The sequence below is a fragment of the Bradyrhizobium acaciae genome, assembly GCF_020889785.1.
GTDB lineage: Bacteria > Pseudomonadota > Alphaproteobacteria > Rhizobiales > Xanthobacteraceae > Bradyrhizobium > Bradyrhizobium acaciae.
This window is the reverse complement of sequence record NZ_JACMYK010000017.1, coordinates 1-56,904: the sequence shown is the minus strand read 5'-3', so window position 1 is coordinate 56,904 and position 56,904 is coordinate 1. Positions and strand designations below refer to the sequence as shown.

The 56,904-nt window shown below is 64.2% G+C and carries 52 protein-coding genes, 1 tRNA gene and 1 pseudogene (1 of these 54 only partly in view); 25 read left to right on the top strand and 29 right to left on the bottom strand.

What is annotated here, in order from left to right:
- The 5 genes in view from H8A92_RS10440 to H8A92_RS10420 are tightly spaced (at most 33 nt apart) and all read left to right on the top strand, a layout consistent with a single transcriptional unit that may run on beyond the window.
- Positions 1-1,005, top strand: the 3' portion of a protein-coding gene (locus H8A92_RS10440) for an AMP-dependent synthetase/ligase (RefSeq protein ID WP_229195721.1). The gene continues 930 nt to the left of window position 1, outside the view; 1,005 of the gene's 1,935 nt are visible here — the last part of the coding sequence; its start codon lies beyond the left edge, outside the window; the stop codon is at positions 1,003-1,005.
- On the top strand, positions 1,006-1,878 hold the full coding sequence (locus tag H8A92_RS10435) for a branched-chain amino acid ABC transporter permease (RefSeq protein ID WP_229195720.1): 873 nt from the start codon (positions 1,006-1,008) through the stop codon (positions 1,876-1,878). It begins immediately after the preceding gene.
- On the top strand, positions 1,878-2,924 hold the full coding sequence (locus H8A92_RS10430) for a branched-chain amino acid ABC transporter permease (RefSeq protein ID WP_229195719.1): 1,047 nt from the start codon (positions 1,878-1,880) through the stop codon (positions 2,922-2,924). Before H8A92_RS10435 ends, H8A92_RS10430 begins: the two co-directional genes overlap by 1 nt.
- A 33-nt stretch (positions 2,925-2,957) precedes the next feature.
- Complete coding sequence (locus tag H8A92_RS10425; RefSeq protein WP_229195718.1) at positions 2,958-4,118, top strand: ABC transporter substrate-binding protein; 1,161 nt, start codon at positions 2,958-2,960, stop codon at positions 4,116-4,118.
- 4 nt (positions 4,119-4,122) lie between these two features.
- On the top strand, positions 4,123-4,869 hold the full coding sequence (locus H8A92_RS10420) for an NAD(P)H-dependent oxidoreductase (RefSeq protein ID WP_229195717.1): 747 nt from the start codon (positions 4,123-4,125) through the stop codon (positions 4,867-4,869).
- A gap of 11 nt (positions 4,870-4,880) precedes the next feature.
- On the opposite strand, the gene H8A92_RS10415 is transcribed toward H8A92_RS10420, so the two are convergent.
- From H8A92_RS10415 to H8A92_RS10375, 9 genes are all read right to left on the bottom strand, one after another.
- A complete protein-coding gene (locus tag H8A92_RS10415) occupies positions 4,881-6,074 on the bottom strand; it encodes an acyl-CoA dehydrogenase family protein (protein ID WP_229195716.1) in 1,194 nt (397 codons plus the stop codon).
- Positions 6,071-7,006, bottom strand: coding sequence for an alpha/beta hydrolase (locus H8A92_RS10410; protein ID WP_229195715.1), 936 nt, complete (start codon positions 7,004-7,006; stop codon positions 6,071-6,073). Before H8A92_RS10410 ends, H8A92_RS10415 begins: the two co-directional genes overlap by 4 nt.
- A 1-nt stretch (position 7,007) precedes the next feature.
- Positions 7,008-7,757, bottom strand: coding sequence for an SDR family NAD(P)-dependent oxidoreductase (locus H8A92_RS10405; protein ID WP_229195714.1), 750 nt, complete (start codon positions 7,755-7,757; stop codon positions 7,008-7,010).
- Between the two features lies 1 nt (position 7,758).
- Positions 7,759-8,553 (bottom strand): enoyl-CoA hydratase/isomerase family protein, encoded by a 795-nt coding sequence (locus H8A92_RS10400; protein WP_229195713.1) that lies wholly within the window; start codon positions 8,551-8,553, stop codon positions 7,759-7,761.
- A 13-nt stretch (positions 8,554-8,566) separates the two neighbouring features.
- The gene (locus H8A92_RS10395) at positions 8,567-9,064 is read right to left on the bottom strand and encodes an aromatic-ring-hydroxylating dioxygenase subunit beta (RefSeq protein ID WP_229195712.1); all 498 of its coding nucleotides are present in this window, start codon (positions 9,062-9,064) and stop codon (positions 8,567-8,569) included.
- Positions 9,064-10,323 (bottom strand): aromatic ring-hydroxylating oxygenase subunit alpha, encoded by a 1,260-nt coding sequence (locus tag H8A92_RS10390; RefSeq protein WP_229195711.1) that lies wholly within the window; start codon positions 10,321-10,323, stop codon positions 9,064-9,066. The genes H8A92_RS10395 and H8A92_RS10390 overlap by 1 nt, the downstream gene beginning before the upstream one ends.
- A gap of 190 nt (positions 10,324-10,513) precedes the next feature.
- On the bottom strand, positions 10,514-11,023 hold the full coding sequence (locus tag H8A92_RS10385; RefSeq protein ID WP_229195710.1) for a hypothetical protein: 510 nt from the start codon (positions 11,021-11,023) through the stop codon (positions 10,514-10,516).
- Positions 11,020-12,063, bottom strand: coding sequence for a phosphotransferase family protein (locus tag H8A92_RS10380; protein ID WP_229195709.1), 1,044 nt, complete (start codon positions 12,061-12,063; stop codon positions 11,020-11,022). The genes H8A92_RS10385 and H8A92_RS10380 overlap by 4 nt, the downstream gene beginning before the upstream one ends.
- A complete protein-coding gene (locus H8A92_RS10375) occupies positions 12,063-13,616 on the bottom strand; it encodes an acyl-CoA synthetase (RefSeq protein ID WP_229195708.1) in 1,554 nt (517 codons plus the stop codon). Before H8A92_RS10375 ends, H8A92_RS10380 begins: the two co-directional genes overlap by 1 nt.
- Positions 13,617-13,820: 204 nt before the next feature.
- On the opposite strand from H8A92_RS10375, the gene H8A92_RS10370 reads away from it, so the two are divergent.
- The 8 genes from H8A92_RS10370 to H8A92_RS10340 all read left to right on the top strand — a co-directional run bounded on the left by H8A92_RS10370 (position 13,821) and on the right by H8A92_RS10340 (position 22,413).
- Positions 13,821-15,044: an ABC transporter substrate-binding protein gene (locus tag H8A92_RS10370; RefSeq protein WP_229195707.1), complete on the top strand. Its 1,224-nt coding sequence runs from the start codon at positions 13,821-13,823 to the stop codon at positions 15,042-15,044.
- Between the two features lie 43 nt (positions 15,045-15,087).
- Complete coding sequence (locus H8A92_RS10365) at positions 15,088-16,203, top strand: Rv3169 family protein (RefSeq protein ID WP_229195706.1); 1,116 nt, start codon at positions 15,088-15,090, stop codon at positions 16,201-16,203.
- Positions 16,203-16,667, top strand: coding sequence for a hotdog family protein (locus H8A92_RS40970; protein WP_338026526.1), 465 nt, complete (start codon positions 16,203-16,205; stop codon positions 16,665-16,667). The genes H8A92_RS10365 and H8A92_RS40970 overlap by 1 nt, the downstream gene beginning before the upstream one ends.
- A complete protein-coding gene (locus tag H8A92_RS10360) occupies positions 16,657-17,142 on the top strand; it encodes an acyl-CoA thioesterase (RefSeq protein ID WP_338026525.1) in 486 nt (161 codons plus the stop codon). The genes H8A92_RS40970 and H8A92_RS10360 overlap by 11 nt, the downstream gene beginning before the upstream one ends.
- A 192-nt stretch (positions 17,143-17,334) precedes the next feature.
- The gene (locus tag H8A92_RS10355) at positions 17,335-17,568 is read left to right on the top strand and encodes a hypothetical protein (RefSeq protein WP_229195704.1); all 234 of its coding nucleotides are present in this window, start codon (positions 17,335-17,337) and stop codon (positions 17,566-17,568) included.
- A gap of 280 nt (positions 17,569-17,848) precedes the next feature.
- The gene (locus H8A92_RS10350; RefSeq protein ID WP_229195746.1) at positions 17,849-20,182 is read left to right on the top strand and encodes a TonB-dependent siderophore receptor; all 2,334 of its coding nucleotides are present in this window, start codon (positions 17,849-17,851) and stop codon (positions 20,180-20,182) included.
- A 1-nt stretch (position 20,183) separates the two neighbouring features.
- Positions 20,184-21,206, top strand: a complete 1,023-nt coding sequence (locus H8A92_RS10345; protein ID WP_229195703.1) for an extracellular solute-binding protein — start codon at positions 20,184-20,186, stop codon at positions 21,204-21,206.
- On the top strand, positions 21,199-22,413 hold the full coding sequence (locus tag H8A92_RS10340; RefSeq protein WP_229195702.1) for a PepSY-associated TM helix domain-containing protein: 1,215 nt from the start codon (positions 21,199-21,201) through the stop codon (positions 22,411-22,413). The genes H8A92_RS10345 and H8A92_RS10340 overlap by 8 nt, the downstream gene beginning before the upstream one ends.
- Positions 22,414-22,797: 384 nt before the next feature.
- On the opposite strand, the gene H8A92_RS10335 is transcribed toward H8A92_RS10340, so the two are convergent.
- The gene (locus H8A92_RS10335; RefSeq protein WP_229195701.1) at positions 22,798-24,435 is read right to left on the bottom strand and encodes an isocitrate lyase; all 1,638 of its coding nucleotides are present in this window, start codon (positions 24,433-24,435) and stop codon (positions 22,798-22,800) included.
- Positions 24,436-24,581: 146 nt separating this feature from the next.
- Between H8A92_RS10335 and H8A92_RS10330 the strand changes: the two genes are divergently transcribed.
- Positions 24,582-26,018 carry a helix-turn-helix domain-containing protein gene (locus H8A92_RS10330; protein ID WP_229185862.1) on the top strand — a complete coding sequence of 479 codons (1,437 nt, stop codon included), beginning with the start codon at positions 24,582-24,584 and terminating at the stop codon, positions 26,016-26,018.
- Positions 26,019-26,027: 9 nt separating this feature from the next.
- On the opposite strand, the gene serA is transcribed toward H8A92_RS10330, so the two are convergent.
- From serA to H8A92_RS10315, 3 genes are all read right to left on the bottom strand, one after another.
- The gene (serA, locus tag H8A92_RS10325) at positions 26,028-27,281 is read right to left on the bottom strand and encodes a phosphoglycerate dehydrogenase (RefSeq protein ID WP_229195745.1); all 1,254 of its coding nucleotides are present in this window, start codon (positions 27,279-27,281) and stop codon (positions 26,028-26,030) included.
- 284 nt (positions 27,282-27,565) lie between these two features.
- Complete coding sequence (locus H8A92_RS10320; RefSeq protein ID WP_229185860.1) at positions 27,566-27,925, bottom strand: BA14K family protein; 360 nt, start codon at positions 27,923-27,925, stop codon at positions 27,566-27,568.
- 155 nt (positions 27,926-28,080) lie between these two features.
- Entirely contained in the window at positions 28,081-28,281 is a 201-nt protein-coding gene (locus H8A92_RS10315; protein ID WP_229195700.1) for a hypothetical protein, read from the bottom strand.
- 602 nt (positions 28,282-28,883) lie between these two features.
- Between H8A92_RS10315 and H8A92_RS10310 the strand changes: the two genes are divergently transcribed.
- Complete coding sequence (locus H8A92_RS10310) at positions 28,884-29,882, top strand: helix-turn-helix transcriptional regulator (protein WP_229195699.1); 999 nt, start codon at positions 28,884-28,886, stop codon at positions 29,880-29,882.
- Between the two features lie 27 nt (positions 29,883-29,909).
- Here the strand turns inward: H8A92_RS10310 and H8A92_RS10305 are convergent, their stop codons facing one another.
- The 8 genes and pseudogenes from H8A92_RS10305 to deoC all read right to left on the bottom strand — a co-directional run bounded on the left by H8A92_RS10305 (position 29,910) and on the right by deoC (position 39,382).
- On the bottom strand, positions 29,910-31,001 hold the full coding sequence (locus H8A92_RS10305) for an ABC transporter ATP-binding protein (RefSeq protein ID WP_229195698.1): 1,092 nt from the start codon (positions 30,999-31,001) through the stop codon (positions 29,910-29,912).
- Positions 31,002-31,084: 83 nt separating this feature from the next.
- Entirely contained in the window at positions 31,085-32,524 is a 1,440-nt protein-coding gene (locus tag H8A92_RS10300) for an extracellular solute-binding protein (protein ID WP_338026530.1), read from the bottom strand.
- Between the two features lie 48 nt (positions 32,525-32,572).
- Positions 32,573-33,610: a carbohydrate ABC transporter permease gene (locus H8A92_RS10295; protein WP_229195696.1), complete on the bottom strand. Its 1,038-nt coding sequence runs from the start codon at positions 33,608-33,610 to the stop codon at positions 32,573-32,575.
- On the bottom strand, positions 33,607-34,482 hold the full coding sequence (locus H8A92_RS10290; RefSeq protein WP_163156212.1) for a carbohydrate ABC transporter permease: 876 nt from the start codon (positions 34,480-34,482) through the stop codon (positions 33,607-33,609). The genes H8A92_RS10295 and H8A92_RS10290 overlap by 4 nt, the downstream gene beginning before the upstream one ends.
- A gap of 7 nt (positions 34,483-34,489) precedes the next feature.
- Positions 34,490-35,415, bottom strand: a pseudogene (locus tag H8A92_RS10285) (ribokinase).
- Positions 35,416-35,419: 4 nt separating this feature from the next.
- On the bottom strand, positions 35,420-35,875 hold the full coding sequence (locus tag H8A92_RS10280) for an RbsD/FucU family protein (protein WP_229195695.1): 456 nt from the start codon (positions 35,873-35,875) through the stop codon (positions 35,420-35,422).
- An 80-nt stretch (positions 35,876-35,955) separates the two neighbouring features.
- A complete protein-coding gene (locus tag H8A92_RS10275; RefSeq protein ID WP_229195694.1) occupies positions 35,956-38,343 on the bottom strand; it encodes an aldehyde dehydrogenase family protein in 2,388 nt (795 codons plus the stop codon).
- A gap of 10 nt (positions 38,344-38,353) precedes the next feature.
- Entirely contained in the window at positions 38,354-39,382 is a 1,029-nt protein-coding gene (deoC, locus tag H8A92_RS10270) for a deoxyribose-phosphate aldolase (RefSeq protein ID WP_420831305.1), read from the bottom strand.
- A 240-nt stretch (positions 39,383-39,622) separates the two neighbouring features.
- Here deoC and H8A92_RS10265 point away from each other — a divergent pair, with 240 nt between their 5' ends.
- Positions 39,623-40,417: a DeoR/GlpR family DNA-binding transcription regulator gene (locus H8A92_RS10265; RefSeq protein ID WP_229195693.1), complete on the top strand. Its 795-nt coding sequence runs from the start codon at positions 39,623-39,625 to the stop codon at positions 40,415-40,417.
- 173 nt (positions 40,418-40,590) lie between these two features.
- On the opposite strand, the gene H8A92_RS10260 is transcribed toward H8A92_RS10265, so the two are convergent.
- The 3 genes from H8A92_RS10260 to H8A92_RS10250 form a co-directional block, all read right to left on the bottom strand.
- A complete protein-coding gene (locus H8A92_RS10260) occupies positions 40,591-41,742 on the bottom strand; it encodes a substrate-binding domain-containing protein (RefSeq protein ID WP_229195692.1) in 1,152 nt (383 codons plus the stop codon).
- Positions 41,743-41,814: 72 nt separating this feature from the next.
- Entirely contained in the window at positions 41,815-42,807 is a 993-nt protein-coding gene (locus H8A92_RS10255; RefSeq protein ID WP_229195691.1) for an ABC transporter permease, read from the bottom strand.
- Positions 42,804-44,375, bottom strand: coding sequence for a sugar ABC transporter ATP-binding protein (locus H8A92_RS10250; RefSeq protein ID WP_229195690.1), 1,572 nt, complete (start codon positions 44,373-44,375; stop codon positions 42,804-42,806). Before H8A92_RS10250 ends, H8A92_RS10255 begins: the two co-directional genes overlap by 4 nt.
- A gap of 304 nt (positions 44,376-44,679) precedes the next feature.
- On the opposite strand from H8A92_RS10250, the gene H8A92_RS10245 reads away from it, so the two are divergent.
- Positions 44,680-46,512, top strand: coding sequence for an outer membrane protein assembly factor BamB family protein (locus tag H8A92_RS10245; protein WP_229195689.1), 1,833 nt, complete (start codon positions 44,680-44,682; stop codon positions 46,510-46,512).
- 280 nt (positions 46,513-46,792) lie between these two features.
- On the opposite strand, the gene H8A92_RS10240 is transcribed toward H8A92_RS10245, so the two are convergent.
- A tRNA-Pro gene (locus H8A92_RS10240) sits at positions 46,793-46,869 on the bottom strand.
- Between the two features lie 79 nt (positions 46,870-46,948).
- Between H8A92_RS10240 and H8A92_RS10235 the strand changes: the two genes are divergently transcribed.
- From H8A92_RS10235 to H8A92_RS10220, 4 genes are read left to right on the top strand one after another with little or no spacing between them, the layout of a single operon-like run.
- A complete protein-coding gene (locus H8A92_RS10235) occupies positions 46,949-47,935 on the top strand; it encodes an L-threonylcarbamoyladenylate synthase (protein ID WP_229195688.1) in 987 nt (328 codons plus the stop codon).
- A 30-nt stretch (positions 47,936-47,965) separates the two neighbouring features.
- Complete coding sequence (locus H8A92_RS10230; RefSeq protein ID WP_229195687.1) at positions 47,966-49,393, top strand: FAD-binding oxidoreductase; 1,428 nt, start codon at positions 47,966-47,968, stop codon at positions 49,391-49,393.
- A gap of 14 nt (positions 49,394-49,407) precedes the next feature.
- Positions 49,408-49,851 carry a GNAT family acetyltransferase gene (locus H8A92_RS10225; RefSeq protein ID WP_229195686.1) on the top strand — a complete coding sequence of 148 codons (444 nt, stop codon included), beginning with the start codon at positions 49,408-49,410 and terminating at the stop codon, positions 49,849-49,851.
- Positions 49,852-49,869: 18 nt separating this feature from the next.
- The gene (locus tag H8A92_RS10220) at positions 49,870-50,451 is read left to right on the top strand and encodes an NUDIX hydrolase (protein ID WP_229195685.1); all 582 of its coding nucleotides are present in this window, start codon (positions 49,870-49,872) and stop codon (positions 50,449-50,451) included.
- A 490-nt stretch (positions 50,452-50,941) separates the two neighbouring features.
- Here H8A92_RS10220 and H8A92_RS10215 read toward each other — a convergent pair whose 3' ends face one another.
- Positions 50,942-51,382: a hypothetical protein gene (locus H8A92_RS10215; RefSeq protein ID WP_229195684.1), complete on the bottom strand. Its 441-nt coding sequence runs from the start codon at positions 51,380-51,382 to the stop codon at positions 50,942-50,944.
- A 240-nt stretch (positions 51,383-51,622) separates the two neighbouring features.
- Between H8A92_RS10215 and H8A92_RS10210 the strand changes: the two genes are divergently transcribed.
- On the top strand, positions 51,623-51,877 hold the full coding sequence (locus H8A92_RS10210; RefSeq protein WP_229195683.1) for a hypothetical protein: 255 nt from the start codon (positions 51,623-51,625) through the stop codon (positions 51,875-51,877).
- Positions 51,878-51,965: 88 nt separating this feature from the next.
- Here H8A92_RS10210 and H8A92_RS10205 read toward each other — a convergent pair whose 3' ends face one another.
- Positions 51,966-52,439, bottom strand: a complete 474-nt coding sequence (locus H8A92_RS10205) for a hypothetical protein (RefSeq protein WP_229195682.1) — start codon at positions 52,437-52,439, stop codon at positions 51,966-51,968.
- 124 nt (positions 52,440-52,563) lie between these two features.
- On the opposite strand from H8A92_RS10205, the gene H8A92_RS10200 reads away from it, so the two are divergent.
- Positions 52,564-53,331, top strand: coding sequence for an SDR family NAD(P)-dependent oxidoreductase (locus H8A92_RS10200; protein ID WP_229195681.1), 768 nt, complete (start codon positions 52,564-52,566; stop codon positions 53,329-53,331).
- Positions 53,332-53,422: 91 nt separating this feature from the next.
- On the opposite strand, the gene H8A92_RS10195 is transcribed toward H8A92_RS10200, so the two are convergent.
- Positions 53,423-54,151: a hypothetical protein gene (locus H8A92_RS10195; protein WP_229195680.1), complete on the bottom strand. Its 729-nt coding sequence runs from the start codon at positions 54,149-54,151 to the stop codon at positions 53,423-53,425.
- A gap of 19 nt (positions 54,152-54,170) precedes the next feature.
- Here H8A92_RS10195 and H8A92_RS10190 point away from each other — a divergent pair, with 19 nt between their 5' ends.
- A complete protein-coding gene (locus H8A92_RS10190) occupies positions 54,171-54,398 on the top strand; it encodes a hypothetical protein (RefSeq protein WP_229195679.1) in 228 nt (75 codons plus the stop codon).
- Between the two features lie 828 nt (positions 54,399-55,226).
- Positions 55,227-55,487 carry a helix-turn-helix domain-containing protein gene (locus H8A92_RS10185; RefSeq protein ID WP_163155387.1) on the top strand — a complete coding sequence of 87 codons (261 nt, stop codon included), beginning with the start codon at positions 55,227-55,229 and terminating at the stop codon, positions 55,485-55,487.
- A 210-nt stretch (positions 55,488-55,697) separates the two neighbouring features.
- On the opposite strand, the gene H8A92_RS10180 is transcribed toward H8A92_RS10185, so the two are convergent.
- Positions 55,698-56,699, bottom strand: coding sequence for a hypothetical protein (locus H8A92_RS10180; protein ID WP_229195678.1), 1,002 nt, complete (start codon positions 56,697-56,699; stop codon positions 55,698-55,700).
- Between the last annotated feature and the right edge of the window lie 205 nt (positions 56,700-56,904).

The following is a 56,904-nucleotide window of genomic DNA, read 5'->3' as shown; positions in this document are numbered from 1 at the left end:
ACCTTCTTTGTCGGCGTGCCCCGCATCTACGAGAAGCTGCAGCAGGGCTTTCTGTTCAGGCTCGGCGAGAGCGGCCGCCTGCGGCAAGGCTTCACAAGGGCTTGCCTCGCCTGGGGCCGCTCCCTGTCCGACCGCCGCCAGGCCGGCAAGGAAGGCTGGTTCGATCGTGTCGCTTACGGCCTTCTCTATCTCCTGATGTTCCGCAATCTACAGCGCCATCTCGGCTTCGCTTACAGCCGGCATCGCCTCTGTGCCGGCGCCTCGATCTCGCCGGAGACGCTGCGCTTCTTCGACATCATCGGCCGGCCGGTGTCGCAGGGCTATGGCCTGACCGAGAGCGGCGGCGTCGCCTTCATCCAGACTGAAAGCCATCACCGGATCGGCGGCTGCGGCGTACCGCTGCCGCAGACCGAATGGAAACTCGATGCCGACGGCGAGATCCTGCTGCGCAACCCCGGCGTCTTCAAGGGCTACTTCCTCGACGAGAAGGCCTCGACCGCGTCGCTGGAACAAGGCGGCTGGCTGCGCACCGGCGACATCATCGACATCCTAGACAATGGCGAGATCGCCGTGGTCGATCGTAAGAAGGCAATCATCATCACCGCCGGCGGCAAGAACATCGCACCGTCCGAGATCGAGAACGCGCTGAAGGATTCCGAATTCATCAAGGAAGCGATCGTGGTCGGTGAGGCCAGGAAATATCTCGGCGCCATCATCCAGGTCGATTACGACAATGTCGGACGCTGGGCGCGCGACCGGGCGTTGGCCTACACCAATTACAAATCGCTGTCGCAGCTGCCTGAAGTGCACGAGCTGGTCGAGCGCATCGTGGGCGAAGCCAACAAACGCTTCGCCCGGGTCGAGAACATCAGGCGCTTCGCCATCCTCGAGAAGGAGCTCGATCATGACGACGGCGAGCTGACCGCGACGCAAAAGGTGCGCCGCGCCATGATCGAGAAGAAGTTCGCGCGCGAGCTTGCCATCATCTACCGGGCGGAGGGCTGAATGCAGTATCTCATCCAGCTCCTGATCTCAGGGCTCGCGATCGGCGCGATCTATGGCCTGATCGCGATGGGCTTTGCCGTGATCTACAAGTCCACCGGCCTGGTCAATTTCGCGCAGGGCGAGATGACCATGATCACGGCCTATATCGCCTGGACCATCTCGACCACGGTCAGCGGCAATGTGTTCGTCGTCGCCGCGGGCGCGATCCTCGCCGCGGTCCTGCTTGGCCTCATCATCGAGCGCCTGGTGATGCGGCCGATGCTGGGCGAGCCGGTGTTCGCGACCGTGATGGTCACGATCGGCCTTGCGGTAATCCTGCGCTCGGCGATCAACTTCATCTGGGACGCGTATCCGCACGGGCTCGATATCGGCATGGGCCGCGGCATCGTGCATCTCGGCAGCATCGGCGTACGGACCGGGCAGCTTGCCGTGATCGCGACGCTGCTTCTGCTGCTCGCCGCGATCTGGGCATTCTTCCGCTACAGCAAGGTCGGCGTCGCGATGCGCGCGGTTGCGGCCGACGACCGCACCGCGCTTCTGATGGGCATCAGCGCCACAAGAGTTCATGCGCTGGCCTGGGCCGCCTCCTCGGTGATCGCCGGCATCGGCGGCGTGTTCTTCGCGCTGTCCTACGATTTGTCGCCGGCGATGTTCCAGCTCGGGCTGAAGGCGTTTCCGGCCACGATCCTCGGTGGCCTCGATGCCGTGCTCGGCTCCGGTATCGGCGGTCTCCTGATCGGCATCACCGAGAACCTGGCCGGCGGCTATCTCGGCTCCGGCATGAAGGAGGTGGCGGGCTTTGCCATGATCATCGTGGTGCTGATGGTCCGCCCGTTCGGCATTTTCGGCGAACGCGACATCGAGAGGGTGTGATGCGCACGGGGGATTACAAGCAGACCTATGGCGAGCTGGTCGCGCTGGTCGATTCCCCGCCGGTGTGGCTGTGGTCAGCCGTGCTGCTGCTGGCGTTGATCGCGGCGCCTTTCGTGTTGAACTCCTACGCGCTGTCGTTCGTGATCATCATCCTGATCACGGTGACCGGCGCGCTCGGGCTCAACATCCTGACCGGCTACACCGGCCTGATCTCGCTCGGCCATGTCGGCTTCCTCGTCACCGGCGCCTATGCCTATGCGGTGCTGGTGTCGAAGTATCACATGCCGCCGCTGGTCGGCTTCCTCGGCGCCGGCGTAGTGCCGGCGCTCGCCAGCCTGATCGTCGGCGCGCCGTCGCTGCGGCTCAAGGGCCTCTATCTCGCGATCACCACCCTCGCCTTCTCCTTCATCATCAACACCGTGATCCTGGAGATGCGCTGGCTCACCAACGGCGCGCGCGGCATCCAGGTGCAGCGGCCGGAGATCCTCGGCGTCAGCTTCGACAGCGACGCGGCCTTTACCTATCTCTGCCTCGCGATCGCCGCGCTGACGCTGCTCGCCACTCTCAACATCCGCCGCAGCCGGGTCGGACGCGCCTTCGTTGCGATCAGGGACAACGACACCGCAGCGCGCGTCATGGGCATCAATCTGCATGCCTACAAGCTGTTCGCCTTCGTCACCTCGGCCTTCATCACCGGCATCGCCGGCGCGCTCTACGGCATCTACCTCTCCTTCGTCAGCGTCGAGGGCTTCCCGTTCCTGCTCTCGATCGAGGCGCTGGCGATCCTGATCGTCGGCGGGCTCGGCTCGGCACTCGGCGCCGTGCTCGGCACCGTCCTGATCGTGCTGCTGCCGGAGGCGACACGGCTGGTCTTCAGCCTGTTCAGCGCACAGATGGACGCGACCTTCACGACCGGGGCGCAGGAGCTGAAGAGTATGCTCTACGGCCTTGTCATCATCCTGTTCCTGCGCTTCCAGCCGAGAGGGCTGGTCGGCGCCTGGCACGACATCAAGCGGGCCTGGGTGCACTGGCCGCTGCGCTACTAACAAAAAAAGACACGACATCATGAGGAGGAGACAATGATCAGACATCTGGCGGCGGCCTCGCTGCTGCTCACCACGGCCTGTCTTGCAATCGGCCCCGCGGCGGCCGCCGATCCCGGGATCACCGACAGCGAGATCCTGATCGGCGACGTCGAGCCGCTGACCGGCCCGCCGGCCCTGCTCGGCGTCGCCGCCTCGATCGGCCACAAGATCGCGATCGCGGAGGCCAACGCCGCCGGCGGCATCAACGGCCGCAAGATCAGGTACGTTCTGGAGGATGACGGCTACGTCACCGCGCGCACCATCCAGGGCGTCAAGAAGGTGATCGACGTCGACAAGGTGTTCGCGATGCTCGGCATCTCCGGCTCGGGCCAGTCGATCGCCGTGATGCCCGTGCTGGAGAAATCCGGCATCCCGACCGTGATCGACGTCGCGCCGGTGAAGTTCCTGTGGGAGCCGCCGCGCAAGAACGTGTTCGTGGTCGGCCAGTCCTACGAGGAAGGCATCGTTCACCTCGTCAACTTCCTTGCCGACAAGAATCCCGGCAGGAAATGGGGCCTGATCACCCAGGACGACGATTACGGCATCACGGTGCGCGACGGCTTCGATTCCGTGGTCAAGGCCAAGAAGCTAAACGTCGTCTACAGCGGAAATTACAAGAAGGGCCAGCAGGACTTCTCGTCCGACATGCTGCAGCTGAAGGAGTCCGGAGCCGAGGTGTTCCTGGCCGGCGGCATCATCGCCGAGAACATCGCGATGATGAAGGAGCTCGAGAAACTCAGCATCAAGCCGGTGACCGGCATCTTCTGGCCCGGCCGCATCGAGCCGGTGCTGAAGCTGATGGGCCCGGCCGGCGACGGCATCTACGCGGTCGACTATGTCGAACCGTTCGCCGGCGCAGCCGGCAAGGCGTTCCTGGAGAAAGCCAAGCCGCTGGTTTCGGAGGCCGAGTTCAAAGGCATCAACCGCTACACCATGACCGGCTATGCCGCCGCGAAGGTCCTGATCGCGGCGATCGAGCGCTGCGGCAAACAGCCGACCTGGGCCTGCACCATCTCGGAGCTGGAGAAGACGAAGAATGTCGAGACTGGGGTTATGGCGCCGATCAGCTTCGGCCCCGGCGTCCGCTTCTCGAACCAGAAACTGCAGATCATGCAGGCCGATGCGGCGACGCTCAGCTTCAAGCCGGTGGACTAGAACAATGAAAGTCCTGATCGTCTTTGCCCATCAGGAGGCGCAGTCGTTCAATGCTGCGCTGCTGGCGCGGTCGGTGGCGGAGCTGACCGCGCTCGGGCACACGGTCAGGATCTCCGACCTCTACGCGATGCATTTCAACCCGGTGGCGACCGCCGAAGACTTCGGTACGCGGCGGTTTCCCGAGCGGCTGCAATACGATCGCGAGCAGAAATACAATCTGCAACACGACGCGCTCAGCGGCGACATCGCCGCCGAGATCGAGAAGCTGCTGTGGTGCGACCTCCTGATCCTGCAATTTCCGCTGTGGTGGTTCTCCGTTCCCGCCATCATGAAGGGCTGGATTGATCGCGTGTTCGTCAACGGCGCGATCTACGGCAGCGGCCGTCGTTATGACACCGGCGGCCTCGCCGGCCGCCGCGCCATGGTCGTGACCTCGACCGCCGCCTATCCCGGCATGTGCGCAACGGACGGGCTGGTCGGCGCACTCGACGTGGTGCTGTGGCCGATCCAGAACGGCACCCTGGCCTATGCCGGCTGCAAGGTGCTTCCGCCCTTCGTGTCGTATTCGGTGAACTTCGTCGACGAGGCGACACGGCACCGCTATCTCGACGACTATGCAGAACGGCTGCGGCGGATCGAGACGACGGAGCCGCTGTTCTTCCATCCGCTCGCGGATTTTGGCGGGGACTGGCGGCTGAAGCCGGGGATCGCCGCAAGGACCGTTGGGCAGCGGTCGCGGACGGAGCCTTAAGAGCGGTCCTTTCACATCCGCTTGGCAACTTCTTCGAGCATCACCTCGGTGGCGCCGCCGCCGATCGTCAGCACGCGGGCGTCGCGCACCATCCGCTCGATCGCTGTGCCGCGCATGAAGCCTGAACCGCCGTGCAGTTGCAGGCAGCCATGCACGACCTCGTGCAGCACCTCCGGCGAGAGCGCCTTCACCATCGACACTTCGCGGAGACATTCCTTCCCGGCCGCAGCAAGCTCGGCGGCCTGATAGGCCAGCGCCCGCGCGGCGGCGGCCTTTGCGGCGAGCTGCGCGAGCTTCAGCCGCACGCCCTGCTGGTTCCAGAGCGGGCCGCCGAACGCCTGCCGCGTTTTCACGTAATTCGTCGTCAGCTCGATCGCCTTGGCCGATTCGCCGGCGCAGATGCCGCCGATGCAGATGCGCTCGTTCTGGAAGGTCTCCATGATGCCATAGAAACCCTTGTTCTCCTCGCCGAGCAGGTTCTCCGCCGGCACCCGCACGTCCTGGAATCCGAGCTCGGCGGTGTCCGAGCAGAGCCAGCCGTGCTTGTCCAGCTTGGTCGCCGTGATGCCCGGCGTGTTGCGCTCGACGATGAACAGCGAGATGCCACGGCTGCCCTTGGCGTGCGGATCGGTGCGCGCGGCGACGATCAGGATGTCGCCGTAGACCGCGTTGGTGATGAACATCTTGGCGCCGTTGATCACCCAGACATCACCATCGCGCCGCGCGCGCGTCCTCAGGCCGGCGACGTCGGAGCCGGCGTCGGGCTCGGTCACCGCGATCGAACACACCGTCTCGCCGCGGATAATCGCCGGCAGGTACTTTTGCTTCTGCTCCGGCGTGCCGCGCAGGCTGATGTGAACAGCCGACATGTCGGTATGCACAAGGATCGACGAGGTGAAGCCGCCGAAGCTCGAGCGCCCAAGTTCCTCGGCGAACACCATCGAGGCCAGCGGCCCCATGTCGGTGCCGCCATATTCGGCCGCATGGCGCATGCCGAGGAAGCCGAGCGCGCCCATGCGGCGATAGATCTCACGCGGGATCTTGCCGTCGCGCTCCCACGCGTCGGCATGCGGCACCACTTCCTTCTCGACGAAGCGGCGCACCTGCTCACGCAGCATCCGCAGTTCCTCGGGCAGATTGGGCTGCTCCGTAAAATGGAATGCGGTCTCGGTGAGCTGGCGCGGATCCGGGGTCATGACGTTCATTGTGGCGCCCTCTGATGGCCGATGTGAAGATAGTTGCGCAAAAAAGCTGCGAGGGATGCGATCGCCTCTCGCGCCTGCGGAATCTCGGGGAACATCTGGAACACGTGGATCATGCCGTCCCAGACCTGCAGTTCGGCGTCGACGCCGGCGGCTTTTGCCTTTGCGGCTAGTTCCGTTGAGTCATCGCGCACCGTCTCGCGGTCGCCGACCTGCACCAGCAGCGGCGGCAAGCCAGCGAGATCGGCGTAAAGCGGCGAGGCCAGCGGATCGCGGACATCACCGTCCTTGCCGAGATAGTTCCGCGCCAGCGCCAGGATCATCGCGCGCTGGTGGATCGGATCGGCCTCCGCCCTGCTCTCATAGCTCGCGCCACTCGCGGTGAGGTCGGTCCACGGCGACATCAGCGCGCCGGCGGCGGGGAGCGACAAGCCGCGGTCCCTCACCGCCAGCATCGCGGCGAGCACGAGATTGCCGCCGGCAGAGTCCCCGGTGAAGGCGATGTCCGCCGGACGCAGTCCCTGTTCGCGCAGATAGCGATAGGCAGTCAGCGCATCATCCAGCGCCGCTGGGAAGCGATGCTCCGGTGCAAGGCGATAATTGATCGAGAGCACACGGCAGCCGGATGCATCCGCGATCCGTGCGGCCAGGTCGCGATGCGAGACGACCGAGCCGATGCGGAAGCCGCCGCCGTGAAAATAGAGGATCGCCTTGTCGCTCGGTGCGTCTGCCGGCACCAGCCATTCGCCGTCGATACCGTCGGCAGACACCGGCCGGCACACCATCGGCACCGAGCAGCCGGCAAAGGCTCGGTCCCAATCGCTGCGCATCTGCGCCATTGATGTCTCGCGAGTCCAGCCGCGATAGATCGCCCGCAAGCGCTCAATGGCCCGATCGACCGGCGTCACAGCGATATCGTCCTCGGCGCTCGCCATCTCAGGCGCCGATGCCCATGCCGCCGGAAACGCCAAGCGTCTCGCCGGTGATATAGGCCGCCTGATCGGAGGCCAGGAATAGCGCGGCGGCTGCGACCTCCTCCGGCTCGCCGAGCCGGCCAAGCAATGTCGCACCGGTCATCGCCTGCAGGATCTTGTCGCCGCCTTTCGCAACCGCCTGCTCCAGCATCGGCGTGCGGATCGGCCCCGGTGCGATCGCGTTCGCGGTGATGCCGTAGCGCGCATTCTCACGCGCGATGCTCCGGGTAAAGGAGATCACGCCGCCCTTGGCCGCGGAATAGACCGCGCCACCCTTGGAGCCGAGCCGGGCGGCCTCCGAAGTGACGTTGATGATGCGGCCGAAGCGCGCGGCCTGCATCGCCGGCAACGCGGCGTGGGTGCAGGCCAGCACCGAGGTGAGATTGACCGCGATCAGGCGGGACCAATCCTCCGCCTTGGTGTCGGTGAAGAAGGCGTGCTGATCGATGCCGGCATTGTTGACGACGATGTCGAACGGGCCGTCCTGCGCCATCACGGCCTGCACCGCGGTGGTGTCGCTGACGTCGAGCCCAGCGACCACAGCGCCGGTTTCGCGCGCGAGCTCGGAGGCTGCGGCAACATCGAGATCGGCGATCACGACCCTGGCGCCGGCACCGGCAAAGCTACGGACGATCGCAGCACCAATGCCGCGCGCGCCGCCGGAGACGAAGGCACGGCGGCCGTCGAGCCGCCCGAATGGCAGGGTCGCCACCTCAGCGCCCCGTGAAGACGGGCTTGCGCCGCTCGATCACGGCGGCGAGCCCTTCGCGGGCATCGGCCATCCCCGAGAGTTCGGCGACGGTGCGCGCCTCTTCCGACAGGCACTGCTCGATGCTGGTGCCGGTGCCGGCCCAGACCAGCCGCTTGGTTGCGGCCAGCGCCTTCGGTGCGCCGGCCGCGAGCTCGCGCGCCAGCGCGAGCGATGCTTCGGCAAGCTCCGCATCGGGCACGACCTTGGTGACGATGCCCATCTGCAGCGCATCCGCAGCCGGGATCACCGGATTGGTCAACAGGATCGACATCGCCCGCCGCAACCCGACCAGCCGCGACAGCGTGACGGAGACGCCGGCGTCCGGCGCCATCGCCACTCGCGTCGCGCCGGCGAGGAATTTTGCCGATTCCCCCGCGATTACGATATCGGAGGCGCAGACCAGGCCAAAGCCGCCGCCGCCCGCCGCGAAGCCCTGCACCGAAGCGATGACCGGCGCTTCCAGCCGCAACAGCCCGGTCACTGCATTCTGCAAATACGCGGTGGCTTGCCGGATATAGTCGGGCAGCTTCTCGCCCTTGGAGGCAAAGGCGCGGACATCGCCGCCGGCGCAGAAATTCGTGCCCTCCCCGCTCAGCAGCACGACGCGCAGATCCGGATGGCCGTGGCAAACCATGATGGCGTCGCACAGCGCGCTCAGGAGTTCGGCGCTCATGCCGTTGGCCGCATCGGGACGGTTGAGCCGCAGCCGCGCGATGCCGTCGGTGATGTCGAGCAGAACGGGGCCCGTGTCGATCATGGCGAAACCTTCCCTAGACCAGGAATGAGAGCGTGTAGATCGCCTTGTCGTTGTTGACGAGGATGACCTTCTTATGCGCGATCCGCAATTCGCCATCGACATGGCGCAACCGGTATTCGTTGCGCGCCGCCCACAGCGTATCGTCGCGCAGGCTCGACTCGAAAATCAGGCTGTTGCTGGCGACCGCGATGTCGCCGTTGTCCGGTTGCTCGTCCATCAGTTCGATGTTGGAGATCAGCCGGCGCAGGTTCGATTGCGGCGTCTGGGTAAAATGCTTGCCGGTCATCAGCTGGCGGACGCGTAGCGCTATCCGGGAGCGGTTGTCGTAGATGATCGACATCTGCCGCTCCGGGTCGATGTCGGCACCGTTGGCCGGCACCCAATAGACGCCGTCGTCAGTCCAGAGCTTTTCCCAAGCCTCGTATTGATGCTCGTCCTGCAACCGCGCCTCGCGATAGAGGAAAGCGGTGACGGCGCTCATCAACGTGGTGCTGCTCTCGCGCGACAGCATCAGGCAGGCTCCATCAGCTTGCGATAGTGGGTCCAGATCCCGCGCGACGGCACCTCGTCGGTGACGTGGCCGACCGTGAAGCCGAGCTCGTCCTGCCGCTGGCGCTTCTCGCCGCGGCCGAGGAAGATCCATTCCGGATTGCGTGCCAGCACGCCGCGGTGACAGCGCTCGTACATTTCGGAATCATCTGCGAGCAGGAAGCCGGCTGGACCGACCGAACCCATGGTCTGCTGACGCAGCCTTCGGTTCAGATCGGGCGCGCCCTTGAATTGCAGCGCGGTGACGTGCTGCACGCTGTCGTCGACGCCGAGCGGCTGGATCACGAACATCTGGATCTCGGCGATGAACAGGTTCGGGAAGATCATCACATGCGGCGTGCCGTCGATCATGATCTCGCGCGCCGCGGTGTCGCCATAGGCGGCCTTCATCCGCGCCGTGTAGTCGGGCAACCGTTCCTCGCTGGTGCCGAACCAGCTCATCGGCGCATCGCGCTTGCGGAACTCGGGCCGCAGGTCGATCTCGGTATGGCCGTTGCCGTAGTCGCGGGTCAGCGCGGTCGAGGCGCCGCCATAGAGCTTGCCGATCATGCTGTCGGCAACGCCGAAGATCGAGGTGTGCACGAAGGCCGGGTGATAGCCGTCGCACTCGTTCTCCAAGATAAACTTCCAGTTCGCCTTGACGCGATGCTTGAGGAAGCCCGCCGTGATCTCGACCTCGCCCTCCGGTGAGGTCCGCACCAGCCGATCGATGGTCTCGGCGGCGCCGCCGAGATGCTCCTTGAGAGTCGGGCCATCGGCTGCGAACGAGCCGAACACGAAGCCGCGGTAGGACTCGACGCGCGTCACCCGCCCGAGCGCGAGCTGCGCCTTGTCCTGCCCCTCGTAACCATCCGGGAAGGCATAGCCGACCAGGCGGCCGTCATTGGCGAAGGTCCAGGAATGGAACGGGCAGGTGAACGAGCGCGCATTGCCGCGCTCAAAAGAACAGACCTGGTTGCCGCGATGCGAGCAGCGGTTGAGCAGCAGATTGACCTTGCCCTGCTCGTCGCGGGTCATGATCACGGATTGCGGGCCGATCGACTTGACGACGTAGTCGTTGGCGTTCGGGACCTCGCTCTCGTGGCCGACATAGACCCAGGTCCGGTACCAGATGTTCTTCAGCTCGGCTTCGAATATCTCGGGGTCGGTGTAGAGCGATCCGTGCACTCGGTCGGGCCGGATCAATCGCTCCCATGGCGAGACGCCGGTCATCATGTTCATCGCTCCGTCTCCCTCGCCGACCGCTTGCCGCGGATAACTTTGCTGACCGCTGGAATAATAATCCGAACGACCGTTCGGTGAATTAATAGCACGGGCTCCGCGGGGCGGCAAGCTTCTTTCCAGATGCCACGGCCAAATCCCGGAGCAGCGTGCAAAGTTGCAATTCCGGGTAGCCGGCGGCGCACCCGTCTCAGCCCGGTGCGGCGCCGCCGTCGCGTTCGCCGCCTGCGATCTGCTGCAGCATCGATTTCGGTGTCGTTGCCAGCTCGATCTTCAGCTGATCGCAGATCGCACGGCGGAGCAGGTGCTCGATCTCGGTCGCGACATCGCCATTGACCGCACGCGCGCCCTCGCCGCTCGCCCAGAGCAGCAACTGTCCCAGCCGCCGGTCGCCATCGTCGCGCAACGCCTCGATCGCGGCAACGTCGGGCATGTCGCCCTGGGTGCGTGGCGTGGCGGGGATCTCCGGTTGCACCAGGCCATCGGCCAATCGCCTGACTGCCGCAAAAGTATCGTCCTGCAGGCGCACCTGCTCGAGTAGCGGGGCGGCCTTCCAGTCGGCGGCGAGCTTCAGGCCGTTCAGCGCATAGATCGCTGAGAACACCTGGCCGCGGACGAAATCATCGCTACTATTCGGCACGACATGGCTTTGCAGGGCATCGATGATGCCGTCGATCAGCCGCTCGAAGGATGCACTCATGCCGCGGCCTCCAATGCGCGCTCGAAGGCCCGCACGATCGAGGGCATCTGGCTTGCCATCACCGCAAGCCGCATGTCGTTGAAGCGGTCGACCTCGAAGGCGCGCACCGCGCACATCTGGATCGCCGCCGCCTGATACAGCGCATAGGCCTCGTAGAAGGCAAGGCTCTTGTTCGATACCGCAATGCCGGAGGCGCGCTGATAGAGATCGATCACCTCCGCGCGCTCGAGCACGCCATAGAGCTTCCGGCTCCTGGCGTTGAAGGTCGGCATCATCGCCCAGGCCAGATCTTCATGCGGATCGCCCAGGTGAGTCAGTTCCCAATCGAGAATGGCGGTGATCTTCCGCTCGTGCTCGATGAAATTTCCGATCCGGTAGTCGCCATGCACGATGGTGCGGCGTGGCGGCTGCGGACAATTATCGTGCAACCAGCGCCCTCCCCAATCGAGCAATGGATAATAACGCGCGGTCGGACGTGCCAGCGAAGCGCGCCAGCCAGAGATCGCGCGCAGTTCAGCGCGCTGCTCCCCCTGTTGCAGCGACGCGAATGGGGTCGCGCCCGGATCGATCCGGTGCAGCGATGCGAGGATCTCGACGAACTGCCGGGCGATGTCGCGCTTGTGGTCCGGATCGAGCTCGTTCGCCGCCCAGGGCGCAGGAACATCGCCCTCGACATGCGCGCAGATGAAGAAAGGAAAGCCGATCTCGGCGCCATCCTGCTCTGACGACACCAGCGCCGGCACCGGCACGCCGCTATTCGCCAGCGCCTGCAACGCGTAGACCTGCGGCAGCACCGAATACGGTGCAAACAGGCCGCTCGGTGGACCGACGCGCAGGATCAGCTTGCGATCTGCTTCAGCGGCGGAGCGCGCGACGAAGGCGTAGGTGATCCAGGAGAAGCCCGACGATTTGCGGCCGAAGCTGACAATCTCCGTCCGGCGTCCGGATATCCGTGACAGATGCTGCGCGAGCGCCGCCCGGACCGCGTCGTCATTGACCACGGCGGCAGCATCGTCGGATCGTTTCGTAGCCTCCAGCATCAGTTGACCGACCTCGCATAGCCCTGCCACTTCTCGTCGCGCAGCGCCGACTTCATGATCTTGCCGGAACCGGTCAGCGGCAGCGGCTCGAGACGGATGTCGACCGAGCGCGGACATTTGTAGCCCGCGATCAGGGTGCGGCAATGTGCGATCACCATGTCCGAATCGAGCCGCGCGCCGTCCTTCGGCACGACAATGGCGTGCACCGCCTCGCCCCATTGCGGATCAGGCACCGCGATCACGGCGCACTCCTTGACTTGCTCGTGCTGGAAGATCGCGTTCTCCACCTCACCGGAATAGACGTTCTCGCCGCCGGAGACGATCATGTCCTTCAGGCGGTCGACGATATAGACAAAACCGTCTTCATCCATCCAGGCGCCGTCGCCGGTGTGCAGCCAGCCGTTGCGCAGCACCCGCGCACTTTCCTCGGGCTTGCGCCAATAGCCGAGCATCACGCCGGCGCCGCGGATCGCGATCTCGCCGACGGTGCCGCGCGGCACCTCGTGGCCCGCGGGATCGACGATGCGGATCTCGACGCCCGGCGCCGCCCGCCCCGCCGATTTCCGTTTGGCCGCCAGGGGCCCTTCCAGGGCGTGGTATTCCCACGGCAAAATCGTCGCCAACGCCGCGCTCTCGGTCATGCCGTAGCCCTGGTGAAAGCGCCAGCTCGGCAGCACGCGCATCAGCTTGACCAGCAGCGCATCCGGCATCGGCGACGCACCATACTCGCAATCCTTGACGCTGCTGAGATCATAGCTGCCGAAGGACGGATGATTGAGCATCATGTTGAGCATAGTCGGCACGAACAGGCAGTAGTCCACTCTGTGCTCGGCGATGGTCTTCATAGCGAGTTCGGGTTCGAATTTCGGAATGGTGACATGGGTGCCGCCCACAAGCGTGAGCGCGATCATCGGCGAGGTGCCGGCCAGATGGAACATGCCGGCCGAGTGCAAATACCTGGTGTCTTCGCGGAAGCGCAGCGCATAGATCCAGACCAGCGATTCATAGATGATATTGGCGTGCGACAGCATCACGCCCTTGGGAAAGCCGGTGGTGCCGCCGGTGTAGAAGATGCCGGCGAGATCGTTGTAGGCGCCGGAGGCGTCCTCGACCGGCGCGTGCGCAACGAGTTCCTGATAGCCCTGCATGCCTTCGGGGACCTGTCCCTCGTCCAGGTAGATCATCGCGGTGAGTGACTTCGCGCTTCGCAGCGCCGATGCAATTTCGGCAAAGGCCTTGTCGACCAGCAACAGCTTCGGCGTTGAATCGTCGATCGCATAGGCATTCTCGGCAACAGCCCAACGCGTGTTGAGCGGCACCGCGACCCCGCCGGCCCAGGCGATGGCATAGAGCGCCTCGATATAGAGGTCGCTGTTGTGCGCGAGGATGGCGACCCGGTCGCCGGCCTCGATGCCGAGCCGCCGCAGCCCGCCCGCAGCGCAGGCAACGCGCCGCCCGATCTCCTTCCAGCTCCGCGACCGTCCGGCATGGATCGTGCCCGGTGCATCCTTGCGCAACTGCACCGCCGAGATGAGCGCCTGCGTCAGCTTCATGTTTCCTCCTCGCCGCCATGCGGTCGCGCACGCCTGCGGATGTTCCCGTCATTGCGTGAAGCCAAAATGCCGCCCCGGAGATTCCGGTTGATAATCCGGACAGACGGTCTATTATTGCATAGCCGCCGCGACGGGTAAAGCCCTTGAAGGCTTCCGCCGCCGGATCAACCAGCCCCGCAAAAGAGGGCGTCATGGGAGGGGAAGATGCGGAAGCCGATCGTCACGTTTGCAGTGTGGGCGTTCGCGCTCACCGGCGCGCTCGGAACAGCGAATGCCCAGAAGGCCTATGGTCCAGGGGTCAGCGACACCGAGATCCTGCTCGGCGCCAATGCGCCCTACAGCGGCCCGGCGTCGATCTATGCGAGCTTCCCGAAAACCATGCTGGCCTATTTCGCGATGCTGAACGAGAAAGGCGGCATCAACGGTCGCCACATCAATTTCCTGACCCGCGACGACGCCTATAGCCCGCCCAAGACCGTCGAGGTGACGCGCGCGCTGGTCGAGAACGACAAGGTGCTGGCGATGATGGCGCCGTTCGGCACGCCGACCAATGCCGCGATCCAGAAATATCTCAACAGCAACGGCGTCCCGCAGCTCCTCGTGCAGAGCGGCGGCACGCGCTGGAACGATCCGAAGCAGTTCCCCTGGACGACGCCCTACTCGCCGACCTACGTCAACGAGTCGCGGATCATCGCCCGCTACGTGCTGCGCGAGAAACCGGACGCCAAGATCGGCCTGCTCCTGCAGGCCGATGACATCGGCAAGGATTTTGTGCTCGGCCTGAAGGAAGGACTCGGCGCCAGGGCCGACACCATGATCGTCAAGGAGGCGATGTATCAGTCGACCGAGCCGACGATCGACTCCCAGATCGTGAATCTGAAGGCATCGGGCGCCGACACCATCCTGATCGCGGCGCAGAACAAATTCGCCTCGATGGCGATCCGCAAGATCCACGAGCTTGGATGGAAGCCGCTGATCTTCCTCGGCTCGACCGCGAACTCGATCGCCGGCGTGCTGGTGCCGGCGGGCATCGAGGCCTCGACCGGCATCCTGACCACGACCTCCTACAAGACGCCCAATGATCCCGCCTGGGCCAACGACAAGGGCATGACCGACTATCTCGCTTTCGCCGCGAAATACATGCCGGGGATGGATCCGAACGACGTGATCGCGGTGACCGGCTACACCACGGCGCAACTCGGCGCGATCATCCTGCAACGCTGCGGCGACAATCTCACCCGGGAGAACGTGCTGAAGCAGGCCACCAATCTCAGCGGCGTCGAGCTGCCGATGCTGCTGCCGGGCATCACCATCCAGACCACGCCGCAGGATTATGCGGCGATCACCGAACGCCGCTTCGCGCGCTTCGACGGCAAGACCTGGGTGCTGTTCGGCGACATCGTCGGCGCGGGCCTGGCGAAGGACTGATCCCGCGCTTCGCATCCCCGGCTCAAACACAAGGACAAGAACAATGCTGACAGCCCAGGACGATCTCATCGGCCACCAGACGCCGCAGCCGTTTGCCAAGGCAGGCGGCGGCGACATCAGATTTACCGAGCGTTATTGGTACACCGCACATCCGATCGACGGCAGCGAACTGCTGATCGATATCGGGCTCGGCTACTACCCAAACCGCAACGTGATGGACGGCTTTGCCGGCATCACGATCGGCCGCCGCCAGCACAATTTCCGCGCCTCGCGCCGGCTCGGAAACCGTCCGCTGGAGACGGAGGTCGGCGGGCTCAGGATCGAGATCGTCGAGGGCATGGGTCTGCACCGGCTGTCGCTCGCCGAGAACCCGTCCGGCATCAGCTTTGAGCTCGAATTCAAGGCGAGCTTTCCGGCGGCGCAGGAGAAGCAGAATTTCCGCGAGCGCAATGGCGTCGTCGAGGAGGACCTCGCCCGCGTCTCGCAATTCGGCCGCTGGCGCGGCTGGATCGTTGCCGACGGCAAGCGTTACGAGATCGAGCCGGAGCTGTGGTGGGGACAGCGCGACCGCTCCTGGGGCCTGCGCTCCGAGATGCGCACCGACGAGACCAAGCCGCCGGTTGCGACCCATCGCAATTTCTTCTGGACCTGGTCGATGTTCCAGTTCGAGGCATCGGCGCTGTCGATCTTCATCAAGGAGCGCACGCCGGGCAAGCCGCATTACCTCTCTGGCACCGAGTTCCGCCGCGAGGCGGACGGATCGATGTCGCATCGCGAGGTGATCTCGGTGGAGCACAAGATCGAATGGGCTGACGATCCGCTCGGCCAGACCATCACGGCAGCCGATTTCACCTTCACCTTCGAGCGCGGCGAGCCGCGCCACGTCAGGATGCTGGGATTGCCGACGCGATTTTATCTCAAGGCCGGCATGTATGGCGGCCTGCAAGGCTGGACCCACGGCGACGATCGCGGCGAGCACCATGCCGCGCACGACATCTGGAACCTGGACGATGCCGCGACGCGCGCCATCGCACGCACATTGTCGGACCATGTCGTCCGGCTCGAAAGCGGCAACGAGACCGGATTCGGCATCAGCGAGTACGGCGTAGCGGCCGGCTATCCGCTCTATCCGGGACCGCAGAAATTCCCGGCGATGTGATGGACGGGCAAGACATCCGCGGCGCGCAGCCTGACGACATCGCGTGCGATCCATGGGACGGCAAGGCAGCCGAGGCGCTGGTCTCGCTCGAAACCATCGCCCCGCTGCGCTATCGCAGCCGCTTCGGCGACGGCAACCTCAACGGCCGTTCCTATGGCGGCCAGATCCTCGGCCAGGCCATGATGGCCGCGACACTCAGCGCTCCCGACGATCGCCCGGCCGCGATGCTGCAGCTCCTGTTCCTGCGCGGTGCCGATCCCACGCGGCGCATCACCTTACGCGCAGGTCCTCCAGGACGGCAAGCGATTCTCCTCGCGCCATGTAGTCGGCAGCCAGGGCGACGGGCACGCCGTGCTGAGCGCGCACGCCACGTTCTGCGCACCGCAGCCGGGTCCGCGGCACGCCTCGCCGTTTGCACGGTCCGAAGATCCGGAAAGCCTGCCCGACCTGAGCATGATCCCTGATGCGTTGATGGCGCAGTTGCGGCCGCTTGGTCCTTACTCCCAGCACGTCAAGCCCAGCATGGATTTCCGCATCCCCGCGATCGAACATCAGTTGTCGGCCGCGACCGCAAGGCCGTGCTTGCGCTTCTGGATCAGGAACAGGCGGCCGCTTACATCAGGTTCCCGCGCCCAGGCCGCGGTGTTCGCCTATCTCTCGGATTGGTGGCTCAACTTCTCCAGCGTCGGCGGCCATCTCCGCGATCTGCAATCACGCGCGCCGCTTTACCTGTCGAGCCTCAACCACTGCATCTGGTTTCACCGCGCATTTTCGCCCGACTCCTGGATGCATGTCGAAACCGAAAGTCCCTGCGCCGATGGCGGCCGCGGGCTGTCGATCGCCCGCGTCCATGATCGCAATGGGTCGATGCTCGCGACCTCGATCCAGGAAACCCTGATGGTGCATCCGGACACGATGCTTAGGCCGCACCGCGGTTGAGGCCACGTCGCGATCGCTGCTGAGTTGCAGTCAAACGCGCGGCGCGGGTTCCATCTCCTGTTGAATCCCGGCAACACCGCTGAACAAAATGCGCAATCGTGAAGATTGCGCGATTTGAATCACGAAGGCGCCGCATCCCTGTCAAATCCTATCTGCGGGTGGCGCAACAAGAACACTATGGGGAAAACCTACATGCAGCAGGCACCGTTGGACGCGCGGAGCGCGGAATCGTCTGGCTATGTCCTCTACTTCCAGCTCGCCAGCAACGGCACCAGACGCGCGTGCAGTCTGACGATCCAGGCGGAAAGCGCCAACGAGGCGGCACGGATCTTTCGCGAGAACTGGAGCGAGATCGAATCGATGGCACGCGATGGCGTCAGCACGGGCATGGTCGGCAAAGCGCCGGTCAGCCTGGCGATGTCGTGAGGCGAATCGCGCGACCTACGGCAGACACTACGCTTGAGGTGTGACGCGATAGCGACCGCAGTCTCAGGCCATCATCGCGCGACCATTTGACGCGCTAACGAGACAATCAAGTCATGAGGTGCAGGGCTCGCGCACGCGCGCGCGCCTTGCTGCGTCTTAGAACGGTTCAAATCCAACTCGGTTAGAGGGATTCAAGTCTGCTCCGGTTCATTTCGCGGGCGCCGACTGCTAGAGGCGCGGCGTGAATGAGTTCGCGTGAATCGGAAGTCGAAGAGTGCCTGTGAATGCTGATCGCCGGGTCGTCGGCGACCATCGAAATGCCGCCGACAAGGGCCGCACCCGCCTGCTGATCGGCGCAGCGTTCCTGCTCGCCGATGTCTCCTCCGCGGTGACGCCGGCAAGCGCCCAATCGAGCGTCGCCTTGCCGCCGGTCATGGTCGAGCAGCCGACGCAGAAGCGCAAGCCTGCAGCCAGTTCGGCGCCGTCGGCGCAGCGAACCCAGGCGGCCGCAGCAGCATGGCAGCGCAGCCGGAATGCCCAGCCGCCGCCACCGACACCATCGGAGCGCGCAGCAGCTGGTGCCGCGGCGCTGAACGAGGCGAAGCTCCACTACCGCGCGATGCCGAGTTCGACCACCTTGCGCAGCGGCGCCTCGCCGCTCGACACCTCGCAAACGGTCAACGTCGTGCCCGAGCAGGTGCTGAAGGATCAGTTGCCGCGCAATCTCGACGATGCGCTTGCCAATGTCAGCGGCGTCACCCAGGGCAATACGCTGGCCGGCACTCAGGACGCCGTGATGCGTCGCGGCTTCGGCGACAACCGCGACGGCTCGATCATGCGTAACGGCATGCCGTTGGTACAGGGCCGCAGCCTCAACGCGGCGGTCGAGAGCGTCGAGGTGCTGAAAGGCCCGGCGTCGCTGCTTTACGGCATCATGGACCCCGGCGGCATCGTCAACACGATCGGCAGGCGTCCCGAGCTCTATCAGCACGGCTCGGTGACCCTGCTCGGCTCGACCTACGCCAATTCGAAGACCGGCGCCGACGGAGCGATCGACATCACCGGCCCGATCGGCAATGGCGGCCTCGCCTATCGCTTCATCGGCTATGGCGTCAGCGAGGACTATTGGCGCAATTTCGGACGCCACCGCGAGAGGCTGGTCGCGCCGTCGCTGGCCTGGTACGGCGAGAACACCACCGTCCAGTTGAACTACGAGCACCGCGAATTCATCACGCCGTTCGACCGCGGCACTGCGTTCGATTCCGTAACCAAGGCGCCGCTGGCGATCCCGGCAACGCGCCGACTCGACGAGCCATTCAACAATGTTTGGGGAACGTCCGACCTGATGCAGGCCTCGGTCGTGCACCGGCTGAATCTGGACTGGAAGCTGTTCGGCGCCTACAGCTACAACACCGAGACCTTCAGCGCCAATCAGCTCCGCATCACCGGCATCAACACCAAGACCGGTGTCGAGACCCGCAGCAATGACGGCACGTGGGGCTCGCTCAGCAATGCCGGCTACGGCACCTCCTATCTGCAGGGCAATTTCTGGTTCGGCAATATGCGCAACGAGGTGCTGTTCGGCGGCGACGGCCAGTACCGCACGATCTACCGCGACAATCTGATCCGGCAGGCGACGCCGAGCTTCAACTTTTACAATCCGGTCTATGGCCTGATCTCGCCGGGCACCACGGTCTCCGCCACTGACAGCGCCCAGACCGACAAGCTCGGCCAGTGGTCGCTGTTCTTCCAGGACACGCTGCATCTGACCGAGCGCTTCGCGCTGGTCGGCGGCGTGCGCTACATGGACTATGACCAGATCGCCGGCAGGGGCCGGCCCTTCATCACCAACACCAACGTCTCGGGGGACAAGGCACTGCCGCTCGGCGGCGCCATCCTCAAGCTCACCGATGAGGTCTCGCTGTATGCGAGCTACACGCAGTCGCTGAAGCCGACCTCGACCATCGCGCCGCTCACCGGCGGCGTCGTGATCGGCTCCAACATCGCTCCCGAAGAGGGCACCCAATGGGAGACCGGCGTCAAGTTCGACTTCAACAAGCGGATCTCCGGCACGCTTGCGCTTTACGACATCGACAAGAAGAATGTGCTGGTCTCGCAGCTCAACGCCTCGACCGGCATCGTCGAGTACCGCACCGCCGGCAAGGTTCGCTCACGCGGCGTCGAGCTCGACGTCACCGGACGGCTGACCGATAGCTGGAGCATGATCGGCAGTTACGCCTATACCGATGCACGAGTCACCGAGGATCCGACGCTCGCCGGCAACGCCTTGCAGAACGTCGCGCTCAACACCGCATCGCTCTATCTGGTCTATGATTTCGGCACCACCCTGCCCGGCCGGCTGCGGCTCGGCGGCGGCGCGCGCCATGTCGGCGATCGGCCCGGCGATGCCGCGAACAGCTTCGTGCTGCCGGCCTACACCGTCGCGGATGTGTTTGCGACCTACGAGACCAAGGTCCAGACCTTCCCGGTGATCTACCAGTTCAACGTCAAGAACCTGTTCGACACCGTCTACTATCCCTCGGCCGTCAGCAATCTGGCCGTGGCGATGGGCGACGCACGCCGCTTCTCGCTCTCGGCAACGGCAAAATTCTAGCATGGGCGCGGTTCGGACAGCGATCGGACTGCTTGCCGTCCTGGCTGCGACCGCGCTCGTCAACACCGTCCGCGCCGACGAGCTCACGTTGTATTCGACCCGGGAAGCCAATCTGGTCGAGCCAGCCATCGCGGCCTTCACGGCAGCGAGCGGCACCAAGGTCAAGACCGTCTTCATCGAGGACAGTTTGGTCAAGCGCCTGACATCGGAAGGCGACAATTCGCCCGCGGATGTGCTGCTCACCATCGGTCTCGACAAGACAGCCCAGCTTGTGACGCGCGGGCTGACACAGGCGCTTGCGTCGCCCGCGCTTGATCAGGCGGTGGCGGCGAACCTGCGCGGCAACGACGGCCAGTGGATCGCGCTCGCCGTTCGTCCGCGCGTGATGTTCGCGCGCAAGGACAGTGCCCTCGTCGCAATCACGTATGAAGAACTCGCCGATCCCAAATGGCGCGGCAAATTGTGCATGCGGCCGGCCGCGCACCAGAACAATGTCGCGCTGATCGCGGCCTATCTCGCGCATCACGGGACGGATGCGACACAGACCTGGCTCGCCGGGATGAAGGCCAATCTCGCCCACAAGCCGGCCGGCAAGGACAATGATGTGGTCCGCGAGATCGCTGAGGAACGCTGCGACATCGGCATCGGCAACACGGTCGCGCTGGCACAGCTCCGCGACGGCCGCGAAGGCAATGATTGGCGCGCATGGGCCGATGCCGTGAAGGCCGTGCCGACCGCGTTCACCGGCGGCGGCAGCCACGTCAATCTGACTGGCGCGGCGATTGCCCGGCACGCTCCGCATCCATCTGCCGCGCGCGCCTTCCTCGAATTCCTCGTCACGGCCGAGGCCCAGACGATCCTTGCGACCGCCGAGCTGGAATATCCGGTGCTTGCGACCGCGAAGCGGCCGCCGATCGTTGAGGGTATCGGATCGTTCGCTACGGATGCGCTGCCCGTCGATGAAATCGCCGCGCATCAAGCGGCCGCAATCGCCCTGATCCGAAAGGCCGGCTTCGATGAGTGATGTCCGACGTCCGATCAAGGCCGCGCTGCTGCAGGTGCATTCCGTCGTTGGGCTGGTGCTGGCGCTGGTCTGGGCAGTGGTCGGCCTGACCGGCGCAACGATGGCCTTTGAGGATGAGATCGAAGCCAGCCTGAACAGCCAGATGATGCGCGTCGATGCCAGCGCCACCCGGCGACTCACGCCGGACGAACTGGTCGCGCGGCTTCGGGCGGCGGGCGATTTCGGCAAGGTTTCGGTCGTCAGCATGTCCAGCGATCCATCGGCCGCGGCGCACATCCGCTTTGCCCGCAGCGACGGCGGCACGCGGCCGTCCTCGGTTTACGTCGATCCCTACAACGGACATTTGCTCGGCTCGCCGCGCGGCGAGGATTTCTTCGCCACCGTCCGCAAGCTGCATCGCTGGCTGCTGCTGCCGGGCGACGGCAATGGCATCGGCCGCAAGATCACGGGGTCAGCCGCGATCTGCCTGATCGTGATGCTGATATCAGGCCTCGTGCTGCGCTGGCCGCATCGCGCACGCAGCATCAAGATGTGGCTGAAGCCCAATCTGGGTCTGCGCGGCCGCGGCCTGCACCGCTCGCTGCACGCAGTGATCGGCACCTGGGTGCTGCCGGTCTATCTGGTGATGACGCTGACCGGCCTGTGGTACTCGTTCGAATGGTACAAGGCGGGCGCCAACTGGCTGCTGGCGCGGCCTCAGGCCACCGCCGCGGCGATGCAGCCGAAACCACCGCGCGGCGCAACGGCTGCCGAGAGCAAGGATGAAGCCAGGGCGGACGCGAAGGCCGAGGCAACGCCGCTCGTGTTCGATCACGTCTGGTCAGCGTTCCTGCAGCAGGAGAACAACGATTACGGCAGGGCTCTGCTGACCCTTCCGGCCGGCGCAGGCACAGCGGTGCGCGTGCGGTCATGGGCGCGGGATTCGTCGCTTGAGAGCGTGCGTGACGAATTCCGCATCGATGCCGTCACCGGGCGCGTCATTTCCTCCGATCGCTACGCGGACAAAAGGTTCAGCGAGCGCGTCCTTGCCGGCGTGCTCGACATCCACCGCGGCGCTATCCTGGGATGGCTCGGCAAGCTCGCCTTCATGCTGGCGGCCGCGATGATGCCGCTGTTCGCCGTGACCGGCCTGCTGCTCTATCTGTCCCGCCGCAGACACCGCCGCCTCGCGCGGCCGCCGATCGCGCGCCTAGTTCCAGGCGAATGAATTTCATGTCGCGAGAAGGCCGATGCCGTGACTCGCAGATCGTAGAAAGCATTCGCTGTCGTCCCTGCGAAAGCAGGGACCCATAACCACAAATGCCGATCGTTGTGCGACGACGGAACGACAAATCCCGATCACAACTACCGCCGCGGAGTATGGGTCCCTGCTTTCGCAGGGACGACGGCGGTGAATGCTGCCGCGGATCGCATCTAATGCCGGCAGCCAGATCCAAAAAAGCACGGAAGCCAGGCAGCAAGCGGCTTTGGAAACGCTGCGGGGGCGATCTCGACCGCGTCACCGTGGTCGAAACCGCCCCCGTCAGGCCGGCGGACGGGCGGCTGCTCGCAAGCCAGCCTGTCCAGCCGATAGTCGGAATGATCCGTTCGATTAGCCGAACTGGTTCATCGTGTTGTGGACACCGCCCGCCTTGAGGGCAGCCTCACCGGCGAAGTATTCCTTGTGGTCGTCGCCGATGTCGGAGCCCGCCATGTTCTGATGCTTCGCACATGCGATGCCCTGACGGATTTCCGCGCGCTGCACGTTCTTGACGTAACCGAGCATGCCCTGGTCGCCGAAATACTCCTTCGCGAGATTGTCGGTCGACAGTGCAGCCGTGTGATAGGTCGGCAGCGTGATCAGGTGGTGGAAGATACCGGCGCGCTTGGCCGAATCCGCCTGGAAGGTACGGATCCGCTCGTCGGCTTCGATCGCCAGCGGCGTACCGTCGTATTCCACCTTCATCAGTTCGGCGCGGTTGTACTTGCTGACATCCTTGCCGGCTTCCTTCATCGCGTCATAGACCTGCCAACGGAAGTTGAGGGTCCAGTTGAAGGAAGGCGAGTTGTTGTAGGCAAGCTTCGCGTTCGGAATGACCTTGCGGATGCGATCGACCATCGAAGCGATCTGCTCGATATGCGGCTTCTCGGTCTCGATCCACAACAGGTCAGCACCGTTCTGCAGCGAGGTGATGCAGTCGAGCACGCAGCGATCCGCACCAGTGCCGGGACGGAACTGATAGAGGTTGCTGGGCAGACGCTTCGGACGCATCATCTTGCCGTTCTGGTTGATGATGACGTCGCCGTTGCGCGCATTGGCAGCCGTCACTTCCTCGCAATCGAGGAAGCTGTTGTACTGGTCGCCGAGGTCGCCGGGCTTGTGGCTCACGGCGATCTGCTGCGTCAGGCCGGCGCCGAGCGAGTCGGTACGGGTCACGATGATGCCGTCTTCGACGCCGAGCTCGAGGAACGCATGGCGGCAAGCACGGATCTTCGCGATGAAGACCTCATGCGGCACGGTCACCTTGCCGTCCTGGTGGCCGCACTGCTTCTCGTCCGAGACCTGGTTCTCGATCTGCAGGGCGCAGGCGCCCGCCTCGATCATCTTCTTGGCGAGCAGGTAGGTCGCTTCCGCGTTGCCGAAGCCGGCGTCGATGTCGGCGATGACGGGCACGACGTGGGTCTGGAAGTTGTCGATCTTCTCGATCAGCGCCTTTTCCTTGGCCTTGTCGCCTTCCTTGCGGGCCGCATCGAGCGCGCGGAAGATGTCGTTGAGCTCGCGGGAATCCGCCTGACGCAGGAAGGTGTAGAGCTCCTCGATCAGGGCCGGCACCGAGGTCTTCTCGTGCATCGACTGATCCGGCAGCGGGCCGAACTCGGAGCGCAGCGCAGCGATCATCCAGCCGGAGAGATAGAGATAGCGGCGGTCGGTATTGCCGAAGTGCTTCTTGACCGAGATCAGCTTCTGCTGGGCGATGAAGCCGTGCCAGCAACCCAGCGACTGGGTGTACTTGGTGCTGTCGGCGTCATAGGCGGCCATGTCGGCGCGCATCAGCGCAGCCGTGTAGCGGGCGACATCCAGACCGGTCTTGAAGCGGTTCTGCAGGCGCATGCGCGCCACGGCTTCCGCGGTGACGCCGTTCCAGGTGTCCTTGGTCTTGAGGAGCGCTTCGGCCGCCTCAATCTCGCTCTGATACGAAGCCGGTCCCTGGATGGCCCGGTCGCTGATCCCGCGCGGTTGGAAGTTCATGTCCGTGATCCCTTCGGTGACGAAATAACTGCACCGTTTGTGACCCACGGCGGCGTGGGGAGCTAGACCTGGCGCGGAAAACTTGTCATAACTTACAAGAAACTGATGTATTGTTGTAAGAATCTTACATCAACCCGGATTTGACGATGGCAACCTCAAGCGCCCGCTCGGTTTTCATGGGCCCCCGACTCCGCCGGCTGCGGCGCGATCTCGGGTTGACCCAGGCCGATATGGCGGCCGATCTCGAGATCTCCGCCCCCTATGTCGCACTGCTGGAACGCAATCAGCGCCCGGTGACGGCAGACATGCTGCTTCGCCTTGCCCGCACCTACAAGATCGATCTGGCCGATCTCGCCGGCGACGGCGGCGCCGACCACACTGCGCGCATGCAGTCCGTCCTGAAGGAGCCGATGTTTGCCGACATCGACATCCCCACACTCGAAGTCAGCGACCTCGCGGTCAGCTATCCCGGAATGACCGAGGCGTTCCTGCGCCTCTACACCGCCTATCGCGAAGAGCAGCTGGCGCTCGCGGAGCGACGGGCACCGGACCTGGCGGGCGCAGCGTTACTGCCGGGCGAGAACTTCGACGCCAACGACCCCGTTGCGGAAGTCCGGCGCTTTCTCGCCGCGCGCCGCAACAATTTCGCCAATCTCGACGATGCCGCCGAGCGCCTTGTCCACGAACCCGCCGGACCAGCCGGATTCATCGAGCGGCTTCGCGATCGCCATAAGCTTCAGGTCCGCTATCTGCCACCCAACGTCATGCTCGGTTCGGTCAGGCGACTGGACCTGCATCGCCGACAATTGCTGCTCGAGGACTCGCTCGATACCGCAGGCCTCAATTTCCAGCTCGCCAAGCAACTCGCTTATCTGGAGCTGGAAGACGAGATCGGCGCGGCGGTGGAAGACGGCAAGTTCACCAGCAAGAGCGCCGAGTTGCTGGCCCGCCGCGCGCTTGCCGCCTATGCCGCGGCTGCACTCATCATGCCGTATTCGGTGTTTGCGAAAGCGGTCGACACGCGCCGCTACGATCTGGAGGCGCTGGCGCGTCAATTCGGCACCAGCTTCGAGCAGACCGCACACCGCGTCACGACCTTGCAGCGGCCGGGTCTCGAAAAGATCCCGTTCTTCCTGATCCGCGTCGATCCCGCCGGCAACATTTCCAAGCTGCTCGATGGCGCCGGCTTCCCGTTTGCGAAACACGGCGGCGCATGCCCGCTATGGTCGGTCCACGACATCTTCAAGACGCCGCGCCAGATCGTCACGCAATGGCTGGAATTGCCCGACGGTCAGCGGTTCTTTTCGATCGCCCGCACCGTGACCGCCGGCGGCGGCGCGTTCGGCGCCATCCGCGTCGAACGGGCGATCGCAATCGGCTGCGCCGCCGAGCATGCCGGCCAGCTGATCTACACGCGCGACGGACAGGGGCCGAACGCGGACGAGCCGACCCCGATCGGCGTCGCCTGCCGGGTCTGCCATCGCCCGAGATGCGCGGCGCGGTCGGCGCCGCCGATCGGACGCGAGATTCTTCCGGACGATTTCAGAACCTCGAGCGTTCCGTTCGGGTTCTCGGCGGACTGACGCGGTCGATCAGCCCTGCGGCCGGTTCGCGTCGTACAGCACCCGCACCCGGATCGTGCCGTCGATGGCCTTCAAATCGGCCAGCAAGCCCTCGCCCTCGCCGCCGACCACGTCGGTCTCGAGCACGACATAGCCGACTTCCGGATCGGTCTGCAGATATTGCGCGAGGATGTTGATCCCGTGCCGGGACACCGCGTCGTTGACCTGACGCATGACGCCCGGAACATTGCGGTGAACATGAATGAAACGGGTGCCGGTCGGTCGCGCCGGCAATTGCACCTGCGGAAAATTGACCGCGCCGAAGGTCGACCCGACATCGGAATAATCGATCAGCTTGCGTGCAACTTCGCCGCCGATGCGATCCTGCGCTTCTTCCGTCGAACCACCGACATGCGGCGTGAGGATGACGTTGGGGAGGCCCTGCAGCGGCGAGACGAAGCGCGCCTCGTTCGACACCGGTTCGACCGGAAACACGTCGACTGCGGCACCCGCCAGCTTGCCCTCGCGCAAGGCGCTCGCCAGCGCATCGAGATCGACCACGGTGCCGCGTGAGTTGTTGATCAGATAGGCCTCAGGCTTCATCAGCTGGAGCTGGGCCGCGCCGATCATGTTGGCGGTGGTCGGCGTCTCCGGCACGTGAAGCGAAACGACATCGCTCGCTGCGAGCAACGCGTCGAGCGATTCAGCGGGCTCGGTGTTGCCATGGCGGAGCTTATCGGTCTGATCGAAATAGATCACGCGCATGCCCATGGCTTCGGCGAGGTTCGACAGCTGCGAGCCGATGTTGCCGTAGCCGACGATGCCCAGCGTCTTGCCGCGCACTTCACGGCTGCCTTCGGCGGACTTGTCCCAGCCGCCGGCATGTGCAGAGACCGAACGCGGAAAGATCCGGCGGAACAGCATGACGATCTCGGCGATGGTCAGCTCCGCCACGCTACGGGTGTTGGAGTATGGCGCATTGAACACGGGGATTCCGAGCTTTCGCGCGGCGTCGAGATCGACCTGATTGGTGCCGACCGAAAAGCAGCCGACAACGAGCAATCGGTCGGCGGCCTCGAGGATTTCCGCGGTCAACTGGGTCCGCGACCGAATTCCCAGCATATGGATGCCCGACAGCGCCTGCCTGAGTTCTTTCGGTCCCAGCGCCTTGGGCAGGCGTTGCAGCTCGGTATAGCCGTTCGCCTCGAACATCCGGACTGCGGAATCATTCACGCCCTCCAGCAGCAGCACGCGTATTTTGGTCTTGGGAAGCGACAACATCATCGAGATCCAGATTCGCCAGGGTTCGGGCAGGTTCTGCCACGAGCGCAGTTTCGATGGATCAGGTGATAACATAGAAAGCAACCGCGTCAGAAGCCGCAGTCGGCGGCTCGCCCTGCGATTTCCGATAAAGCCCGCTCGATCCGCGCATCCAGACGCAGGGCGGGAACCGATTCAGCCGAATATCTTGCTCAATTCGCCGGCAGAGGTCCCGTTGCGGCTCCCGGGGCGGTCGAACGCCTGCTCCGGCTCACCGGCCGGAGCAAGCTCGGTTGGACCTCAAACGCTTACTGGCAGGGATAGCGCCGGCCGTCCTTTGCCTGGAACGTATTCGACGCCGGATCGTATGAGCGATAGCGCTGCGCGCACGACGTTGCGTGCTGCTGGGCCGCGGCAGCTTCCTGCTGCGCGGCGGCATTGGCCGCACCGGCTGCGATGACGCCGCCGATGAGGCCGCCGACCAGCCCGCCGACCGCGGCACCGCCATCGCAATTCCCATAACGGCACCAGACCTTCTCGGTCACCGCCGGCACCGCGGCCGCAACACCGGCGCTGTGCTGGAGCGGAGCCGAGATCGCGGAGGCGGAAAACATCATAACGCCGGTGGTGGCCGTCAAAACGACTTTCAGAAAGCGAGCCCTACGCATCATATCTCCTGCTTCATTGCTGTGGGCGCAGGCCGGCGCCTGCGTCCCGATTCCCTCAACATGGATGGTTCGCCCGGCCTCGGACCGGACGACACCCTTACACGCGCGGCCGGCTACAATTCGCGCGTCAGCCTTGCTTCACAGATGGACGGAGTTCATTGACCGGCTGCGTTCACGACGCGGCAGAGGTTGTCGCCGACGCCTGGAGCCAATTGTCCTTGCGGTAGAGTGAAGGTCGCATCGACGCGGCTGCCTTTGCCGTCCTTGCGAACGACGACTTGCAATGTTTGTGGCCGGCCGGATCCGGTGGTCTCCTGCTGCGTGGTCACGGTGCCGAGCTTCTTGTCGACGTTCACACCGACAAACCCTCCGCCAGAACGGCGCGGGACACCTTGTCGAGGGCAGCACCGGGATTGACCGCCGGGAAAATCATCCAGGTCTTGTGCGTCATGCCCGTTACCATCGGAACGCCGGTGCTCTGGACGTGATCTGCGCAGCTATCGGCCAGCGCAGGCATGGACGAAAGAACCGTGAGCGCGAATACGCAAGTTATCCTTGTAAGCATGCTTCCATAACCCGTTTGAGTAGGTCGAAAGCATTTAGGCCAAATGGGCTATGAGTCCATGGACCGCATCGCATTCCGGATGGAGGCATTCGGATTGTGGCTAGCAAGGTCGAACGCAAGCGCGCGCAGCTTCTGTTTTCGCTCGCGCTCTCGACTCGCGCTCTGAAAACGTCAGCGCCCCTGAATTGAAATCGGAACTTTCGCGCAATAGGGGCGAGCGAATTCGATCAAATGTTACCTTTGGCAGCCGATTGCGCGATCCGGATATCTCGTTCGAAAATCGGATATTGAAGCTATCGCGGAGAGCTTGAGCCGAACTCACCAAAGCTGTGCTAATGTGGCGGTGCGGTCTATGCGTGTGGCGGACGGCAAACATCCGATGGTTAGGATTTGATGGTCGAAGACATTCTCGCTGCACCACCGACGCGTTCGGGATCTTCGTTCGAGGAGCTGCTGGAGATACTCCATCCTCACGGGATCAATGCGCACTCCTCACCGCGGCCTGAGGACGCGTTTCGATGGCATACCGATGTTGCCGTTGGAGCAGAAATCGACGTCGTGCGGGCGGATCTGTCTGCCGGTTGGGATTGGCACTATTCCTACGAGAGCACGTCGGGAGAGCTTGCAATCAGCCTGCTGAATGCCGGCAAGGCCGAAATGCTCATTGCAGGCAAGAACGTCCAGCGAACCCCATCCGAGATCGCCATCGTGCCGCTTCCGACGATGCAAGCGCAGCGGGTTGAAGCGGTCGATGGAAGATACTCGAGCGTGACGCTCACCTTGCACACGGGCATGGTGTCGAAGGTCCTGTCCGCGACGCTCGGGAACACGGCGCTGGAAGATCTCAATTTGACGCCGATCGTCGATCTGTCGACCGGCGCCGGGCAGACCCTTCTTCAGCTCATTCGCGCGAGCGCCACCGGTCTGTATGACGGCATCCTGACACGCTCTCCGAAAGCAAGCGCGCTGCTATCCGAGGCTGCGCTGCAGCTCATCCTCGAGAATGTCCCCCACCGGCTGACCGACCGGTTGAACCGCTATCCACCGGATGCGCCGCCGCGTTACATCCGGCGGGCGGTCGAATATATGCGCGCCAATCCCCATCTGCCTCTGACGATCGCAGATATTGCCGGGACGGTTGGCGTTAGCGGCCGATTGCTGCAACTGGGATTCCGCAAGATCCACGGCACGACGCCGGTCGCCTATTTGCGACAAATTCGACTTGAGGCAATCCACGATGAACTGTCGCGACCGGAGAACATGCTTCCGGTCAGCGAGGTTGCGCTGAAGTGGGGCTTTACGCACATGGGCCGTTTCGCGGCGGTTTACCGCTCCGCATTTGGCCTGTATCCGTCCGATACGGTCCGGCGAGCGCGAGGGTTCTGCAACTAAGCGGGCGATTGTTGCGCCGGCGGTAGATCAGGCAATGGCCATCCCCGACGCCTTGTCGAACAAATGCGTCCGCTCGAGATCGAGCGCGACATCGATCACATGATCCGGCTCCGCGGCAACACCGACCTGCATCTGCGCCGTGAACGCGAAGGCGCCGACGGTCCCGATCACCAGCGTGTGCGGCCCGAGCGGCTCCACGTCCTTCACAAGCATGCGGACGGAAGAGCCCGCGGGCGCGCCTTCGCGCAACACATGATCAGGACGCACGCCAAGGACCACGGGCTTGCCGACGCTGCCCGCATAGGCCGCCTCCCGCGACTTCGGTATTCGCAACGCCGTGCCCGACGACTCGGTGAAGGTGAGCGCGCCGTCGCGGGCTGTGATCTCGCCGTGGATGAAGTTCATGCTCGGTGCGCCCATGAAGCCCGCGACGAAGAGATTGCTGGGCTTCTCGTAGATCGTGATCGGATCGGCCGCCTGTTCGATCCGTCCGCGATTCATCACCACGACGCGGTCGGCCATCGTCATGGCTTCGACCTGGTCATGCGTGACATAGACGATCGTCTTGGCGAGGCGACGGTGCAGTGCCTTGATCTCGGTCCGCATCTCGATGCGGAGCTTGGCGTCGAGATTGGACAACGGCTCGTCGAACAGGAAAACGTCCGGACTGCGCACGATGGCCCGACCGATCGCCACGCGCTGGCGCTGGCCGCCGGAAAGCTGCTTGGGCCGGCGCTGCAAATATTGCTCGAGGTCAAGCACGCGCGCTACGTCATTGACGGCCTTCTCGATGCTGGCGCGCTGCTCGCCGCGCACCTTCATGCCGTAGCCGATGTTCTCCCCGACCGTCATGTGCGGATACAGCGCGTAGTTCTGGAACACCATCGCGCAATTGCGCAAGCCCGGCCGCAACTGCGTCACGTCGCGGTTGCCGATGCGGATGGTTCCGCTGGTGACGGCCTCCAGTCCCGCGATCATGCGCAACGTCGTGGTCTTGCCGCAGCCGGACGGGCCGACCAGCACGACAAATTCCTCGTCGGCCACGTTGAGGTCGAGGCCTTCGATGATCTTGTAGGGCCCGTATGCCTTGCTGACGTTCTCGATCTCGACGTGCGCCATGGAATCCTTTTCCGTCCCTTCGTCGACGGCAGATGAAGTCCCGGACGACGCTCGCGCATCATCCGGGACGCCTCGGTCAAAAGCTAGTTCTTCGGCGGAAGGCCCATCGCGGCGCGATAGGCCGCGAGCTGCTTGGCCCGGCCGAACTCGTCGGTCAGCCGATTCCACTCTTTCGCCATCGCGTCGAGCGCGGCCTGCGGCGTGGTCTGGCCGGCCAGTGCCTTACCGAGCTCGATCTCCACCACCTCGGTATAGGAGAAGTAGCCGGGCAGACGCATGTCGAGTGCGACGTTCTTGGCATTGATCGAGTCCGATTGCGCGCCGAGATATTCCTTGGCCTCTTCCGGCGAGAAGATCTTGCTCCACAATTGCAGATTGGCGGTGTGCGATTTGCGATAGGGATTGACGCCGCTGCCGCCGGTGATCGCCGCCTGGCCCGACACGTCAGGACTTGTCAGTGTCTTGACGAAGTCCCACGCCGCCTGCTGGTTCTTGCCGGCCTTCGGCACCGCGATCTGCCAGCCGCCGAATGCCATGAACGGGCCCGGAATGACGCTCGGGAATTTATCCCACTTCTTGGTCTTCGCGTTCCAGATCTCGTCCGAGCCGGGCAGCATCGCCGAGCCGACCTTGCCCGAGATCTTCGACTGCTTCGGGTCGGCGGCGATCACGCCGGTGTCGCCCCAGCCGATCGATTCCGCGACCTGGCCGCCGGCCACGGCCGCGTTCACCTCGCCGAACGAGAAGTTCAGCGCGTTGGGCGGCCCAAGCTTCGATGCACGGATGTATTCCTCGAGCCCCTTCACCCAGCCCGGGTTGTTGATCTGTGCGTCCATCGTCTCGGGGTCGAAGAACATCGCGCCCGGGTAGTTCGGATTGTTGGCGTAGGCCGCCGCATGGCTGAAGAAGAACCAGAACTGCTGACCGCCGCGGCGGAAGGCTTCCGCCGTGCCCCACAGGCCCTTGTCGGGCCGCTGGAAGAACTCCGCGATGTCGAGATACTGCTTCCAGGTCTTCGGCGGCGCGAGGTCGTAACCGTATTTGGCCTTGAACGCGTCCTTCTCCTTGGGATCGCTGAACAGGTCGGTGCGATACGTATAGGTATGGACGTCGCCGTCCATCGATTGCGAGTAGATCTTGCCTTCCCACACCATCAGACGCTCGCGATAGGCCGGCTCGATATCGTCCCAGTCCTTGCCGGACTGCATCTCCTTCGGCATCTCGCTGAGATAGGGCACGAAGTCCGGCAGCCAGGCCGGCGCGAAGCTGACGAGGTCGAACGTCGCGTCCGACGCGGTCAGCGATGTCGCGATCTTCGGATAAAGCTCGGACCAGGGAAACTCCACGACATTGACCTTGCCGCAGGTCTTCTTCGCCCATTCGTCGGCGCCGAGCTTGAGCGCGGAGGCGATATACGGTCCGGTCTGCGACGCCACCGTCAGGGTGACGCCGGTATAATCCGGACTACAGGCAGCATTCGCCTGGCTCGCAGCGCCCGTGATCGCGAGCGAGGTGGTCAGCATCAGGAACGTCCGTCGCAACATCGTCTAGTCCTCCCTACAAAGTTTTTACTATTTGATGGCCCCGAGCAGCAGGCCCGACCGCATCATGCGGCTGAGCAGGCCCGCCATGATCATCATGGGAACGATGGCGACGAGCGCCGCAGCCGATATCGCCCACCATTCGTCGCCGCGCTGGCTGTTCTGTCCGGCCACCAGAATGGGCAGCGTCTGCCATCTGGAATTGGTCAGGAACAGCGCGAACAGAAACTCGTTCCAGACGAAGGCCAGCGTGATCATGAACGTCGCCAGCAGCCCGTTCATCGACATCGGCACCACGATGCCGATGAAGATGCGCCAGCTCGGCACATTGTCGACCATCGCCGCCTCTTCGACCTCAATCGGGATCGCCTCGAAGAAGTCGCGCATCAGCCAGACGACGATCGGCAGCGAGAAGGCGACGTAACACAGCGTCAGGCCGACGAAGCTGTCGATCAGCTGGAAACCGAGCCGGCCGATCTCGCTGTAGAGCAGATACAGCGCAAACGCCGTGACGATCGGCGGGAACATGCGCTGACTGACGAACCAGAACAGGATGTCCTCATTGCCGAGAATCGGTCCGGACAACGGCAGACGGTTGGCGACGACGGCTGCGATCAGCGCGATCGGAAAGGCGAGCAACAGCGCCTGCGGGCGGGTCAATCCCAACGTCGCGTTGAACAGCAGATAGCCGCCGAGCGCGAGCAGGAAGAACACCAGGCCCGCGCCAAGTCTTACCTTGAATTCGAACCGCACCAGCGCATAGGCCGCCATCGCGCCGATCGCAGTGGCGATCGCCGCTGCGGACAGGCCGACGATGGTCGAGTTCAGGAAGGTGTGGAAGAACTCGCCGCGGATTCCCTGATAGAGATCGATGAACGGCTGCAAGGTCGGCGTGAAGTCGATGAACGGCAGATAGGTCGGCCCGCCGACGACGCCCGGCGGCGTCTTGAAAGCCGTCACCACCACCCAATAGAGCGGAAACACCGTGATCAGGCACCAGGCGAGGACGCCGACTGCGACCAGGCGGCGGCTCCATGGTGACAGTCCGGTCAGGCTCTGCCCGCTCATCGGCGCTTCTCCAGATGCGGCCGCAGCAGCGCCAGATAGGTGACGCCGATGATCGTGATCGCGATCAGGAACAGGAAGCTGAGCGCCGACGTGTAGCCGAGGTTGAACTTCTTGAAGCCTTCCTGATAGGCGAACAATGTCAGCGTCTCGGTGTCGACGCCCGGCCCGCCGCCGGTCATCACGAAGACGGTGTCCATGATCTTGTAGCTCTCGATCAGGCGGATGAAGACGACGGCAGCCGAGATCGGCAGCATCATCGGAAACGTGATCCCCCAGAACTGCTGCCAAGCGCTGGCGTTCTCGAGCTCGGCGGCCTCGTAGACGTCCTCGGGAAGCGTTTGCAGACCGGCCAGCATCATCAGGATGATGAACGGGGTCCACTGCCAGACCTCGACCGCGATGATGCAGGCGAGCGCCCAATGCCCGTTGGTCAGGAACGGCAGATTGGCCAACCCGAATTTCGCCAGGAACTGATTGAGCGGTCCCATCGTGGGGTTGAAGATCATGCGCGCGACCAGCGCGACCGCCACGGGCGCCAGCAGCATCGGCAGCAGCAGGGCAACGCGAAACAGCCGCTCGCCCGGCACCCGTGCGTTCAGGGCCAGCGCGACGCCGAACCCGATCGCATATTGCAGTCCGACCGCGATGAAGGCGATCAGCGTCGTGGTGAAGAGCGCACTCCAGAACCGCGGCTCCTGCAACAGCGTGGCATAGTTGCCGAGCCAGACCACCCGCGGCGGGATCGGTGGAATGAGGCGATAGCTCAGGAAGCTCGTGGTCAGCGAATAGATCAGCGGAAAGATCGAGATCGCCAGCACGACGAGCACCGCCGGCCAGATGAAGACATGCTTGATCGGATCATTCCGCATCATCGCAGGATCATCCCTTCAGCAGCGCGTCGATCTCTGCCCGCCGCGGCATTGCGGGCGCCGTGCCCGGCCGCGTCACCGAGATTCCGGCCGTCGCCGAGCCGAAGCGCGCAGCCTCGAGCGGATCGGCGCCATCAGCGAGGGCCGCCGCGAAACCGCCGACGAACGCGTCGCCCGCGCCGGCGGTTTCCACCACCTTGCCGGCCGCGAACGGCGGCACGTGCAGCGAACGGTCCCGCCCGTGGAACAGGGCGCCACGCTCGCCAAGGGTGATCAGCGCCGTGCCGGCGCCCTTCGCCAGCAGGGCATCGCCGGCGCGGCGCGCCGCTGCGAGGTCGCTCACCGCGATGCCAGTCAACCCTTCAGCCTCGGTCTCGTTGGGGACGACATAATCGCAGAGCGCAAACAGGCCATCGTCGTCGAACTTGATCGCGGCGCCGGATTGAACACCGTGATGCTGCCGGCAGCGCGCGCGATCTCGAGCCCGCGCCGCGCCGCATCGACCGGCTGCTCGAGCTGCGTCACGAACACGCGGGAGCCGCTGATAGCGTCAGCCGCGGCGTCGACGTCAGCCGGGCTGATGGCGCCTGCGGCACCAGGCACCACGATGATCGCGTTGTCGCCGCGCGTCTCGTGGACATAAATGAAGGCTGCGCCGGTCGGCGCTTCCGCCGTCCTGGCCACGCGCGGCCGAATTCCCTCGGTCTCCCAGGTCTTGATCGCAAGCTCGCCGAAGGCATCGCTGCCGATCCGCGAGATGAAGCTCACGCTGGCGCCGGCCCGTGCGGCCGCGACGGCCTGGTTGGATCCCTTGCCGCCGGGCCCCATGGCGAATCCCGAACCGGCGATGGTCTCGCCGATCGCCGGCATGTTGCCGGCGCGGAACGCGAGATCGACGACGAAGACGCCGAGGACGGCGACGCCATTCTTGCTCATGTCGTCACTCCCCGTCCGGCGCAATGACGCCCTTGCTGAACAGGAAACAGCCGTAGAAGCGCCGCTCGCCGGTTGCGATCACGCAATAGGCCGTCTTGGCCTTCTCATAGAACGCATGGCGCTCGATCCCGACCAGCGGCCAGGATCGTCCCTCGGCTCGATCAATCGCGGCCTGCACCTCGCGCTGCACGGGGGGCACTTCCTGCGGTTGTCCGACAATCTCCATGCGGATCGCGGCATCATCGACAAATGAATCGAGCGGCATCACCGAGAGAACGGCTTCGACCGCCCCGGCGGCGCTTACATTGTCGATGCGCAGCAGCCTGCCGAGCACGCTCCGGCGCGCGATCGAGTCGGCCGGAAAATTGGTGTCGCACACCACCAGGCGATCACCGTGCCCCATCGCCCGCAGGGCATAGAGCACGTCGGCATTGAGCAATGGATTGATGCCCTTGAGCATGTTGCGTCCCTCCCTCGTCTTCAAAATCGCCGGACTCTGCCGGTCCGGACCCCCATCCGTATCACCGCAAGGTGACTTCTTCAGTCGCCATACGGAATCCAGATGTTCTTCACCTGCACGGCATGGCGGAGCAGGATCGGGCCATCGCTCGCGGCCTTGTCGTACCAGTCGAGCGCGAGGCCATGATCGACCAGCGTCCGCTTGAGGTTGCCGATCGAGTATCGTTCCGCTGCCGTGGAAGCCTCCTGCGATCCGAACGCCCAGAGCGCGTCGACATCGTCGTGCTCGGCGAGCACCTTGACCAGATCGTTGCGGTCACCCGTGACGATGTTGACCACACCGCCCGGCACGTCCGAGGTCTCGAGCACCTGGTAGAAGTCGGTCGCGGCGAGCGGATGCCGCTCGCTCGGCACGGCGACGACCCGGTTGCCCATCGCAATCAACGGAGCCACCAGGCTGATAAAGCCGAGCAATGGCGCCTCATCGGGACAGACGACACCAACCACGCCGATCGGCTCATGCATCGCGAGCGCCACGCCGCGCAGCGGCGGCGCGTGGATCGATCCCTCGAACTTGTCTGCCCAGGCGCCATAGCTGAACAGCCGCTCGATGCTCGCATCGACTTCCGTGCGCGCCTTTGCGGCCGTTGCACCGGTCATCTCGGCGATACGGCGGGCGAACTCGTCGCCGCGCGCGGAGAGATTCTCGGTAAGGTAATAAAGGATCTGGGCGCGATTATGCGCCGTCGCCCGCGCCCACGACTCGGCCGAACGCGCCGCAGCCACCGCATTGCGGATATCCTTGCGATTGCCCTCGCCTGCTTCGCCCAGGCGCCGGCCCTTCGGCGAGAGCACCGCACGCGAATAATTGCCGTCCGGACGGACCTGCTTGCCGCCGACGAACAGTTTTGCCGTTCGATCGATCGGCGGCACGTCGAATCCGGTGCCGGCGCCGGCCGCCGTCGGCAGCGGCAACGCCTTGGCCCGCGCCTTGCGCCCGCTCCAGGCCTTCGGCTTGAGGTACTCATACATGCCTTCGCGGCCGCCCTCGCGGCCGAAGCCTGACTCCCGATAGCCGCCGAAGCCGACGCTGGCGTCGAACAGATTGGTGGCGTTGACCCAGACCACGCCGGCGAGCAGCTTCGGCGCGATGTCGAGCGCCAGTCCGATCGTCTCGCTCCACACGCTCGCGGCAAGGCCGTAGCGCGTGTTGTTGGCGAGCATCACGGCCTCGTCGGGCGTGCGGAACGTCATCGCCACCAGGACCGGGCCGAAGATTTCTTCGGTCGCAACCGTCGAGGATGGATGCACGTTCCAGAGCAGGGTCGGCGGATAGAAGCATCCTTCCGCCGGGATCGCGCCGGACGCCTGATATTTCTCCGCGCCCTCCTTCACCCCGGTCTCGACCAGCGCCTTGATCCGCTCGAGCTGCACCGGTGCGACGACGGCGCCCATGTCGATCGCCTTGTCGAGCGGCATGCCGACGCGAAGCGTCTCCATGCGCCGGATCAGGCGCCTGCGGAAGGTCTCGGCAATGCCCTCTTGCAGCAGCAGTCGCGAGCCGGCGCAGCAGACCTGGCCCTGGTTGAACCAGATCGCATCGACCACGCCTTCCACCGCGCCATCGATATCGGCATCGTCGAACACGATGAACGGCGATTTGCCGCCGAGTTCCAGCGTCAGCGACTTGCCGGTGCCCGCGGTCGTCTGGCGAATCAGCCGACCGACCTCGGTCGAGCCGGTGAAGGCGATCTTGTCGACGCCGGGATTTTCGACCAGCAGAGCGCCGGTCGCGCCGTCGCCGGTCACGACGTTCAGCACGCCCGGCGGCAAGCCGGCCTCGGTGGACAGTTCAGCGAACAGCAGCGCTGTCAGCGAGGTGAACTCGGCCGGCTTCAGCACCACGGTGTTGCCCGCGGCGAGCGCCGGCGCGATCTTCCAGGCCAGCATCAGCAGCGGGAAATTCCACGGGATGATCTGCCCGATCACGCCGATCGGCACCTGATCGGCGAATTCGCGCTCCTGCAACTGCGCCCAGCCGGCGTGATAGTAGAAATGACGCGCCGCGAGCGGCACGTCGAGATCGCGGGTTTCCCGGATCGGCTTGCCGTTGTCGATCGCCTCCAACACGGCGAACAGCCGGGCGTGACGCTGCAGCATGCGCGCCAATGCATAGAGATGACGCGCGCGGCCGTGACCACCGAGCCTGGCCCACGCTGTCTGCGCGGTGCGCGCGGCACTGACCGCCGCCTCGACGTCGGCAGCAGCGCCCTGCGCGATCCGCGCCAGCGTCTTGCCGGTGGCGGGCTCGCTCGTCGTGAGATGCTTGCCGGCATGCGGCGCTGTGAACTTGCCGGCGATGAAATGCCCGAACGTGGCGCCATGCCGCGCCAGCCAGGCGCGGGCCTCGCCGTCTGCCTCGGGCGCGGGGCCATACTCCATGGTCTCGAAATAGTTTGCGACGCTCATCGCTGGAGTCTCATCCCACGGGGTGGCGGTTGAAAGCCGAGTAGTGGCCGGTCACGTGATGCTCAAGTTGCCGCTCGATGTCGGCAAGCAGGCTGGAGGCGCCGATGCGGAACAGATCCGGCTCGAGCCAGTCGCGTCCCAGCTCCTCCTTCATCAGGAACTGATAGTTGAGCACGTCCTTTGCCGTCGAGATTCCACCGGCCGGCTTGAAGCCGATCTTGTAGCCGGTGCGCTCTTGATAGACGCGGATCATGCGCAGCATCGCCAGCGTCACCGGCAGCGTCGCGTTGACGCCTTCCTTGCCGGTAGAGGTCTTGATGAAATCGGCGCCGGCCATCATGCAGACCATCGAGGCCTTGGCGACATTGCGCAGCGTCTTGAGGTCGCCGGTCGCCAGGATCGTCTTCAGATGCGCGTTGTCGCAGACAGCGCGGAAATCCTGGACCTCGGCGTAGAGCGCTCGCCAGTCACCGGTCAGCACATGCTCACGCGTGATGACGACATCGATCTCCTGCGCGCCATCGCGGACCGACGCCTCGATCTCCTTCAGCTTGAGCTCATGCGGGACGAGGCCTGCGGGAAACCCGGTCGAGACCGCAGCGACCGGGATGCCGGATCCATCGAGCGCTTCGACGGCCGTGCCGACGAACCGATGGTAGACGCAGACCGCACCGGTATGCAGCTCACGCCCGGCAAAGCCGAGCTTCTCCAGAACGTCGCCGCGCACAGGCGCCTTGGCTTTGGCGCAGAGGCGCTTCACGCGCTCGGTCGTATCGTCGCCGTTGAGCGTCGTCAGGTCGATGCAGGTGACCGCCTTGAGAAGCCACGCCGCCTGCGCGTTCTTCTTTACCGTTCGCCGGCCTGGCAGGCTCGCAACGCGCCGTTCGGCGGCTGACAGATTGATCCTGATTTCGTCGACCCAATCCATCTCGAGCGCGCGGCCGCTGTTGCGCGGGATCGGATGCGGATGGCCGCCGCCCGGAGCAGGTGGCTGCGCGGCGAATGGGGACGGATTCTGTATGAGGACGCTCTGCGTCATGGAGGCGCCGTGCGGTCCTAGCGAATCGAGGAGATGGCCAGATAGACTGAATGTGTCGATCGCAACATGTGATCCTCCCCTGACCTCGCCGTTGGGCTTGCCGATCGCCTGAGGAACGACAGGTCCCCACCGCTCGATCAGCCCGCTGGACTTGATGTTATTATTGTAACAAATCGACGTTGATAAACTCACAACATTGTAAGATCATTGTCAATCGGATAAGCAAGCTCGGCGATCAAAATGGCTGAAACCTCGAACGCACGACCAAGCGAGACACGCGTCCAGCGCCTGCAGAGGCTGCGCCGTGCCGTCGAGTCGGGTGGAACGCTGCATCTGAAGGACGCCGCCGAGCTCCTGAAAGTTTCTGAAATGACGGTGCGGCGCGACCTCGCCGGGCCGGACGCCGCACTCGCTTTGCTCGGCGGCTACGTCGTCAACGCGGCATCACCGACCGGGATCAAGTACGCATTCGAGCAGGAGATCGACCAGCACACCCAGGACAAGCGCCTGGCTTGCCGGGCTGCCGCGGCCTCCATCAAGGAGGGCGATACGATCTTCATCGACTGCGGCACGACGATGCAATCGCTGGCGGACTGCCTGCCCGAGGATCTGCCGCTCTCTGTGATCTGCTATTCGATGAACGTGGCGTCGATCGTCACGCACCGACCGGCGACGCAGGTGATGTTGATGGGCGGGCTCTATCATCCGTCGTCCCAGTCCTTTGCGTCGGACGACGGCCTGTCCTATCTGCGGCGGCTCGGGATCAACAAGGCCTTCATCTCCGCCGGCGGCGTGCACTGGACCCGCGGCGCGAGTTGCTCGAACTTTCACGAAGTCGCCATCAAGCAGGCCGTCATCGAGACCGCGATGGAGAGCATCCTGGTGATCGACGCCAGCAAGCTCGGCAGTCTCAAATCGGCATTCTTCTCCGATATCGGCGCGTTCTCGCGGATCATCGTCGGCGGCGCGGCATCATCGGACATGCGCAAGCACTTCCGCAGCCTTCCCGTCGAATATGTGACCAGCGCAATCTAGAACCTCTTCCGTTCCGATCGGAGCGGGTTCTCAATTCGTGTTCTGACGCGTTTTCTTCGCGCGAACCGGTGCCCGCTTCGCTCGAAAGAGGTCTGACCCGGGCGGGGGCTGGCTCGCCCGGGTCAGCCTCGTCCACGATGCGCGGCCTCGCGAACCGCGCATCGCGCCAAAGATCAGTCGCAGGCCGGCTTTGCCTTGTTGCAGGCGTCGGTCAGTTCCGGCGGCGGCTCCTTCTTGAACACCGTCTTGTAGGATTCCAGCACGTTCGACTGCGTCACCGGCAACGACTGCACACCGATCCAGCCGGGCGTTTCCTTGCCAAGCAGCGCGTTCATCATCGCCATCGCTTCCGCGACGCCCTGATCATACGGACGCTGCGATCCGGTCGCCTTCAGCGGTCCGCCCTTGGCGATCTCGATCGCCGATTGCAGGCCGAGGTCGACGGTCGTGACGGGAATATCGATGCCCTGCGCGCGCATCGAGCTCAGCGTATCCAGCGCCGGCTGATCCCAGACCGCGAACACGCCCTTGACGTCAGGATTGCCGGTGAGGAAGTCGCCGGCGATCTGAGAGACTTTCGGCGGATCGGTGAAATCGACCTGCTTCATCTTGATGTCGGGGCGGTTCTTCTGCATCCACTCGCGAACCCCCTTGGTGCGCTCGTTGGTGCTGAAATAGTCGACGCCGAAATTGACGAGGCCGATGGTTGAGCCCTGCGCCATGCAGGACGCCAGGATCTGGGCCGCGATCTGGCCATTACCCTGGCTGTCCGCCGAGATCATCGAGGCATATTCCTCCGGATGCTTCAGGCCGGTCGGAATGCTGTCCATCAGCACCAGCTTGATGCCGGCCTTGGCGATCTTCTTGTAGGTCGGTGCGGTCGCCGTGAAGTCGACCGGGATCGAGATGATGCCGTCCGGATGCTGCTGGATGGTGTTCTCAATATCGGCGATCTGCTTGTCGACCTGATATTCGGCGGACGCGACGCCTGTCACCGTCACGCCGTACTTCTTCAGCGTGTCGGTGATGCCCTGGATCTGCAGCTGCGCCCAGTCGAGATTGACGGTCTGCATGGAGATGCCGACCTTGAAGTTCTTCTCCTTGATCTTGGCGACATCGGCGTCCGACAGCGCAAGCACTTCCGGCGAAGCCGCCTTCTCGCCATGCGGCCCCTGGCCGACGATCGATTTCGGTCCAAGCGTCGCAAGATCGACGCCTTTGACGCAGGTCGCCGGCACTTCGGCGCGAGCCGCAGGGGCGATCGAAATGGCCGTCGCCGCGATCAGTGCGGTCAGCGGCAGGGTTTGTCGCAAGATTGGCTTCATTGTTTCCTCCCTTTTTGGTCGCCGATTGACCGGAGGCCGGCGACCTTGCCCCTACCCTTGCAACGCAGCGCTCTAGCGCTTCGTGAACGCGACCGCGGCCACGATGATCGCTCCCTTGATGACGAGCTGCATCGGCGAGCTGACGCCGAGCAGCACGAGGCCGTTGTTGAGCGTGCCGATGATGAGACTGCCGAACAGCGTGCCCAGGATGTAGCCGCGGCCGCCGAACAGGCTGCAGCCGCCGAGGATCACGGCAGCGATGACGTCGAGCTCCATGCCCTGCACGACGTCGGGCCGTGCGGCATGCGAGCGCGCGGACAGCACCAGCGCCGCAAGTCCGGCCAATGTGCCGGTCAGCACGAACGCCGCGGTCGTCACCCATTTGGTGTTGATACCGGAATAGAGCGCAGCGGTCGGATTGCCGCCGACCGCATAGATGCGACGGCCGAACACGTTGTAGTGCAGCAGCAGGATGCCGACGATCATCGCCACCAGCGTCCACGCGATCGGAACCGGGATACCCAGAAACGTGCCTTCGCCGAAGATCGCGAAATAGGTCTCGTTGGTGATGATGACCGGCTTGGTGTTGGTCACCATCATCGCCAATCCCCGCGCCATGCTCAGCGATCCCAGCGTCACCAGGAAGGATGGGATCGAGAGCTGCGTTGTGAGGATGCCATTGAGCAGCCCGACCAGCGCGCCGGTGCCGAGGCCTGCGACGGCGCCGACGATCCAGCTGTTGTTGATCTGACTCATCGCGAGCGCCGCGGCCATGCCTGACAGCGCCAATGTCGATGCGACCGATAGATCGATCTGGCGCGCGATGATCACGAAGGTCATGCCGACCGCGATGATCGACACCAGCGTCGTCTGGCGGCCGATGTTCAGGAAATTGTCGACCGACAGGAACCAGGGCGACGAAAGGCTGAACACCACCAGCAGCACCACGAAGGCGATATAGAGCATGTAGGGTCGCTCGCCGCGCAGCAGATTCTGCAGCAGCTTGCGGCGTCGATCGGATCGGGTCGACGCGGAGACGACATTGGGCGCGGTCAGTTCGGTCATGCGGGCAGCTCTTGCAATACGCCTTGTCCGGAAGCCTGGTACATCTGCAGCAGATGATGCAGCTCTTCCGCATCATCAATCTCGCCGCGCACCAGCGTTCGCGCTACCCGTCCGTCGACGATTACGGAGATGCGGTCGCAGAGCTCGATCAATTCGACGAGATCCGACGAGACGACCAGGACGCCGGTGCCGTCGCGGGCGGCATTTCGGATCACGCCGTAGATCTCCTCGCGTGCGCCGACGTCGACGCCGACCGTCGGTTCGTCCAGCAGCAGCACGCGCGGCCGCGGATCATTCCATTTTCCGAACACGACTTTCTGCTGGTTGCCGCCGGACAATGTCCGGACCAGGCTGGAGGCGCCTTGCGCTTTCACCGAAAGCCTCGCGACCGCCGTTTCCGCACGCCTGGCTGCAGCGCGTTGCTGCATGAAGCCCCAGCGCGAGAAATGCGGTATCCGCGGCAGCGTGATGTTGCGTTCGATCGAATGGTCGAGCACCAGGCCCTGCAGGTGCCGATCTTCCGGTACCAGCGCGACGCCCTGGTCGATTGCATCGGCCGCGCTGTTCGGCAGCCATGGCCGGCCCTCGATCTCGAGCGTGCCGCGCTCGACCGGCCGAAGGCCGAAGATCGTCTCCAGAATCTCGGTGCGTCCGCTCCCGATCAATCCGGCGAGGCCGTGGATTTCCCCCTTCATGACAGACAATTCGACGGCGGACAGCCGGTCGTTGGAGACGCCCGACAGGGACAGAACCAGCGATGAATCGATCGAACGCGCCGCGGGCGCGGCGCGCGACGCAGCGGGCGCCGATCGATCGGTTCCGATGATGGCGTTCACCAGCCGCTTCATGTCGGTATCGGCGGTGACGAACGTGCCGGCATTGGCGCCGTCGCGCAGCACCGTGACGCGCTGCGAGATCTCGAAGACCTCGTTGAGCCGATGCGTCACATAGATCACGCCGACGCCCCGGCGCGTCGCCTTGCCGATCGCGTCGAACAGGATGCGGACTTCGTCCGACGTCAACGAGGATGTCGGCTCATCGAGGATCAGCAGCCGCACCTCGCCCATCAACGCCTTGGCGATCTCGGTCATCTGGCGATAGGCGAACGGCAGCGAGCCGACCGTCGCTTTCGTATCGAGGGGAATGCCGAGTTCACTCAGGAACGCCTCGGCTTTCGCCATCAGCTCGCGCTTGCGGACAAAGCCGAACCTTGCGCGCGGCTCGCGGCCGAGCAACAGATTGTCGGCGACGCTGAGCGATTCAACGAGACTGAGGTCCTGATAGACGACAGCGATTCCGGCTTCGCGCGATCGTGCCGGGCTGTCGAAGGTCGCCGGCTTGCCGGCGATCTCGATCGTGCCGCTGTCCGCCGCGTGAACGCCACTGAGGATCTTGATCAGCGTGGATTTTCCGGCCCCGTTCTCGCCCAGCAAGGCGTGTACCTCGCCGGCGCGGACCTCGAGGTTGACGTCGCGCAATGCCCGCACACCGCCAAAGCGCTTGTTGATGCCACCGACCAACAAAAGCGCCGTCGACGGCCGAGGCTCTGCCGCGATCGAACCGGACAATTCCAAACTTTCCTCCCGTCACCGGCGCCGCGGCGCTGGTACGATGCTGACATGTTGTTATTTTTGCAACTTATTGTGTTATAATTCTATCATATCGATGGCCTGTCAATGGGAGATCGCGCCGGCAGGCGTCTGAATTTTGGGGGCATCCGGGTAGCGGTCACTGGCGTCCCGCCGCGAGCCGCGATCAGGCTCGGCACCGACTCATACACGCCGCCGGCCTCCGCCAGGCGCGACGACAACCACTGGGATTGTGCTACGCTTCGATCGCTCATCTCATCAAAGCCAACGCCGGTGAACCGCGATGAAACTGGGTGCTGCGATTGCCGTCGCTCTGGTCTGGTCTTGCCTGCCTGCGACTGCGCAGCAAGGCGGGGTCACCCTCTACGCGCAACGCTGCGCGCAATGTCACGACAGCGGCGACAAGGATGTCCGCGCGCCGAACCGCGCCGCGCTGCAATCAAGATCGTTCGACGAAGTCCTGAACGCGATCACCGCGGGCCCGATGGCATCGTTCGCGCAGGGGCTGAGCAACGACGAGCGAGCCGCGATCGCCTCCCTCGTCACCGGCAAGGCCGCATCGCATGCGGCGGCCGAGAATGCAGGCCAATGTGCGCAGAGCGCGGCCGGTTTTCCGCAGCCGATCGACGGACCGCGGTGGAACGGCTGGGGCGCGGATATCAACAACAGCCGGTTTCAGCCGGCGGCGATGGCAGGCCTCACGCAAGACCGGGTCCCGCGGTTGCGCCTGAAATGGGCCTTCGGGTTTCCCGACACGTCCGTCGCGTTCGCTCAGCCGACTGTGGTCGGCGGCCTGCTGTTCGTCGGCGGCGGCGACCGCAAGGTCCACGCCCTCGACGCCAAGACCGGATGCACGCGCTGGCTGTTTCCCACCGACGCGCCGGTCCGCGCGGCGATCAGTTTCGCCACGCTCGATAACGGCCAGTCCGTCATTTTCTTTGGCGATGTGCGCGCCAACGTCTATGCCGTGAACGCGACGACCGGGGCGCTGATCTGGACGAGCAAGATCGACGATCATGCGGCCGCGCGGATCACCGGTGCACCGGTCTTCCACGCCGGCATCGTCTATGTCGGCATCTCATCGATCGAGGAGGCGATCGGGTCGCGCCCGACCTACCAATGCTGCACGTTTCGCGGCAGCGTCGTGGCGCTGAAGGCGGAGACCGGCGCACAGGTCTGGAAGACCTATACCATTCCCGAAGCGCCGCAGCCGACACGGACGAACGCCATCGGGACCCAACTGTTCGGTCCGGCCGGCGCGTCGGTCTGGTCTGCGCCGACGATCGACGTGCAGCGCCAGGCGCTCTATGTCGCGACATCGAACAGCTATGCCGACCCGGCAACCGACACCAGCGACGCCATCCTCGCCTTCGATCTCGCGACCGGCCGAATGCTTTGGCACCAGCAGGCGACGCCGAAGGACAGCTTCGTCGTTGCGTGTTTCGGCATCGACCAGAGCAATTGCCCGCAAGATCGCGGCCCCGACCATGATTTCGGACAATCGCCCATCCTGGTGACGATGCGTAACGGACAACGCGTTCTGGTCATCGGCCAGAAATCCGGCGTGGTGCATGCGCCGGATCCCGACCATGAGGGCAAGATCCTGTGGCAGACGCGGATCGGCCAAGGTGGCCCATTGGGCGGCACCGAGTGGGGCTCCGCCGCGGACCAGGACCGAATCTATGTCGCGAACTCCGACGTGCGGTTTCTCAAGGACGGCTCGCGGCGGCTTAATTCAAGCGAAGGCGGCGGCCTGTTCGGCCTCGATCTTGCGACCGGAAAAATCGCGATGCAGGTGGCGCCGGTTGCCTGCGGCGATCGTCCCCAGTGCAGCCCCGCCCTCTCCGCAGCGATCACGCTGATTCCCGGTGTCGTGTTTTCGGGCGGCGTCAGCGGCTTCCTGCGCGCCTACGCGACCGATGACGCACGACTGCTTTGGGAGATCGACACCGCCCGCGACTACACCACGGTGAACGGCGTTGCCGCCCGTGGCGGTGCCATGGACGGGCCCGGCCCGATCGTCGTCGATGGCATGCTGTACGTTAATTCCGGCTACGCGCAATGGAGTGGATTGCCCGGCAATGTCCTGCTGGCCTTCGAGGTCGGCAATCCCTGACAGGCGCGATGTCGGCACTTGCGGCGACACAGGGAGCACTACTCGCCACGGGGTATTCGTGCTTTGATGGCGGGCAGGATCGGCTCATCGACTGGAAAGAAGGCTTCCCGATCGTCCAGCCTCAGGTTCCGAGCGGCGCAAGTTCGAGGCGGCTCATTCCTGCGACTCGCCGATATCGGGGGCCTGCGGACCGGAATCGACGGACATGGCTGCCGCGCCCGAAATCGATGCGCAATTCGTTGCGCACAAAAAACACAGAAACTATAAGTGCTTGAATGAATGGTCGGAGTGGCAGGATTCGAACCTGCGACCCCTGCGTCCCGAACGCAGTGCTCTACCGGGCTGAGCCACACTCCGACTAAGAGGCCGGCTTATAGCGTTGGGTTTCGGGGACCGCAAGGGACGACAAGGCACCCAATTGAGGAATCTAGTCACAGTGGATACAGGCCTGAAAACCCACGTTCTGCCCGCCGGCGCCGCCGCCACGGCCACCGCCGCCGGAGTTCTGGCCGAGGGCGGCCTGGTGGCGTTTCCGACCGAGACGGTCTATGGCCTCGGCGCCGACGCCGGCAACGCCTCCGCGATCGCCCGGCTCTACGAGGCCAAGGGCCGGCCGGCCTTCAATCCGCTGATTGCCCATGTCGCCGATCTCGGCGCCGCCCGCCGGATCGCCCTGTTCAACGGGCAGGCCCTGCGACTGGCGGAAGCGTTCTGGCCCGGTCCGCTGACCCTGGTGCTGCCGAAGGCGCTGTCCTGCCCGGTCGCGGAACTCGCGACCGCCGGGCTCGATACGGTCGCCATCCGCATCCCGGCCCACAAGGTGGCGCGCGACATCATCAGGGCGTTCGGCGGTGCCGTGGTAGCACCGTCGGCCAATCTTTCCGGCCATGTCTCGCCAACCACCGCCGAGCATGTGAACGGCGATCTCGACGGCCGGATCGACCTGATCGTCGATGGCGGCCCGGTCGAGGTCGGCGTCGAATCCACCATCGTCGGCTGCTTCTCCGATCCGGTGCTGCTGCGGCCGGGCGGGCTCACGCGCGCCGAGATCGAGCGTGTGCTCGGCCATCCCCTGCAATCGCCGCCGCAGGACGCCGAGAACGACGCCCAGCCGGTTGCCCCCGGCATGCTCGCCTCACATTACGCGCCACGGACCCCGGTCCGGCTCAATGCCAGCGACGTCCATGTCGGCGAGGCCTTGCTGTCGTTCGGGTCGGCCAAGGTGGCGCGACGCGAATGCGCCTCGGTGGAGATGAACCTGTCCGAGCGCGGCGATCTCGCCGAGGCCGCCGCCAATCTGTTCGGCTACCTTCGCACGCTCGACAAGAGAAACGCGGATGCTATCGCCGTGATGCCCATTCCCGAGGACGGGCTGGGCGAAGCCATCAATGACCGGCTGCGCCGCGCAGCGGTTGGGCGGTAAATCCCGACATACGTGAAAGACCAAGAAAAAATGAACATCGTCCAGTCAGCGGTGCCGCCGCTTCCACCCGAATTGCTTGAAAAATTCCGCGCCATCGTCGGCGCGAAGTATGCGGTCACCGACGCCGCCGACATCAAGCCCTACGTCACCGAGGAGCGCGACCTGTTTCACGGCCGCTCGCCGCTGGTGCTGCGCCCGGGCTCGACCGCCGAAGTCGCTGCGATCTGCAAGCTTGCGACCGAACACAGGATCGCGCTGGTGCCGCAGGGCGGCAACACCGGCCTGGTCGGCGGGCAGACGCCGCACAACGGCGAGGTCGTGGTATCGCTGCGCCGCCTCGACAAGATCCGCGACATCGACGTCGAGTCCAACACCATGACCTGCGAGGCCGGCGTGGTGCTGCAGATCGCGCAGCAGAAGGCAGCCGACGTCGACCGGCTGTTTCCGCTGTCGCTCGGCGCCGAAGGTAGCTGCACCATCGGCGGCAACCTCTCGACCAACGCCGGCGGCACCGGAGCGCTCGCCTACGGCGTGGCCCGCGAAATGGCGCTCGGGCTCGAGGTCGTCCTGGCCGACGGCCGCGTGCTGAACGCGCTGTCGAAGCTGAAGAAGGACAACACCGGCTACGATTTGCGCAACCTCTTCATCGGCGCCGAGGGTACCCTCGGCATCATCACCGCGGCAACGTTGAAGCTGTTTCCGCGGCCGCGTGCGGTCGAGACCGCCTATGTCGGCCTGAAGTCGCCCGCCGCCGCGCTCAAGCTGCTGTCGATCTCGCGCAATCAGGCGGCAGGCAGCCTGACCAGTTTCGAACTGCTCGCCGATATCGCGGTCGACTTCTCGATCCGGCACGGCATCGATATCCGCGATCCGCTCGACAGCAAGCATCCCTGGTACGTGCTGATGGAATTGTCGTCGTCGCGCGACGACGCCCGCGATACGCTGGAGGCGATCCTCGCCCAGGGCATGGAGGACGGCATCGTCGATGACGCCGTGATCGCCGCCAATTTGAGCCAGCGCCAGGCGTTCTGGAAGCTGCGCGACGAGATGTCGGCCGCGCAGAAGCCCGAGGGCGGTTCGATCAAGCACGATATTTCGGTGCCGGTCGCAGCGGTGCCCGCCTTCATCGCGGAGGCCAATGCCGCGGTCGTGAAACTGATCCCGGGTGCGCGGCCGGTGCCGTTCGGTCATCTCGGCGACGGGAACATCCACTACAATGTCAGCCAGCCGGTCGGCGCCGACACGGCCGACTTCCTGGCGCGCTGGCACGACGTCAATGGCGTCGTGTTCGAGATCGTGCTGCGGATGGGCGGCTCGATCTCGGCCGAGCACGGCATCGGCGTACTGAAGCGCGACGAACTGCCTGACGTCAAGGACAAGGTCGCGATCGAGCTGATGCGACAGATCAAGGCGATGCTCGATCCGCTCGGCATCATGAACCCGGGCAAGGTGCTGTGACCGTGCAAGCGACAATGCCCTCTCCTTCCCTCGCCATTGCTCCAATCACCGACGCCGACATTTCTGACGTCGTCGCGCTGTGGCAGGCCTGCGGCCTGACGCGACCGTGGAACGATCCCACTTCCGACATCGCGCTGGCGCGCCGCGGACCGAGTTCGGCCCTGCTGGTCGGCCGAGAGGCCGGCGCGATCGTCGCGACCGCGATGGTCGGCCATGACGGCCATCGCGGCTGGGTCTATTACGTCGCCGTCGATCCCAACCGCCAGGGCAAGGGCCTTGGCCGCACCATGATGGAAGCGGTCGAGGACTGGCTGCGCGCGGCCGGCGTGCCGAAGCTGCAATTGCTGGTGCGCCGGGAAAACGCCAAGGCCAGCGCGTTCTATCAAACGCTCGGCTATGAAGAATCGACCTCGGTGATGCTGGCCAAATGGCTCGACGGTCGCGAAGCGACGCCGTGACAGATTGAGGATTGACGCATGAGCATCGCCGACCGCGTCCGCGTCAAGGACGTCCAGCTGCTGTCGAAGCGCCGCTACGAACTGAAGAGCGCAACGTTCGACTACCGCCGCAGCAACGGCGAATGGCAGACCCAGGTGCGCGAGGTCTACGATCGCGGCAACGGTGCAGTGCTGTTGCCCTACAATCTGAAGACCCGCAGCGTCGTGCTGGTGCGTCAGTTCCGCTATCCCGCTTTCGCCAACGGCTATGACGATCTCCTGATCGAGGCCGCCGCCGGCATGCTTGACGACGCCGCGCCCGAAGCACGCATCCGCGCCGAGGCGGAGGAAGAGATCGGCTACCGGCTCGATCACGTGCGCAAGGTGTTCGAAGCCTTCATGACGCCGGGCGCGGTGACCGAGAAGCTGCATTTCTTCGTGGCCGAATACGACGCTGCGATGCGCATCAGCGATGGCGGCGGGCTCGCCGACGAGGGCGAGGATATCGAGGTGCTCGAGCTCTCGATCGACGACGCGCTCGCCATGATCGGCGACGGCCGCATCGTCGACGCCAAGACCATCATGCTGCTGCAATACGCGGCGCTGCATCTGTTCAGGTAAGCACCGCCGCGTTCCGGCTTGTACCCGGACGCGTGATCAGGCCGATCCGCCTGCCTCCCGCGGGGGCGCGCTGCCAAAATATCGAAAACAACCCCATGCACAGTAGCCGGCTGGTCGCCGACGCTCGACTTGACACGTCGGGCAACTCAGGGGTACGCTTCTAATATTCCGAAATCATGCAGGCGCACGCCGGCGCTAGCCCCGTCATCCTGAGAGGATGCGAAGCTTTGTCCTCATCCACCGTTGTCGTCGCCCGGCTCGACCGGGCGACCCAGTACGCCGCGACCTATCGGCTCAAGCACGACCGTCTCTGGAATACTGGATCACCCGCATGCGCGGGTGATGACACCGAGCAAGGCATTCCGTCATCCTGAGGTGCGAGCTCTCGCGAGCCTCGAAGGATGCACGGCCACCAGCGGGGCCGATTCATCCTTCGAGGCTCGCTCCGCTCGCACCTCAGGATGACGGGGATAGATTGAACGATGCCTAGCTACTGCATCGTGATCGCAAGACCACTCAGATCGGCGTTCGCCATCAGGCCGACCTGGTGGCCGGTCAGTTCGAGCACTGCACCCTTCTGATTGGTCAGCACGATCGCACGGGCACCGCGGCCGAGGGCAAGCCCCGCGCCGGCTGCACCGTAGACGCCGGCGACGTCGGACGGACGATTGATGTTGCTGACGCGGCCGCGCAGCACGGTCTTGGATCCGCCGAACACCAGGCCGTAGTCGAGACCGCCGGTGGACAGCCGATACGAGCGGCCGCGGAAGGTCAGCACACCGCTGCCGCCGGAGCCGCCGATGATCCAGCCGGCCTTGTAGATGGTGAGCGTCACGAAACCGCTGTCGGCGCAAGCGGCGGTGGAGAAAGCCGCGCCCGTGAAGGCCATCAGCGCGACCAGCGCGGCGCGAAGGGTGGATGAAAGTTTCATGTGCGGTCTCCCCAAAGTCTACTCAAGTCCATTTGCTCACGTCGATTTGCTCGCGTCGCGACGCGGGCACGAATCGCAACGCGCCGACTGTAGCAATCACACAATCCGGCGCAATTTGGCACAGCACCGGCGTTGAACCTGTTCCCGGGATTGCAACACTCACTGCATGTCCGGGGCGATCGGCCCCTGAGCTCCGGGATTGCCCCGCGGAGCATTCATTTTTCAAACCGGAGATTTCCGATGCGTCGTCTTGCGATCGCCTGCGCCACCATTGCCGCCACCGTGTCCCTGCTTGCCGCCGCAAGCCCGGCCAGCGCCACGCCCTATCATCTGATCCGCTGGCAGGACACCGGCTTCTGCCAGATCTGGGACCAGAGCATCCCGACCACGCCGTGGCCGGCGAACTACGCCGTCGTCAGCGAAGAACTGCCGACCTTCGACGCCGCATTCAGCTACAAGACCGGACTCCTGAACAACGGCACCTGCTCGTACTGAGCGACTGCCGATCGATCACGCGCAGGGCGGACACGCGGCAACGGCGCGGTGTCCGCCCTTGTGCTGTCCGGGTTGGCGCGATCGCGCATCAGTGATGCTTGATCAGTGCGTCGCGCGCGGCGGCGAGCTCGAGGAACGCCGGGCCGTTGCCGCCGCCGTCGGGATGCACCGTCTTGGCGGCGCGCTTGAACGCCTGATGGACCTCGGTTGCCGCGAGACGACGGCCGAACGGCAGGCCCAGCAATTGCCGGTAGCGCTCCTCCTGCGTCAGCGCCTTCGGCGTCAGGCCACGCCGGCCGAACTGCGGCGCGGACAGCGTGTGCAGCGCATCGCTGACGATGCCGAGACGCCGCAGCGCCATCGATTTGGTCCGGCGGTCGGCCGATTTCAGCGCCGCCTGGCGCAGGATCGGCAGCACCTGTGCGGCCGCTTGCCGCAGCGTCTCGTCGATATCGGTCGTGGCGATCTCGGCAATCATTCTGGCGATCTCGCGATAGTCGGGATCCGGCGCCGCGCAGAAGCGCTCGATCGCAACTTTCCATTGTCTGATATGCGGGTCCATGATCGGTCCGTACTGTCATCCGAATCCGGATAACAGCAACGCGCAAACGCGGCTTGGCGTTTCGGTTGGCGCAGTTTTGAATAGTGTTGTCGACAACGCTCGAAAATCAGAACGAGGAAACACCATGGCCCTTCTCGACAATCACATCGCCGTCATCACCGGTGCGGGCTCAGGCATCGGACGCGCCATCGCCCTTGGCTACGGCCGCGAGGGCGCGCGCGTGGTGCTGCTCGACATGAACGGCGATGCGGTAGCGGAAGCGGCCAAGGAGGTCCGCAACGCCGGCGGCAAGGCGGAGAGCTTCACACTCGACGTGACCGATCGCGACGCCTGCATCGCGATGGCAAGGCAGGTGGCGGACAAGGTCGGACCTGTCTCGATCCTGGTCAACAATGCCGGCATCGCGCGCCGCAACGGCATGCTCGGCACGGAGGAGGCCGTGATCAAGGATTGGGAGGACATCATCTCGATCAATCTCACCGGCGTCTTCAACGTGACGCATTCGTTCCTCGCACCGCTGCGCAAGAACAAGGGACGCATCGTCAACATCGGCTCGATCCAGTCCTTCGTGCATCTGCGCACGCCGAGCTCGCCGGCCTATACCGCCTCCAAGCACGGTGTGCTCGGGTTCACCAAGGCGCTGGCCGCCGAGCTCGGCAAGGACGGCGTGCGCGTCAATGCGATCGGCCCCGGCTTCATCGAGACGCCGCTGAACGAGAAGGTGCGCGCCACCAATCCAGACCTCGTCAAAGTCTTCATGGACCACACCCCGCTCGGCCGCGCCGGCAAGCCGGAAGACATCGTCGGTCCTGCGATCTTCCTCGCCTCGGACCTGTCGGCCTATGTCTCGGGATCGATCGTGATGGTCGACGGCGGGTACCGCACATTGTGACCGATGTGTCCTGGCCGACGCAGGCCACTCGCACAAAGGGACGCCTTCACGAGAAGGCGCCCCCGTTGTGAACCGAACGGCGGCGATTGGACTAGATGATGGCATTCTTTGGCGGCGGAATATTCGGCCATCGCTCAAAGATTGTTTGGCAAGCCGCCTTCATGTTCGCAAACATCGTAATGGCGCTTCCCGGCGCTGGGTAGAGCGTTCCGCTGAATGCATCCAATGTAACGCAGATGGCCTTATCGGCCTCTGCGCCTTCCTCCGCGAAGTACTCCTTGAGCATCCCAAATGCGGCTGCCGACTGGTAGCCGCCGACGTTGGGATCGAGGGTACTGCCCTTCGCATAGCGCAGCATGAATGCTCCGTTGCGTTGCTTATTGCTCTTATCCACTCGCATCAAAATCAGGTGCGGAGAGAAGCGCACCTTCACGCCTTGGATTTTGGCAGCGGGGAATACTTTGCCGGGCAAAATCTCCGCGTTCGGCAATTTAATGCTAGCGACCACTTCACTGAATCTCTCAACGTAATCGGCGTTTGCCTCATTCGTGAGAGCTTCAAAGTCGCCGGTCGCGAGTTTGTTTCGGATGAAATCCGCTTTCTTTTCCAATGTCTTGGGATCAGGCGCGCCGGACTGAAGTGCGCTCGAAATTGTGATCTGCGCCTCCTTGTGCTGGAGCAACCTGGCAAGGGGCCGATATTTGCATCCCTCGATAATCGAACGGCGACGACGTTCGGACGCCGCCATGTAGTCCGCCAGATAGCGAACGGTGATTTCCGCTTCGGGCACGACGACGTGGGTCTTTTCAGCTTTGTTCATGAAGCCCTCGGAGAGTGAAATGGCTGACTATTACTTCAGCGCGAAAGTTGATGACGATACAACCATCTGCATCGCGCCGATCACGGCTCGACGGATCGAATTGTCCGGAGAGAAAGTTGACGATACGAGCGGCTACTTTCTCTTCGAGACGAAAGGCGGTGCGGAGCCAAGCGAGGTTCAGATACTTGCTCGCCTGACTTCCGAAGGCGCAGCTCTGCGATTGAGGCAGATGCTTTCGCTCAAATAAAAAGCCCGGCGTAAGCCGGGCTCCTTATTATGCAGACTTCCGCGAAATGGCGGCCTCGCGGCTGCCAGCATGTTTGGTACCTTTCAGCACCTCGTTCACACGCCCGGAATTCACATCGAACGATGCCGCGATTCGATGTTGGAATTCCCCGTTCCAGTGCCGAATCCAGATATCCACAGCGTCATCGAATGTCAGTTGATAAGTAGGCGGCTTCATTTCATTGACCTTTTCTCGAAAGGCCAAGGAGACTCTTGACAGTGAGTCACGACACCTTACGGTGTCGTTGTGAATAACCCTCTGCAAAGGTCTCCAAGGCTGTTGCGGATCACGGAAGCCGGGGTGTTCCAGACCCCGGTTTTTCCATGGGTGAGCGAATCGACCGCACACCATCGGTAAGGTTCAGGACTCCCGTCACAAGAGTCAATCGCGCCTACTCTCAACTTCTAGTCCCGTCCACCGCGAATTACAGTGAACTTCCGGGCGTCGATCCGGAGGCGTCTCAGTCGGCAACGCGGGGGCCACAGAGAGTGCGGCAAGGGCTGTAATGGCAGACGTATGGCGCGACAGCCGCGATATGGTTCTCAAAGTTCTCTGAGAAAACGTCGGTGAAGCGGTGCGACGAGATGCGTAGCGCAAGATGGAAACAAGCCAACACTGACCGATGGAACCGCAATCGTGGCGATTTCTGGGTATTTTGCTTACAAGGCAGGGAGTTAGCGGCGCGTTAAGGTCTTGTTAACCAAACCGGCACACCGTGGATATACGGGGTAGTTGGTTTCTCGATGTCTCCGCCTCATCGACGAGGCGGGCGTTGATCGGGAGGAGTTCATGTCTTACGCGTCCACCGTACCATCGCCGGAAGCACTGCTGCCGTCGCTGACGCCAAATGAAATCGTTCCACTGCTGATCGGCGCGACTGTCGATGAAGTCGAGCGGGAACTGGTGCTGCAAACACTCGCGCGCTGCGACGGCAATCGCACCCGCGCCGCGCGCGTGCTCGGACTGTCGGTCCGCACCTTGCGGAACAAGATCCGCGAATATTCGGCCGACGGCATCGACGTGCCGATGAGCGAGCACGCCGCGGCCTAAAGCGCGATGAGATGAAGCGGCAGCCGAGGTTCACCTCTCCTTTGGGAGAGGTCGGCGCATAGCGCCGGGTGAGGGGTCACGGTCTCTCGTTAGGACTGCGCCCCCTCACCCGATTTGCTACGCAAATCGACCTCCCCCCGTCGGGGAGAGGTGAACCGCGTCCGCGGCCAAACCGCTCAACTTGATTTCATCGCGCTCTGGCGGCCGGTCCTAGATCGGCAGGTCGATCGCAAGACGTCGCCAGCGCGACAGCAACGCGCCGTCCTCGTCACTGAGACAACGTGCGAGACGCACGTCGGTCATCATGGTCTGTTGCATCGTCTGGGCCACCAGCGCGGTCGCATAGTCCCAATAGTCGCGCCGTCCATTCGGATCGTCATCGACGAGGGACTTTGCGAGGATCTCGATGTAAATCGCGGCGACGGCATTTTGCCAGAACTCACTTGCGCGCCTCTGGGCAGAAGGCGCGCCGGTCCGCGCCTGCCACATCAGCCAGTAATTTTCTTCGCCTTCTACCCATTCCGATGACGGCAGGCACGGATCAAGGCATGGCGAGCGGCACAGCAGCGGCTGCATTGTCCGCGCGTCGCAGAACACGGCATGGCCGAGCTTGTCGTACCAACGCGCGCGCAGCAATCGGCGGATCTCGTCCTGCTCATCCGCAGCGAGCTGTCGCCTGTTCGTCCGCTCGAGATCGGCGATGATCGCGGCCACGCGATCGCGATCGAACGGCTCGACCTCGAGCACCACGCCGATGTTGCGCGGAAACAGCGCGTCGAGCACGGCAACCATCTCGCGGTAGAACGTGCCCGCCAGGCCACCGCCGCGCCACGCCTTCGCGATGCCGACATGGTTGCAAAAAATCAGGTCGCTTGCGTGATCGTAGGTGAAGAAGCCGAGACCGATCGCGCGCCCGGCGGCACGCAGGATGAAGCAGCGCGAGTCGAGACGATAGGACATCTGGCGACCGCCGACGCTGAAATGTCTGGGCTCGCCGACATCGTCCGACAGCAGCCAGCGCACGATGTCGTCCGGACTGTCGCGCTCGATCGCGGGAAACAACTGCTCATAGAGCTCGAGCACGCCGGTGCTGCGAAAGCTCGCTTCGTCAAGCACGTCATGTCGCGTCACGACGATGTCGAGCGGTTGCGGTTCGTCGCCGTAGCTGCCGTCCAGAACCCGCAATGCGTCCTCCGCAGTCATCATGCCCATGGAATTATGACTGTTGATCGCTCGCATCGGTGCCTTCAGGCAGAATTGAAGCCGTCGTCCAACCTCTGTTACAAGCGGCTTCAAATCGCGACGGAGCATATCAGTGGCTGACGAGACAACTTCCCGCCAGGGGGCACGAGGGGCGCCGGGGCCACAGGGCCGTCAGGGCGAGCCGGGAAAGCCCGGTCCGCAGGGACATCCCGGG

Coding starts and splice junctions, on each gene's coding strand:
- H8A92_RS10340 (WP_229195702.1), top strand. CDS start 21,199: ATGAGTGATGTCCGACGTCCGATCAAGGCCGCGCTGCTGCAGGTGCAT.
- H8A92_RS10335 (WP_229195701.1), bottom strand. CDS start 24,435: ATGAACTTCCAACCGCGCGGGATCAGCGACCGGGCCATCCAGGGACCG.
- H8A92_RS10220 (WP_229195685.1), top strand. CDS start 49,870: ATGAGCATCGCCGACCGCGTCCGCGTCAAGGACGTCCAGCTGCTGTCG.
- H8A92_RS10365 (WP_229195706.1), top strand. CDS start 15,088: ATGCTGACAGCCCAGGACGATCTCATCGGCCACCAGACGCCGCAGCCG.
- H8A92_RS10255 (WP_229195691.1), bottom strand. CDS start 42,807: ATGACCGAACTGACCGCGCCCAATGTCGTCTCCGCGTCGACCCGATCC.
- H8A92_RS10375 (WP_229195708.1), bottom strand. CDS start 13,616: ATGAAGCTGACGCAGGCGCTCATCTCGGCGGTGCAGTTGCGCAAGGAT.
- H8A92_RS10360 (WP_338026525.1), top strand. CDS start 16,657: ATGATCCCTGATGCGTTGATGGCGCAGTTGCGGCCGCTTGGTCCTTAC.
- H8A92_RS10370 (WP_229195707.1), top strand. CDS start 13,821: ATGCGGAAGCCGATCGTCACGTTTGCAGTGTGGGCGTTCGCGCTCACC.
- H8A92_RS10280 (WP_229195695.1), bottom strand. CDS start 35,875: ATGCTCAAGGGCATCAATCCATTGCTCAATGCCGACGTGCTCTATGCC.
- H8A92_RS10210 (WP_229195683.1), top strand. CDS start 51,623: ATGCGTCGTCTTGCGATCGCCTGCGCCACCATTGCCGCCACCGTGTCC.
- deoC (WP_420831305.1), bottom strand. CDS start 39,382: ATGACGCAGAGCGTCCTCATACAGAATCCGTCCCCATTCGCCGCGCAG.
- H8A92_RS10415 (WP_229195716.1), bottom strand. CDS start 6,074: ATGAACGTCATGACCCCGGATCCGCGCCAGCTCACCGAGACCGCATTC.
- H8A92_RS10230 (WP_229195687.1), top strand. CDS start 47,966: ATGAACATCGTCCAGTCAGCGGTGCCGCCGCTTCCACCCGAATTGCTT.
- H8A92_RS10190 (WP_229195679.1), top strand. CDS start 54,171: ATGGCTGACTATTACTTCAGCGCGAAAGTTGATGACGATACAACCATC.
- H8A92_RS10265 (WP_229195693.1), top strand. CDS start 39,623: ATGGCTGAAACCTCGAACGCACGACCAAGCGAGACACGCGTCCAGCGC.
- H8A92_RS10225 (WP_229195686.1), top strand. CDS start 49,408: ATGCCCTCTCCTTCCCTCGCCATTGCTCCAATCACCGACGCCGACATT.
- H8A92_RS10330 (WP_229185862.1), top strand. CDS start 24,582: ATGGCAACCTCAAGCGCCCGCTCGGTTTTCATGGGCCCCCGACTCCGC.
- H8A92_RS10195 (WP_229195680.1), bottom strand. CDS start 54,151: ATGAACAAAGCTGAAAAGACCCACGTCGTCGTGCCCGAAGCGGAAATC.
- H8A92_RS10395 (WP_229195712.1), bottom strand. CDS start 9,064: ATGCTGTCGCGCGAGAGCAGCACCACGTTGATGAGCGCCGTCACCGCT.
- H8A92_RS10295 (WP_229195696.1), bottom strand. CDS start 33,610: ATGAGCGGGCAGAGCCTGACCGGACTGTCACCATGGAGCCGCCGCCTG.
- H8A92_RS10215 (WP_229195684.1), bottom strand. CDS start 51,382: ATGAAACTTTCATCCACCCTTCGCGCCGCGCTGGTCGCGCTGATGGCC.
- H8A92_RS10205 (WP_229195682.1), bottom strand. CDS start 52,439: ATGGACCCGCATATCAGACAATGGAAAGTTGCGATCGAGCGCTTCTGC.
- H8A92_RS10260 (WP_229195692.1), bottom strand. CDS start 41,742: ATGAAGCCAATCTTGCGACAAACCCTGCCGCTGACCGCACTGATCGCG.
- H8A92_RS40970 (WP_338026526.1), top strand. CDS start 16,203: ATGGACGGGCAAGACATCCGCGGCGCGCAGCCTGACGACATCGCGTGC.
- H8A92_RS10380 (WP_229195709.1), bottom strand. CDS start 12,063: ATGCTGGAGGCTACGAAACGATCCGACGATGCTGCCGCCGTGGTCAAT.
- H8A92_RS10300 (WP_338026530.1), bottom strand. CDS start 32,524: ATGCTGACCACCTCGCTCGCGATCACGGGCGCTGCGAGCCAGGCGAAT.
- H8A92_RS10400 (WP_229195713.1), bottom strand. CDS start 8,553: ATGATCGACACGGGCCCCGTTCTGCTCGACATCACCGACGGCATCGCG.
- serA (WP_229195745.1), bottom strand. CDS start 27,281: ATGATGTTGTCGCTTCCCAAGACCAAAATACGCGTGCTGCTGCTGGAG.
- H8A92_RS10310 (WP_229195699.1), top strand. CDS start 28,884: ATGGTCGAAGACATTCTCGCTGCACCACCGACGCGTTCGGGATCTTCG.
- H8A92_RS10200 (WP_229195681.1), top strand. CDS start 52,564: ATGGCCCTTCTCGACAATCACATCGCCGTCATCACCGGTGCGGGCTCA.
- H8A92_RS10245 (WP_229195689.1), top strand. CDS start 44,680: ATGAAACTGGGTGCTGCGATTGCCGTCGCTCTGGTCTGGTCTTGCCTG.
- H8A92_RS10425 (WP_229195718.1), top strand. CDS start 2,958: ATGATCAGACATCTGGCGGCGGCCTCGCTGCTGCTCACCACGGCCTGT.
- H8A92_RS10410 (WP_229195715.1), bottom strand. CDS start 7,006: ATGGCGAGCGCCGAGGACGATATCGCTGTGACGCCGGTCGATCGGGCC.
- H8A92_RS10420 (WP_229195717.1), top strand. CDS start 4,123: ATGAAAGTCCTGATCGTCTTTGCCCATCAGGAGGCGCAGTCGTTCAAT.
- H8A92_RS10305 (WP_229195698.1), bottom strand. CDS start 31,001: ATGGCGCACGTCGAGATCGAGAACGTCAGCAAGGCATACGGGCCCTAC.
- H8A92_RS10345 (WP_229195703.1), top strand. CDS start 20,184: ATGGGCGCGGTTCGGACAGCGATCGGACTGCTTGCCGTCCTGGCTGCG.
- H8A92_RS10430 (WP_229195719.1), top strand. CDS start 1,878: ATGCGCACGGGGGATTACAAGCAGACCTATGGCGAGCTGGTCGCGCTG.
- H8A92_RS10275 (WP_229195694.1), bottom strand. CDS start 38,343: ATGAGCGTCGCAAACTATTTCGAGACCATGGAGTATGGCCCCGCGCCC.
- H8A92_RS10180 (WP_229195678.1), bottom strand. CDS start 56,699: ATGGGCATGATGACTGCGGAGGACGCATTGCGGGTTCTGGACGGCAGC.
- H8A92_RS10390 (WP_229195711.1), bottom strand. CDS start 10,323: ATGAACATGATGACCGGCGTCTCGCCATGGGAGCGATTGATCCGGCCC.
- H8A92_RS10385 (WP_229195710.1), bottom strand. CDS start 11,023: ATGAGTGCATCCTTCGAGCGGCTGATCGACGGCATCATCGATGCCCTG.
- H8A92_RS10320 (WP_229185860.1), bottom strand. CDS start 27,925: ATGCGTAGGGCTCGCTTTCTGAAAGTCGTTTTGACGGCCACCACCGGC.
- H8A92_RS10185 (WP_163155387.1), top strand. CDS start 55,227: ATGTCTTACGCGTCCACCGTACCATCGCCGGAAGCACTGCTGCCGTCG.
- H8A92_RS10290 (WP_163156212.1), bottom strand. CDS start 34,482: ATGATGCGGAATGATCCGATCAAGCATGTCTTCATCTGGCCGGCGGTG.
- H8A92_RS10355 (WP_229195704.1), top strand. CDS start 17,335: ATGCAGCAGGCACCGTTGGACGCGCGGAGCGCGGAATCGTCTGGCTAT.
- H8A92_RS10435 (WP_229195720.1), top strand. CDS start 1,006: ATGCAGTATCTCATCCAGCTCCTGATCTCAGGGCTCGCGATCGGCGCG.